General features: G+C 43.7%; 45 protein-coding genes and 1 pseudogene (1 of these 46 running past the window's edge). 25 read left to right on the top strand and 21 right to left on the bottom strand.

The genetic code is table 11. The features are described from left to right. The 4 genes from RDN93_RS07470 to bglX all read left to right on the top strand — a co-directional run. On the top strand, positions 1-1096 hold the 3' portion of the coding sequence (locus tag RDN93_RS07470) for a hypothetical protein (protein WP_308744911.1). 119 nt of this gene lie to the left of the window's left edge; 1096 of the gene's 1215 nt are visible here — the last part of the coding sequence; its start codon lies beyond the left edge, outside the window; the stop codon is at positions 1094-1096. An 85-nt stretch (positions 1097-1181) separates the two neighbouring features. Beyond that, positions 1182-3497 (top strand): glycoside hydrolase family 3 N-terminal domain-containing protein, encoded by a 2316-nt coding sequence (locus RDN93_RS07465; RefSeq protein WP_308744910.1) that lies wholly within the window; start codon positions 1182-1184, stop codon positions 3495-3497. Between the two features lie 8 nt (positions 3498-3505). After that, positions 3506-5497, top strand: coding sequence for an FAD-dependent oxidoreductase (locus RDN93_RS07460; RefSeq protein ID WP_308744909.1), 1992 nt, complete (start codon positions 3506-3508; stop codon positions 5495-5497). A gap of 7 nt (positions 5498-5504) precedes the next feature. After that, a complete protein-coding gene (bglX, locus tag RDN93_RS07455; protein WP_308744908.1) occupies positions 5505-7745 on the top strand; it encodes a beta-glucosidase BglX in 2241 nt (746 codons plus the stop codon). Between the two features lie 70 nt (positions 7746-7815). On the opposite strand, the gene RDN93_RS07450 is transcribed toward bglX, so the two are convergent. Both RDN93_RS07450 and RDN93_RS07445 read right to left on the bottom strand, forming a co-directional pair. Next, positions 7816-9876, bottom strand: coding sequence for a cytochrome c biogenesis protein CcdA (locus RDN93_RS07450; protein WP_308744907.1), 2061 nt, complete (start codon positions 9874-9876; stop codon positions 7816-7818). Between the two features lie 17 nt (positions 9877-9893). Beyond that, the gene (locus RDN93_RS07445; RefSeq protein ID WP_308744906.1) at positions 9894-10193 is read right to left on the bottom strand and encodes a Dabb family protein; all 300 of its coding nucleotides are present in this window, start codon (positions 10191-10193) and stop codon (positions 9894-9896) included. A 108-nt stretch (positions 10194-10301) separates the two neighbouring features. Here RDN93_RS07445 and udk point away from each other — a divergent pair, with 108 nt between their 5' ends. Both udk and RDN93_RS07435 read left to right on the top strand, forming a co-directional pair. Further along, positions 10302-10913 carry a uridine kinase gene (gene udk, locus RDN93_RS07440; protein WP_308744905.1) on the top strand — a complete coding sequence of 204 codons (612 nt, stop codon included), beginning with the start codon at positions 10302-10304 and terminating at the stop codon, positions 10911-10913. A 46-nt stretch (positions 10914-10959) separates the two neighbouring features. Further along, the gene (locus RDN93_RS07435) at positions 10960-12351 is read left to right on the top strand and encodes a transglycosylase SLT domain-containing protein (protein WP_308744922.1); all 1392 of its coding nucleotides are present in this window, start codon (positions 10960-10962) and stop codon (positions 12349-12351) included. A gap of 3 nt (positions 12352-12354) precedes the next feature. Here the strand turns inward: RDN93_RS07435 and RDN93_RS07430 are convergent, their stop codons facing one another. The 9 genes from RDN93_RS07430 to RDN93_RS07395 all read right to left on the bottom strand — a co-directional run bounded on the left by RDN93_RS07430 (position 12355) and on the right by RDN93_RS07395 (position 20733). Continuing rightward, positions 12355-13902, bottom strand: a complete 1548-nt coding sequence (locus RDN93_RS07430) for a sodium:solute symporter family protein (RefSeq protein ID WP_308744904.1) — start codon at positions 13900-13902, stop codon at positions 12355-12357. Then, a complete protein-coding gene (locus RDN93_RS22080; RefSeq protein WP_374047373.1) occupies positions 13899-14024 on the bottom strand; it encodes a symporter small accessory protein in 126 nt (41 codons plus the stop codon). The genes RDN93_RS07430 and RDN93_RS22080 overlap by 4 nt, the downstream gene beginning before the upstream one ends. A gap of 70 nt (positions 14025-14094) precedes the next feature. Next, positions 14095-14694 carry a nitroreductase family protein gene (locus RDN93_RS07425; RefSeq protein ID WP_308744903.1) on the bottom strand — a complete coding sequence of 200 codons (600 nt, stop codon included), beginning with the start codon at positions 14692-14694 and terminating at the stop codon, positions 14095-14097. 12 nt (positions 14695-14706) lie between these two features. Further along, positions 14707-17454 (bottom strand): methionine synthase, encoded by a 2748-nt coding sequence (metH, locus tag RDN93_RS07420; protein ID WP_308744902.1) that lies wholly within the window; start codon positions 17452-17454, stop codon positions 14707-14709. 13 nt (positions 17455-17467) lie between these two features. Beyond that, on the bottom strand, positions 17468-17920 hold the full coding sequence (gene smpB / locus RDN93_RS07415) for an SsrA-binding protein (RefSeq protein ID WP_007754410.1): 453 nt from the start codon (positions 17918-17920) through the stop codon (positions 17468-17470). 9 nt (positions 17921-17929) lie between these two features. Then, positions 17930-18475 carry a Yip1 family protein gene (locus RDN93_RS07410; protein ID WP_308744901.1) on the bottom strand — a complete coding sequence of 182 codons (546 nt, stop codon included), beginning with the start codon at positions 18473-18475 and terminating at the stop codon, positions 17930-17932. Between the two features lie 32 nt (positions 18476-18507). Beyond that, positions 18508-19302: a hypothetical protein gene (locus tag RDN93_RS07405; protein ID WP_308744900.1), complete on the bottom strand. Its 795-nt coding sequence runs from the start codon at positions 19300-19302 to the stop codon at positions 18508-18510. A gap of 82 nt (positions 19303-19384) precedes the next feature. Beyond that, positions 19385-19885, bottom strand: a complete 501-nt coding sequence (locus tag RDN93_RS07400) for a DMP19 family protein (protein ID WP_135999988.1) — start codon at positions 19883-19885, stop codon at positions 19385-19387. Between the two features lie 443 nt (positions 19886-20328). After that, entirely contained in the window at positions 20329-20733 is a 405-nt protein-coding gene (locus RDN93_RS07395) for an HsmA family protein (RefSeq protein WP_308744899.1), read from the bottom strand. Positions 20734-20971: 238 nt separating this feature from the next. Here RDN93_RS07395 and RDN93_RS07390 point away from each other — a divergent pair, with 238 nt between their 5' ends. From RDN93_RS07390 to RDN93_RS07360, 6 genes are all read left to right on the top strand, one after another. Then, the gene (locus RDN93_RS07390) at positions 20972-21673 is read left to right on the top strand and encodes an iron-sulfur cluster assembly scaffold protein (RefSeq protein WP_007759112.1); all 702 of its coding nucleotides are present in this window, start codon (positions 20972-20974) and stop codon (positions 21671-21673) included. Positions 21674-21692: 19 nt separating this feature from the next. Further along, complete coding sequence (locus RDN93_RS07385; RefSeq protein ID WP_008760490.1) at positions 21693-22703, top strand: GGGtGRT protein; 1011 nt, start codon at positions 21693-21695, stop codon at positions 22701-22703. A 959-nt stretch (positions 22704-23662) separates the two neighbouring features. Beyond that, positions 23663-24136, top strand: coding sequence for a lipocalin family protein (locus tag RDN93_RS07375; protein ID WP_308744896.1), 474 nt, complete (start codon positions 23663-23665; stop codon positions 24134-24136). An 86-nt stretch (positions 24137-24222) separates the two neighbouring features. Next, positions 24223-24576 carry a DUF1622 domain-containing protein gene (locus RDN93_RS07370; RefSeq protein WP_308744895.1) on the top strand — a complete coding sequence of 118 codons (354 nt, stop codon included), beginning with the start codon at positions 24223-24225 and terminating at the stop codon, positions 24574-24576. A gap of 125 nt (positions 24577-24701) precedes the next feature. Further along, positions 24702-25802 (top strand): helix-turn-helix domain-containing protein, encoded by a 1101-nt coding sequence (locus RDN93_RS07365; RefSeq protein ID WP_308744894.1) that lies wholly within the window; start codon positions 24702-24704, stop codon positions 25800-25802. A 149-nt stretch (positions 25803-25951) separates the two neighbouring features. Next, positions 25952-26353, top strand: coding sequence for a LytTR family DNA-binding domain-containing protein (locus tag RDN93_RS07360; RefSeq protein WP_308744921.1), 402 nt, complete (start codon positions 25952-25954; stop codon positions 26351-26353). 19 nt (positions 26354-26372) lie between these two features. On the opposite strand, the gene RDN93_RS07355 is transcribed toward RDN93_RS07360, so the two are convergent. Further along, positions 26373-26774, bottom strand: coding sequence for an FKBP-type peptidyl-prolyl cis-trans isomerase (locus tag RDN93_RS07355; RefSeq protein WP_308744893.1), 402 nt, complete (start codon positions 26772-26774; stop codon positions 26373-26375). Between the two features lie 98 nt (positions 26775-26872). Between RDN93_RS07355 and RDN93_RS07350 the strand changes: the two genes are divergently transcribed. The 8 genes from RDN93_RS07350 (at position 26873) to RDN93_RS07315 (ending at position 40527) form a co-directional block, all read left to right on the top strand. After that, positions 26873-32509 carry an MG2 domain-containing protein gene (locus tag RDN93_RS07350; RefSeq protein WP_308744892.1) on the top strand — a complete coding sequence of 1879 codons (5637 nt, stop codon included), beginning with the start codon at positions 26873-26875 and terminating at the stop codon, positions 32507-32509. A gap of 118 nt (positions 32510-32627) precedes the next feature. Then, positions 32628-34967: a penicillin-binding protein 1C gene (pbpC, locus tag RDN93_RS07345; RefSeq protein ID WP_308744891.1), complete on the top strand. Its 2340-nt coding sequence runs from the start codon at positions 32628-32630 to the stop codon at positions 34965-34967. A 25-nt stretch (positions 34968-34992) separates the two neighbouring features. Further along, positions 34993-36168 carry an MFS transporter gene (locus RDN93_RS07340; RefSeq protein ID WP_308744890.1) on the top strand — a complete coding sequence of 392 codons (1176 nt, stop codon included), beginning with the start codon at positions 34993-34995 and terminating at the stop codon, positions 36166-36168. A 47-nt stretch (positions 36169-36215) separates the two neighbouring features. Further along, on the top strand, positions 36216-36650 hold the full coding sequence (locus RDN93_RS07335) for a hypothetical protein (protein ID WP_308744889.1): 435 nt from the start codon (positions 36216-36218) through the stop codon (positions 36648-36650). 122 nt (positions 36651-36772) lie between these two features. Next, positions 36773-37645 carry a VIT1/CCC1 transporter family protein gene (locus tag RDN93_RS07330; RefSeq protein ID WP_308744888.1) on the top strand — a complete coding sequence of 291 codons (873 nt, stop codon included), beginning with the start codon at positions 36773-36775 and terminating at the stop codon, positions 37643-37645. Between the two features lie 44 nt (positions 37646-37689). Further along, complete coding sequence (locus tag RDN93_RS07325) at positions 37690-39117, top strand: Na+/H+ antiporter NhaC family protein (RefSeq protein WP_308744887.1); 1428 nt, start codon at positions 37690-37692, stop codon at positions 39115-39117. Positions 39118-39184: 67 nt separating this feature from the next. Then, positions 39185-39775 carry a DUF4251 domain-containing protein gene (locus RDN93_RS07320; RefSeq protein ID WP_308744886.1) on the top strand — a complete coding sequence of 197 codons (591 nt, stop codon included), beginning with the start codon at positions 39185-39187 and terminating at the stop codon, positions 39773-39775. Positions 39776-39867: 92 nt separating this feature from the next. Continuing rightward, on the top strand, positions 39868-40527 hold the full coding sequence (locus tag RDN93_RS07315) for a response regulator transcription factor (protein WP_308744885.1): 660 nt from the start codon (positions 39868-39870) through the stop codon (positions 40525-40527). A gap of 89 nt (positions 40528-40616) precedes the next feature. On the opposite strand, the gene mnmA is transcribed toward RDN93_RS07315, so the two are convergent. Continuing rightward, on the bottom strand, positions 40617-41684 hold the full coding sequence (gene mnmA / locus RDN93_RS07310) for a tRNA 2-thiouridine(34) synthase MnmA (protein ID WP_308744884.1): 1068 nt from the start codon (positions 41682-41684) through the stop codon (positions 40617-40619). Positions 41685-41881: 197 nt separating this feature from the next. Here mnmA and RDN93_RS07305 point away from each other — a divergent pair, with 197 nt between their 5' ends. Next, positions 41882-43291 (top strand): S41 family peptidase, encoded by a 1410-nt coding sequence (locus RDN93_RS07305; RefSeq protein WP_308744920.1) that lies wholly within the window; start codon positions 41882-41884, stop codon positions 43289-43291. A gap of 141 nt (positions 43292-43432) precedes the next feature. On the opposite strand, the gene RDN93_RS07300 is transcribed toward RDN93_RS07305, so the two are convergent. Both RDN93_RS07300 and RDN93_RS07295 read right to left on the bottom strand, forming a co-directional pair. Continuing rightward, the gene (locus RDN93_RS07300) at positions 43433-44251 is read right to left on the bottom strand and encodes an alpha/beta hydrolase family protein (RefSeq protein WP_308744883.1); all 819 of its coding nucleotides are present in this window, start codon (positions 44249-44251) and stop codon (positions 43433-43435) included. Between the two features lie 26 nt (positions 44252-44277). Next, positions 44278-44346, bottom strand: a pseudogene (locus tag RDN93_RS07295) (DUF2007 domain-containing protein); the annotation flags it as partial. 114 nt (positions 44347-44460) lie between these two features. Between RDN93_RS07295 and RDN93_RS07290 the strand changes: the two are divergent. The 4 genes from RDN93_RS07290 (at position 44461) to RDN93_RS07275 (ending at position 49663) form a co-directional block, all read left to right on the top strand. After that, a complete protein-coding gene (locus RDN93_RS07290) occupies positions 44461-46839 on the top strand; it encodes a TonB-dependent receptor (RefSeq protein WP_308744882.1) in 2379 nt (792 codons plus the stop codon). Between the two features lie 29 nt (positions 46840-46868). Then, positions 46869-47654 carry a M48 family metallopeptidase gene (locus RDN93_RS07285; RefSeq protein WP_308744881.1) on the top strand — a complete coding sequence of 262 codons (786 nt, stop codon included), beginning with the start codon at positions 46869-46871 and terminating at the stop codon, positions 47652-47654. Positions 47655-47842: 188 nt separating this feature from the next. Beyond that, positions 47843-49129: a hemolysin family protein gene (locus tag RDN93_RS07280; RefSeq protein WP_308744880.1), complete on the top strand. Its 1287-nt coding sequence runs from the start codon at positions 47843-47845 to the stop codon at positions 49127-49129. Between the two features lie 54 nt (positions 49130-49183). Then, a complete protein-coding gene (locus RDN93_RS07275; RefSeq protein ID WP_308744879.1) occupies positions 49184-49663 on the top strand; it encodes a copper resistance protein NlpE in 480 nt (159 codons plus the stop codon). Between the two features lie 154 nt (positions 49664-49817). Here the strand turns inward: RDN93_RS07275 and RDN93_RS07270 are convergent, their stop codons facing one another. The 6 genes from RDN93_RS07270 to RDN93_RS07245 all read right to left on the bottom strand — a co-directional run bounded on the left by RDN93_RS07270 (position 49818) and on the right by RDN93_RS07245 (position 57563). Beyond that, positions 49818-51038 carry a glycoside hydrolase family 88 protein gene (locus RDN93_RS07270; protein ID WP_308744878.1) on the bottom strand — a complete coding sequence of 407 codons (1221 nt, stop codon included), beginning with the start codon at positions 51036-51038 and terminating at the stop codon, positions 49818-49820. Positions 51039-51065: 27 nt separating this feature from the next. Further along, positions 51066-52718 (bottom strand): glycoside hydrolase 43 family protein, encoded by a 1653-nt coding sequence (locus tag RDN93_RS07265; RefSeq protein ID WP_308744877.1) that lies wholly within the window; start codon positions 52716-52718, stop codon positions 51066-51068. 250 nt (positions 52719-52968) lie between these two features. Further along, entirely contained in the window at positions 52969-53637 is a 669-nt protein-coding gene (locus tag RDN93_RS07260; protein WP_308744876.1) for a DUF3990 domain-containing protein, read from the bottom strand. Continuing rightward, positions 53615-53911, bottom strand: a complete 297-nt coding sequence (locus tag RDN93_RS07255; protein ID WP_308744875.1) for a DUF3791 domain-containing protein — start codon at positions 53909-53911, stop codon at positions 53615-53617. The genes RDN93_RS07260 and RDN93_RS07255 overlap by 23 nt, the downstream gene beginning before the upstream one ends. Before the next feature lie 236 nt (positions 53912-54147). Beyond that, positions 54148-55959, bottom strand: a complete 1812-nt coding sequence (locus RDN93_RS07250; RefSeq protein ID WP_308744874.1) for a fasciclin domain-containing protein — start codon at positions 55957-55959, stop codon at positions 54148-54150. A gap of 200 nt (positions 55960-56159) precedes the next feature. Continuing rightward, positions 56160-57563, bottom strand: coding sequence for an alginate lyase family protein (locus RDN93_RS07245; protein WP_308744873.1), 1404 nt, complete (start codon positions 57561-57563; stop codon positions 56160-56162). Positions 57564-57671 lie beyond the last annotated feature (108 nt).

Raw genomic sequence — 57671 nt, 5'->3', positions numbered from 1 at the left:
GAAAGTCGGAAACGAACCAGTCATTGCCTATCCAGGAACAGAACTCAGTTTTTCTGTTGAGATGGCGGGCACAGCCGGTATTAAAAGAGTCGTCACCATGCTCGACTCACAAGAAATCCCCGGAAGTGCCAAAGAATATCCGGAAAATACGGATAAAGGTTCATACAGCGTATCATACACCATAAAATCAGAGGAAGTGGGTAAAACACTGAACTTTGTTATACTGGCAACTGACAATGAAGAAAAGAAATCCACTACCGAATATGCTGTTTACATCCAAGCAGCCAAACCGGAAATTGAAATAAGGATTCCTGATACCGCACCGGAAACGGTCACTGCGGGAGAAGTGGTAGCGTTCGACATTGAGATTACTTCCGCAACAACATTAAGAAGTATAAAAACATACCTCGAAGGTTTAGAAATTACAGATTTAGCCAAAGAGACATTTGAGAATCCCAACAGCGATACCTATGTATTCTCATACACAACTACCGACTTGAACGCCGGACAAACCCTGTCATTCACATTTGAAGTGATGGATGCCAACGGCGGTATCGTAAGAAGCGAATACAGCGTAGAGGTAACGAGAGCGGTGGAACTGGACATAAATGAATTCTACACACTTAAAATCGGAGCACAAACCAGTACAGATGCAGGACCTTTCCTGAATACTACGAACGGAGAAATTTATGTACGAGAGGGAGCTGCTGCCAAGTCTGCTAATATCGACATTACCCTATTCTACAGCAACAGTTCATACGGCTATTATTTCGTATCTCCGTCTGACGCAAGTATCGAAGCTATTTTCAAAGCACCGGATGCAATAACAACTTGGGAACATCGTAACAGTACAAAACTGAAAAATATCCAAATAACACCGGACGAATTCTTAGCAATTAATTCTGCTGAAATGATTCAGAATCTCTACACCAATTCATCCGAAGCAGAAGTAGAGAAGCTGACAAACAAACTGGGAGTAGGCTCTATTGTCGGATTCAAAACTGTTGCCGACAAATATGGTATTATGATTGTCAGGTCATTTGCCAGCGGCAGTTCGAAAGGAAATGTCACCATCGACATGAAAGTGGAAAAATAACCCGGTTCTCAAAATAAATTAATTCTTAACCGCCCTTATTTATGACAAAAATAGGGGCGGATTAGAAATTATTATCTATAAAACAATGAAAATAAAATTATTATCCATCCTGTTAATTGCTTTTCAGCCCTTAGCATTCGGAACTAATGACATACCTGAACGACCGCTCTATCTTGATTCTTCCCAGCCAGTCCGGACGAGAGTTGAAAATTTGATGTCCTTGATGACCCTGAAAGAAAAGATTGCCCAAATGTGCCAGTATGTAGGGCTGGAACATATGCGCGACGCGGAAAAGAATATCACAGAAGAAGAATTACTGAACGGTCATGCCAGAGGATTCTATAAAGGATTGCACTCCACAGGAGTAGAACGGATGGTCACACAGGGCGAAATCGGTTCATTCCTTCATGTCCTGACTCCGGCGGAAGCCAATCATCTGCAAAAACTGGCGGAGAAAAGCCGCTTGAAGATTCCCTTGCTGATAGGGATTGATGCCATACATGGAAACGGGCTTGTCAGTGGTTCTACCATTTACCCGTCTCCCATAGGAATGGCTTCCACATTTGCGCCTGATTTAATAGAACAGGCAAGCAGGCAGACAGCTCTCGAAATGCGTGCAACAGGTTCTCATTGGGCTTTCACTCCCAACATAGAAATTGCTTGCGATGCCCGTTGGGGAAGGGTCGGAGAAACATTCGGCGAAGACCCGTATCTGGTATCCCGCATGGGAGTAGCATCTATCAAAGGTCTGCAAACAGACAATCTTACAGGATTAAATACCGTATTGGCTTGTGCCAAGCATCTCATCGCAGGGGGAATAGCCAATAACGGAACCAATGCCGGTCCGGTAGAATTGAGTGAAGGCAAACTGAGAAACTTCTTTTTGCCCCCATTCAAAGCAGCCATACAAGAAGCCAAACCTTTTACCCTTATGCCGGCACACAACGAATTAAATGGAGTCCCGTGCCATGCAAACAAATGGTTAATGACCGACATCATGCGCAATGAATACGGATTCGACGGGTTCATTGTTAGCGACTGGATGGATATGGAAGCAATCAGCACACGCCACCGGATAGCCGAAAATACAACCGACGCATTCTTCCTATCCGTAGATGGCGGAGTAGACATGCATATGCATGGTCCTGTTTTTTCCGATGCCATCCTGAAACTTATAAAAGAAGGAAGACTGACGGAAGAAAGAATTAATAAAGCATGCGCCAAGATACTGGAAGCCAAGTTCCGGTTAGGATTATTCGAGAACCGGTATGTTACGGAAGCCGGCATAAAGAAAACGGTTTTCAGCAAAGAACATCAGCAGACGGCACTCGAAATCGCCCGGCGTTCCATCGTCCTTTTGAAAAATGAGGCCCTGCTCCCCATTGACGCCCGGAAGTTCAAAAAGATACTCGTGACAGGCCCTAACGCCAACAACCAGTCAATCATGGGCGACTGGGTATTTGAACAACCGGAGAAGAATGTCTCAACCATACTGAAAGGCATAAAAGAGGAAGCATCCGGCACACAGATAAATTATGTAGATGTCGGCTGGAATCTGAGAGCATTGGACAGTGCCAAAATAGAAGAAGCTGTACAAACAGCAAAGTCTTCGGATTTGGCAATCGTTGTAGTCGGTGAAGATTCTTTCCGGCAGCATTGGAAAGAGAAAACATGCGGAGAAAACAGGGACCGTATGGACATCACCCTTTGGGGGAAACAGGACTATCTTGTGGAATCCATTTACAAGACAGGAGTCCCTACTATTGTCATCCTGGTAAACGGACGCCCCCTTGCCACCGGATGGATTGCTGAAAATATCCCGGCTATTATCGAAGCCTGGGAACCGGGGTCAATGGGAGGAAAGGCAATTGCGGAAATCCTCTTCGGCAAAGTTAATCCCAGCGGGAAGTTACCAATTACCATCCCACGGCATGTAGGTCAGATTTCAACGGTATATAATCACAAACCGTCCCAATTTCTACATCCTTATATCGACGGGGATAAAACACCGCTTTATCCTTTCGGGTATGGTCTAAGTTATACTTCTTTCAAATACGGCCAGCTTAAAGCAAACAAGACGGATTATAATGCCAACGAAGAAATAGAAGTTACAGTGAATGTCAGCAACACAGGAGAAAGGCAAGGGGAAGAAATCGTCCAACTTTATATTCGGGATGATTACAGTAACACCACCCGACCGGTGAAAGAACTGAAACGTTTTCAACGTATTCTTCTGGAAAAGGGAGAAAGCAAAGTGGTAACATTCCACTTAAACAAAGAAGACTTGTCCTATTACAATCACAAAGCTGAATATGTACTGGAACCGGGCACGTTCACCGTCATGGTGGGCGGCAGTTCTTTGGACAAAGACCTACAAAAAGTTAAGTTTAACGTAAAATGAAACCGGATATGAAAAAACTGATTCTATTATTGACCGTTCTTACTTTTCTGTTCAGTTGTAAAAGCAACCCGGAAGAAGAGTACGATATATGTATCTATGGCGGTACTTCCGCCGGAGTAATAGCAGCATACTCTGCCAAGATGTTGGGTAAGAAGGTATTGCTTATCGAACCGCAAAACCGCCTCGGCGGACTGACTTCCGGCGGGCTTGGTTTCACCGATATAGGAAACAAACAAGTAGTGACCGGATTATCAAAAGACTTTTACCGCCGTTTGGGCACTCATTACGGTAAACTGGAACAATGGATATTCGAACCCAAAGTAGCGGACAGCATCTTTAATGACTACATTAAGCGGGCAAGCGTCGAGGTTTTATACAAATACAGAATCACAGACGCCCAACTTGCCAACGGATATATAAAAAATATCACCCTTGAAAGTTCCGACAGAACAAAACCCGGCAAATCCATAGCCGCCAAAGTATTCATCGACTGTACTTATGAGGGTGACCTGATGGCTAAAGCAGGAGTTTCCTATACGATAGGGCGGGAAGATAACAAGCTATATAATGAAACTTACAATGGTGTCCAACTGATGAAAGGCCACCAGTTCCCGGACGGAATAGACCCCTACAAGATAAAGGGTGATTCCACGAGCGGATTATTATGGGGAATCAGTCCTGCCGCACTCTCATCGGACGGTACGGGCGACAAGTTAGTGCAAGCCTATAATTACCGTATTTGCCTCACCGATAATCCGGCCAACAAAATAGGAATCACCCGACCGGAAAATTATGACTCCACCAAGTATGAGTTGCTGCTACGCCTGTTTGACGCCCAACCCGATAAAAGAAAACTAAACCATTATTTTATCTGGAGCCGGATGCCAAACAATAAGACGGATATAAATAACCGGGGAGGATTTTCTACTGATATGATTGGAATGAACCATAACTATCCGGAAGCATCTTACGAAGAAAGGGCGGAAATCATTCAAGCACATAAAGACTATACCCAGGGATTACTTTATTTCTACAAGACCAACCCCAGGGTTCCGCAAGAATTAAGAGATGAAATACAAGCATGGGGCTACCCCAAAGACGAATATACAGAGGACAACCATTGGTCGCCCCAACTATATATCAGAGAAAGCCGCAGGATGACAGGGGATTATGTAATGACGCAAGCACATTGCGAAGGACGGGAAACGGTCACCGATGGTATCGGCATGGCTGCATATACCATGGACTCACACAACTGCCAACGGATACTCATAAAAAAAGACGGGAAATACATGGTAAAAAATGAGGGAAATGTAGAAATCGGCGGCGGACTCCCCTACCCCATATCCTATCGTTCCATCATCCCCAAGGAAGAAGAATGTAAGAACTTGCTCGTTCCCGTTTGTCTCTCTGCCAGTCATATCGCCTACGGTTCCATCCGTATGGAGCCGGTATTTATGGTATTGGCACAGTCTGCCGCAATCGCCGCAGCAGAAGCCATAAACACAGGAAGCGTACAGACCGTCGATATAAAGAAAGTACAGGCATTGCTACACGAAAATCCTCTGTTGGACGGTAGTTTTTCCGAGATACTGATAGACGACAGCGAACTGGACTTATCCGTCAATAATGATTGGGAGATTATTAAAAAGCAGGGAGGATATGGTCCCACTTTCCTGAAATCCAAAGTCCGCAACGGTTCGCCCATCCGTTTCACCCCACATATGGAACATAAAGGAAAATACAAAGTCTATACTTATTATCACATGAGAAAAGACATATCACCCGCTATCACATATTCCATCTCGGACGGAACCGATAGTTGGACAAAAGTCATACATAAAGACAGCGTGAGAATAGAAGGACAGACTACAGGAGAATGGGTGGAACTGGGGACATACGATTTTCAGAAAAGCCCCATGCCCTATGTAGAAATATCCACCGGAGATACAAGCGGGACGGTCATTGCCGACGCTGTACTGTTCATACCCGTAAAATAAGACTTATATGTATATGAAAAAGATTTTGTGTTTGCTATATCTGTTATCAACATTTTGTTTTTCCCATGCCCAGAATGAGAATACGTATTTAGAACAAAAGATTGATTCAACCCTATCGGGTATGACTATCCGTGAAAAAGCAGGGCAGTTGAACCAACTTGACGGACGCGGTACAATTGAGAATCTGAAGATATTGATACAAAAAGGAGAAATCGGTTCGGTAATGAATGTTACCGAACCCGAAGTCGTCAATGAATTACAAGAAATCGCCTGCAAGCAATCAAGAACCGGTATCCCCCTGGTTTTCACACGCGACGTCGTGCATGGTTTCAAGACCATGCTGCCCATTCCGTTAGGGCAAGCTGCCACTTTCCATCCGGAACTGATACAGGAAGGAGCACGAATCGCAGCCATAGAAGCCACGGAGCATGGTGTCAGATTGTCATTTGCCCCCATGATAGACATATCCAGAGATGCCCGGTGGGGACGCATAGCCGAAAGTTTCGGTGAAGATACTTATCTCACAGAACAGATGGCTGTTGCCGTAGTAAACGGATTTCAAGGTGATGATTTATCAAATCCGCAATCAATGGCTGCCTGCGCCAAGCATTTTATAGGATATGGAGCCGTAGAAGGAGGACGTGATTATAATTCAACCCATATTCCCGAAAGGCAGTTGCGAGATGTCTATCTTCCGCCTTTCGAGAAAGCCGTAAAAGCCAACTGTTCCAGTATCATGACTTCGTTCAATGATAACGACGGGATTCCGGCTACAGGAAACAAAAAACTATTAAAGGATATTCTCCGCAAAGAATGGAATTTCGACGGGGTTGTCGTTTCCGACTGGGGCTCTGTGACGGAAATGATAAAACATGGCTTCGCTGAAGACCGGAAAGATGCAGCCCGAAAAGCGATAGAAGCCGGACTGGACATGGATATGTCTTCCAAAGCATTTATTCAGAATATAGAGGAATTAATCGCCAAAGGGATAATTTCCGAAAAGACATTGGACAATGCGGTGCGAAATGTGCTAAGATTAAAATTCAGGCTCGGACTGTTTGATAATCCGTACACTGATATCAATAAGAGAAAAGAAACCTACTCGGACAAACATCTGGCTATTGCAAAGAAAATAGCGGAAGAGTCTGTTGTTTTATTAAAAAATGAGAGCCACACATTACCGCTGTCTTCGGAAATAAAAAGTATCCTGATAGTAGGCCCATTGTCCGACGCTCCCCACGACCAACTCGGAACCTGGACAATGGACGGAGAAACAGAGAGAACACAGACGCCTGTAAAAGCACTGCGTGAAATGTATGGCGACAAAGTGAAAATTCATTTTGTGAAAGGTCTGGAGTACAGCAGAGATAAAAATAAGACGAACTTCAATAAGGTATTGGCAGAAGCACACCAGGCAGATGCCATTATAGCTTTTATCGGCGAAGAAGCCATCCTGTCGGGTGAAGCGCATTGTCTGGCTGATATAAAGCTACAAGGAGCTCAATCCGAACTTATCAAGGTATTAAGCGGAACAAATAAGCCGCTCATTACAGTCATTATGGCGGGACGCCCGTTGATTATCAATGAGGAACTAAACCTGTCCGATGCTGTATTATATGCCTGGCATCCCGGAACGATGGGCGGTAACGCACTGGCGGATATTTTATTTGGTAAGGTCACACCTGGCGGCAAACTACCCGTTACTTTCCCAAAAGCAACAGGACAAATTCCCATCTACTATAATCACACCAATACCGGGCGTCCGGCTACAGGAAAAGAAAAGCCCTTAGACGAGATACCATTAAATGCCAAACAGTCCGTATTAGGACACTCCTCTTATTATCTCGATATAGGAGCGCAACCTTTATTCCCGTTCGGATATGGTCTGTCATACACATCTTTCGAATATTCTGATTTAAGAACAGACCGCACCGTACTCACTTCGGGCGATACGCTTTCAATCAGTGTCAAAGTAAAAAATACAGGGCAATATAAAGGAACAGAAGTGGTTCAACTCTATGTATCGGATCTTTTCGGTTCCGTCACCCGGCCGGTTAAGGAATTAAAAGGATTTAAAAGGATAGAGTTAAGTCCAAATGAAGAAAAGATGGCAACATTCGAACTTCCCTTAGACGAACTGGCTTTCTGGAATATTGACATGAAAAAAGTAGTAGAAGCGGGTAAGTTCAAAATAATGGTCGGCACTGATAGTCGACGCGGACTGGAAACCTTTTTCGAAGTAAAATAACAATATTAGAAAAGCGGCCTCACCCAAAGGATGAGACCGCCTTTCCAGTATCAATCTATCAGCGAAACGATTATTTCGCTTTCTTATAATTTTCCAGTCCAGTCTGCAGGAACTCGATATACTTAGGAATATCCTCGTTGTAAGCATATGACTTGTTCAGCGGTCTGCCCTGATTATCCAGCAACACATAGAAAGGCTGGGCGTTCGCACCAAACTTCACACGTTGCAGATAACTCCATTTGTCACCGACTGTACGCAAAGTACGTTCCGTACCGTTTTCCACGATTTTCACGGGTTCGGTCAACGGGGTCTTGTTATCCACATAAAGCGTAATCAATACATAGTCATTATTAATCAAGTCACTTACTTTCGGGTCAGTCCATACTGCCGCTTCCATCTTACGGCAGTTTACGCAGCCATATCCTGTGAAGTCAAGCATGACAGGTTTCCCATTCAGACGCGCATATTCCATACCTAAATCATAATCGTCGAATTTCGCATGTACGTCATTCTTATACAAGTTGAAATCCTGAGTCTGCATAGGTGGAGCAAATGCACTTACCGCCTTCAAAGGTGCTCCCCACAAACCGGGAACCATATAAACCGCAAATGCCAAAGAGACTAACGCCATAAAGAAACGGGTAACTCCCACCTTATTATCATCGTCATCATGCGGAAACTTGATCTTACCCAACAGATAGAATCCGAGCAAAGCAAAAATAACAATCCACAAAGCAAGGAACGTTTCGCGGTCAAGCAGTCTCCAGCCATAAGCCAAATCGGCTACCGACAAGAATTTAAGCGCAAATGCCAGTTCGAGAAAACCTAATGTCACTTTGATTACATTCATCCATCCGCCTGATTTCGGCATAGACTTCAACCATGACGGGAACAACGCGAACAGAGTGAACGGCAAAGCCAGTGCGATGGCAAATCCCAGCATACCGATAGCCGGGGCAACGACACTTCCTGTTGTAGATACCTGTACCAGCAAGAAACCGATAATCGGACCTGTACAAGAGAAAGAAACCAATGAAAGCGTGAAAGCCATCAGGAAAATACTCAGCAATCCCGTGGTAGATTCCGCCTTGCTATCCACTGCATTTCCCCACTTCGACGGAAGCCTGATTTCAAATGCTCCGAAGAACGAAGCGGCAAAAATCACCAACATCAGGAAGAAGAGAATATTAAAGACTGCATTGGTAGACAACGCATTCAACGCACTGGCACCGAAAATCAACGTAATGGCCAACCCCAATGCTACATAAATCACAACGATAGATGCACCATACGTCCATGCATCACGAATACCTTTCTTCTTATCCTTGCTACGTTTCAGGAAAAAGCTGACAGTCATCGGGATAATCGGCCACACACAAGGAGTGAACAAAGCCAGCAAACCGCCGAGGAAACCTGTTATGAAGATATAAATCCAAGACATATCTTCCTGCCCATGTTCTTCGCCCAATGCTTGCAGGTCGCTGATGACCGGCTTCCAAAGTTCACCGGATGCAACGGCAGGCTGAATGTCCGTAGCCGCATCCACCGGAGTGGCGGGCACCAGTTCCATCATAGCAGCAGAGTCTTTTACTTCAGCAGGAGCGGGAGCAGATTCTTCCTTTTTCTCCGGTTCCTTTTTCTCCGGCTGTTCTGTCTTAGCCGCAGCAGCACTTCCGGCTTTCGCTACTCCGGAGAACTTGAACGGCACTTCGGTAGGCGGAAGACAACTCTCATCATCACAAGCACCATATTCCAGATATCCTTCTATTTCATAAGCCCCGCCTGTGAGTTTAACTTTCTGAATGAACTTTGCCGTATTCTCAAAATAACGCACTTTCATCTCAAACAGTTTGTCGAAAGTCGCTACCTCCTTGCCGACCGGTTTCAGTTTTCCGGCAAGTTCCAGCCCACTTTTCTTATCAACGTTGAATGTCGCAGAAATAGGTCCCCCATCTCCAAGTTCAGTAGAATAAACATGCCACCCTTGATCAATAGTGGCGGTAAATACAATCTCCGCTTCGGTATCAGAAAGAGTGTTCAACTCAGTTTTGAACTTTACCGGATCTTTAATCTGTGCTTGCAAAGCATACACAACAAAGCTTAAAAGCAGAAAAGAAATAAACTTTTTCATTTTCAATAATTGGAGGGTTATAATTCATAATCTACACACGCACGGCTTTCCTTTGTTTCTGCCAGAATCTTACCGGCAGCTACGTGGTCGGGGTGCGTTGCATAGTATTTCACGTCTTCCAGAGTATCAAACTCACTGTAAAGTGCTATATTCCATGTCTCACCGGGATTCATGTTCAATCCCACTTCCACTTTACGGATTACAGAGATTTTAGCAGGAAGTGCTTCTATCGCTTCCTTGAATTTTGTCATAACTGCCCGCTTCTCTTCAGCAGGAACGTCGTCTTTTAACTTAAATAATACAATGTGTTTTACCATTACGTTGTTATTTTAATGAATTGTTTCTATATTTGTCTTGTTAATGTGTTTACCACATTAATAGTAATGCAAAAATACTCTATTTGGTTCAAATATACACTTAAAGAGATGTTAATTATAGGAATAGCAGGCGGAACAGGTTCCGGAAAGACCACCGTCGTACGAAAAATCGTAGAAAGTCTCCCCGCAGGGGAAGTAGTATTATTACCTCAGGACTCATACTACAAGGACAGTAGTCACGTCCCGGTCGAAGAGCGTCAGAATATCAATTTTGACCATCCGGACGCTTTTGAGTGGAGCCTGCTCTCCAAACACGTCATGACGCTGAAAGAAGGAAAGAGTATCGAACAGCCCACCTACTCTTATCTGACTTGCACCCGCCAGCCCGAAACTATTCATATCGAACCGCGGGAAGTCATCATCATCGAAGGGATTCTTGCCTTATGCGACAAGAAACTGCGTAATATGATGGACCTTAAGATATTCGTGGATGCCGATCCCGATGAACGTCTGATACGCGTCATCCAAAGGGATGTCGTTGAACGCGGACGTACTGCCGAAGCTGTAATGGAACGCTACACACGGGTTCTGAAACCGATGCACCTGCAATTTATCGAACCTTGCAAACGGTATGCCGACCTTATCGTGCCCGAAGGCGGTAGCAATAAAGTGGCTATCGACATACTGACCATGTACATTAAGAAACACTTGAAAGGTTGAGAGCCGAGAATGGAGAGAGTTGAGAATTAAAAACAAAATGTCAGGTATGAATGTCAAGGCGCTGATTATCCCTTTATTCCTTGTGTTATTCTGTTGTATGTTCGGATGCCGGAACAAGCAGCACAGCAAGACGGACGAATCCGCTCGCGATCTTCCACAGATAAAAGACAGCGGCGAATTGGTTGTACTGACATTATACAGCTCTACTTCATATTTCATTTACCGGGGACAGGAAATGGGGTTCCAGTATGAACTCAGCGAGCAGTTTGCCAAAAGCCTGGGCTTAAAACTAAGAATCGAAGTAGCCAACAACGTTGACGAACTGATCCGGAAGTTACTGGCAGGCGAAGGGGACATGATTGCCTACAACCTGCCCATAACCAAAGAATGGAAAGACAGTCTCCTCTACTGCGGTGAAGATGTGATTACCCATCAGGTAATCGTCCAGCAAGGAAGAGGTAAACAGAAACCGTTGAAAGACGTTACCGAACTGGTCGGAAAAGACATATACGTAAAACCCGGAAAGTATTATGACCGTCTCGTCAATCTGAACAGTGAACTAGGCGGCGGAATCCAGATCCATGAGGTGACCAATGACAGTATCACTATCGAGGACTTAATCACCCAAGTGGCGCAAGGCAAAATACCATATACCGTAGCCGACAACGATTTAGCGAAACTTAATAAGACGTATTATCCCAACCTGAACATAGACTTGCCTGTCAGTTTCGACCAGCGCTCTTCATGGGCAGTACGGAAAGACAGTCCGGAGCTGGCCGCAGCCGCCACCAAATGGCATCAGGAGAACATGACCTCTCCCGCTTATACAGCCAGTATGAAACGCTACTTTGAAAACAGCAAAATGATGCCCCACTCTCCTATCCTTTCATTGAAAGAGGGAAAGATTTCCCATTACGACGATTTATTCAAGAAATACTCCAAAGAAATCGGATGGGACTGGCGTATGCTTGCATCGCTGGCTTATACAGAATCCAACTTTGACACAACGGCCGTATCCTGGGCAGGTGCCAAAGGGCTGATGCAGCTAATGCCCGCCACCGCCCGTGCCATGGGAGTACCTGCCGGAAAAGAACAAAACCCGGAGGAGAGTGTCAAGGCAGCTATCAAATACATTGCCGCCACCGACCGTAGTTTCAGCATGATTCCCGACAAGGAGGAACGTCTCAACTTTATTCTGGCTTCCTACAATGCCGGTTTAGGACATATTTACGATGCCATGGCTCTGGCGGAAAAATATGGAAAAAACAAATTGGTATGGAAAGATAATGTAGAGAACTTTATCTTACTCAAAAGCAATGAAGAATACTTCACCGACCCCGTTTGTAAAAACGGTTATTTCCGTGGCATTGAGACTTACAATTTCGTCCGCGACATCATGTCGCGCTATGAATCCTATAAAAAGAAAATCAAAGCGTAAAAATCATCGTTTATAAGTCATCAAGCTAACCCCGACAATTGCCAATACCGATAAAGGCAATGCAAACAATATCGGGTCTATCACCGGAAAAGGATAAGTGGTAATCAGCACATCCCGCCCGAACAGGGCTTTGCAGATACCCAGCGCAGCAGATTCTTTCTGATGAAGAAATACAAGAGCAAACAAACTGCCGACTGTTCCTACCCAAAGGCTTGCCATCACTCCCTGCTTTGTAGCTTTCTTCCAATATAAAGCGCAGAAATAAGCGGGCAGGAAAGCAGCCGCACAGATTCCCATAAAGATAGAAGTTCCACGGGCAATAATGTCATGCGGCAGCATATAGCAGATAATATAGCTGACCAGAATAGAGAACAATACACCAAGACGGATTACATTGGTCAGCTTACCACGTGAACGGGGTTTGTATGTCCCGTAAATATCAGACCCTACCGAAGCCCCCATCGTATGAAACTGCGAGCTGAGCGTAGACATACTTGCCGAAAGGATACACAACATGAAGAGTGCGGCAAACCAGTCGGGCATTGCCTTATTTATGAAATATGGAATAATCTTATCAATATCCTGCACCACCTCCGTTGCGACCGCTCCCTCTGTTTTCAAGAAAAAAAGATTGCTCAATGCACCGGCATGATAAATCGCGCCTACCGTTATAATCAAAAAGAAGCAACCGATAAATACACCGCGATTCAACTGCTTACTGCTTTTCACCGTCATAAAACGAACCACCAACTGAGGTTGTGCGAGGCAACCGATTCCCACTCCTAAAATAAGAGAAGTAACCAGTGAATACCATTGTGGAGAGCCCGTCACAGGCATTGCAGTCCATCCCTGATGCCCCAACGCTTTAAACTTCTCCGGGACTAGCGGAGCAATAGCAGTCAGTTCTTTATTGGCTTCCACAAAATTCATATCAAGCACCCGATAGAGAGAAAACAACAGAAACAGCATACAGCCGAACATGATAACCGCCTGCAAAGCATCCGTGTACATCACTCCTTTCATCCCCCCTGCTATCACATAAGCTGCAATCACCAAAGTAAATATCAACAAAGAAACGTTGAAATCAATCTGAAAAATCTGCTCGATAAACACTGCGCCGCCTTTCATTACAACCGCCGCATACAGTGGCATCCCAATGAAAATAACGGCAGCGACAAATACCTGTATATTACGTGAACGGAAGTGCCGCCCCAATAACTGGGGAAAAGTGCTCACATTCAGTTTTGCCCCCATACGCCGGGTACGCAAACCGAAAAAGATAAAAGCTATCACAACTCCGATAAACATATTCAGGAAGCAAAGCCACTGGATTCCCATCCCGAAAGCGGCCGCCACACCGCCAAAGCCAACGATAGCGGATGCGGAAATAAACGTAGCACCGTATGAAAGAGCCATTACGATAGGATTCATCTGACGTCCCCCCACCAGATAATCACTGGCAGATGTCGTTTTCTTATATCCTAAAAAGCCAAGATAAGCAAGTGACAGCAGATAAGCTATCACAATCAGTCCTAGAGTAAATGTATTCATCGGGTTTCGTCTTTTTTATCGTCCTTATTCCAATATTTCAGCCCGAACCAGGCAGCAAAAATCACACATACTACTGAAAGAAGGTATGGCAGAATGATAAAAGGGTCGTCTATTCCAAACATTTGCGTATCAGATTTAATCAATTAAGACGCAAATGTAAGGAAATTATTGAAAAGACAAAACTTTTGTTTGCTAATACTGATTATAGTGTATCTTTTTCTCGTCAAATTTCTGTTTCGGGTTCTCTTTTGTAGCCGGATAGCCGAAAGGAATGACACAAAGCGGAAGAATACTCTCAGGGAGATTAGTATATTTGCGTACGACTTGCATACGGTCTTCGTAAGGATAAGCTGCTGTCCATACAGCACCTAATCCCAAGCTTTCGGCAGCCAGCAGAATATTCTGAGTGGCGGCGGAACAATCCAAATACCAATAGGATGAACGTGCGGAATCCCCGCAGACAACGATGGCATTACGAGCCTGCGTCAACATTTTGGCATAAGGAAGCGCGGCAGCCATCGAATCCAACTTGGCGCGATCGGTCACCACGATGAATTCCCAGGGACGGACATCTTTTCCCGTAGGAGCAGCCATCCCGGCACGAAGCATCAGGTCGATTTTCTCTTTCTCCACTCCTTTGTTCAGATAAGTACGCACGCTTTTGCGTTCGAAGATATTATCCAATGCAGCATTTCCGGTTCCGGACGTTCCTTTTTCTTCTTTTGCAGAAGAACATGACACCATAGCAGTCAATGCCATGAACAGACATAAGAAAGAGAAAATCTTTTTCATTGTGGTAATGTTTTAAAATAGGTTCAACTTATTTTTCTGAGCTTCCTCCAATGAAACTGTTTCACGCTTCATCAAACCGCTCTTTTCGCGAAGCGCCTCGTATTCGCTTTCCAACTCGTTCACCAGTTCGGCCTTCATCTGCGGATTCAGCAGTTTGGCGGCGACACCGGCATTCAAGGAAGCGTCTTTCAAGTGTACCACCGGAGCGTGATATACAGGAGCAATCTTCAATGCAGTGTGCATCTTTGAGGTAGTGGCTCCCCCAATCAGAAGAGGTATATCGAGTCCGGCCTTTTCCAGTTCAGCGGCCACATGGGCCATTTCTTCCAGCGAAGGAGTAATCAATCCGCTCAATCCAATCATGTCCACCTTTTCTTCGATAGCACGCTGCACGATTGTTTCCGCAGGAACCATCACCCCCAAATCGACAATATCGTAACCGTTGCAGGCCATCACTACGGCAACGATATTCTTTCCGATATCGTGCACATCCCCTTTCACTGTAGCAAGCAATATTTTTCCGGCAGAGGTTGTTGCTTCTGTTTTTTCCGATTCAATGACAGGCTGGAGGATGGCAACGGCTTTCTTCATTGTCCGGGCAGTCTTCACCACCTGCGGAAGAAACATTTTACCTGCTCCGAAAAGTTCGCCTACGTAGTTCATTCCATCCATCAACGGCCCTTCAATCACATTCACCGCTTTATCGTAAAGCGGCAGAGCTTCTGCCAAGTCCTGTTCGAGATAATCGCCAATCCCTTTCATCAAGGCATATTTCAAACGCTCCTGAACGGTTCCTTCCCTCCAAGCATCCTGTTTGGCAGCCGGCTGGCCTGCTGCTCCGCTCATGGTTGCTTTCAGAGATTCCGCCAATTCGATAAGACGTTCTGCCGCGTCGGGACGGCGGTTCAAAACGACATCTTCTATCTTTTCGAGCACATCGGCCGGAATGTCGCTGTATAGAACGGAAGTTCCCGGATTCACGATTCCCATATCCATTCCTTGCTGAATGGCATGATAAAGGAACACGGCATGCATGGCTTCACGAATATAGTTGTTGCCACGGAAAGAGAAAGACAGGTTACTCACCCCACCGCTGATATGCGCGCCGGGAAGATTTTTCTTAATCCATCCGGTAGCTTCAATGAAGTCCACGGCATAGTTGTTATGTTCTTCGATTCCCGTAGCTACGGCAAGCACATTGGGGTCGAAGATTATATCATGGGGATTAAAATTGACTTTATCAACCAAAAGACGGTATGCACGTTGGCATACTTCTATCTTACGGGCGGCAGTATCCGCCTGGCCTTTTTCATCAAAAGCCATGACAACGGCGGCAGCTCCGTATTGCTTGATAGTCCGGGCATGTTCGAGGAACACTTCTTCCCCCTCTTTCAAAGAAATAGAGTTGACGATTGCCTTACCTTGCAGGCATTTCAATCCGGCAACAATCACTTCCCACTTGGAAGAGTCAATCATCACCGGGACACGGGCAATTTCCGGTTCGGACATAATAAGATTCAGGAAAGTCGTCATCTCAGTCTTGGCGTCCAGCAGTCCGTCGTCCATATTGACGTCAATCACCAAGGCTCCGTCCTCTACCTGCTGACGGGCGATGGAAAGAGCTTCATCGTATTTCTTTTCATTTATCAGACGAAGAAACTTACGCGAACCGGCTACATTACAACGCTCGCCAACATTCACAAAATTAATTTCCGGTTTCACTTCGAGCAGTTCAAGCCCGGAAAGCCACATACAGTCCGGTGTTGCAGCCGGAACGTGTGGTTTTGCACCTTTTATCAAGGCTGAATATTCGGCAATGTAGGCATCTGTCGTTCCACAGCAACCACCTATTATATTTATTAATCCTTCGTCGATATATTCTTTCACTTCGTGAGCCATATCCGCAGGTGTCTGGTCGTACTTGCCCAGACTGTTCGGTAATCCGGCATTCGGATATGCACTAATGTAATAAGGTGCGCGGGCTGCCAATTGCTCAAGGAAAGGTTTCAACTGACGGGCTCCGAACGAGCAGTTCAAGCCGACAGAGAAAATATTGGCATGTTGCACGGAAGCGAGAAATGCCTCCAGGGTTTGTCCGGACAAGGTTCGCCCGCCAATATCGGAGACAGTCACAGACAGCATGACAGGCACTTCGACACCTGTCACTCTCATTGCTTGTTCAGCGGCAAAAATAGCCGCTTTCGCATTCAGCGTATCAAATATTGTTTCAATCAAAATAGCATCTACCCCACCCTCAAGCATCGCTTCCATCTGTTGCTGATAGGCGGCAGCCAGTTCATCGTAGCTCAGAGCACGATAAGCCGGGTTGTTCACATCGGGGCTCATGGAGCAGGTTTTGTTCGTTGGCCCTACGGAACCGGCTACAAAACGGGGTTTATCGGGATTCTTTGCTGTATATTCGTCAGCAAGCCCACGAGCCAGTTTTACGGCGGCAAGATTTATCTCACGTACATATTCTTCTACGTGATAATCGGCCATAGAGACTGTGGTTGAGCTGAATGTATTCGTTTCGATAATGTCCGCACCTGCTTCGAGATACTTACGGTGAATATCTTGAATTACATCGGGACGTGTCAGACAAAGCAAATCGTTATTCCCTTTCAGTTGTCCGGGAATATGCGCGAAACGTTCACCACGAAAATCTTCTTCTTTGAGATTGTATTGTTGAATCATTGTACCCATTGCGCCGTCCAGAATAAGGATGCGTTCGGATACGATTTGAGAGATTGTCTTCTTCATTTATCCTATCATGTCATCGTTTGAACATTCTTGCCATATCTCTACGGTCGTCTTTCTCTTTGATGGATTCTCGTTTATCATATTCTTTCTTACCTTTCGCCAAAGCGACCACCAGTTTCGCCAAACCTTTTTCATTGATAAACAAGCGTACGGGAACAATCGTAAAGCCGGGATTTTTCATTTCCCGCTGTAGTTTCTCCAATTCTTTTTTATTGAGCAACAACTTCCTCTCCCTACGTGCCGTATGATTATTGTACGAACCATAGAAGTACTCGGCGATATGCATATTCTTCACCCACAATTCGCCTTTCGCAAAATAACAAAACGTATCTACCAGGCTCGCTTTTCCCAAACGAATGGATTTGATTTCCGTACCGGTCAATACGATACCTGCTGTATAGGTATCTATCAGTTCGTAATCAAACGTAGCCCGTTTATTCTTAATATTTACAGAGGGTTGTTTCATCTTCACACATTAATTAAGTATGGCCGTCAGTTTGTTAAACACTATTTGAATCACCGTCGGACATAGTATTAACAACACAGACGACAAAAGGGTGTATTTCAATCGTTGTTTTTCTTCTACTCTCATCAGTATAGGAGCTCCTTCCCATACTACATAGACGATATAGAACTGCAGCAACCAAGCAATAATTCTAAAATCGGGTAATAGTCCGGTTACGATTTGAAGCAGGAAGGGTACAACAAGTGCATATCCCGCAAATTGTTGCGTTAACGGCATATCGCTATACAGACCAAACATTCTTGCCCCCATCTCATTAATGGCATAAGCAGCCAGGAAGTAGCCACCGAACAAGGCTACAGCTACGGCACAACAGTTGGTCATAGCTATTTGGAAACTTTGCGGACCTCCCCATCCATTCGTCAGTAATGAACCGATGAATACGGACAGACCGCATAAACCAATCATAGGATAGACAAAAGCCACATATACTTTTCGCCTATCCTCTTCCATAGAAATTTCCTCCCAGGCCTTGGCCGGAGAGGAAATCAATTTCATTGCTATGTTAAATAATTCTTTGTAGTTCAATGTTATTTTACTGTATATTCCCACGGTGTGGCATCAGTAGCACCATCCAAGGTATTTTCTGATGAATTTACTTTTGCTTTTACTGTAATCTTTGTCGGATTTTGACCTGCCTTATTGCGGAATGCACTCATTGCATTATCCAAACGATATGCTTTATATGCAGAAGTATATCTATTACGAGATACATTCTCCGCTTCCCCTTCAGTATTAATTACATGATTTAAAGTAAGTACCAACTCTGTTGCACCAGATTCAATAGTCTCCTCGTCATACGTAAGAATAAAAGAATGTTTTTCAAGTTCCTTATTCTGCTCCTCAGAGCTATTTTCCACTTTCACCCAATAGACAACAGGAATAACAAGATATTGTTGGTCAAATAAGACGCCCGGTTGTGTTGAATAGTCAGATGCTAAATTAAATGCATATAATGGTGCATTAGCTTTTGATGATTCTGAAGCATTTGTAGGTCCTTCTGTGTATTTAGCATTAATCGAAACAGGAGTACTACCACCATAAAGTGTTACATAAAGAGTTTCGGAATTATCAGGCTGCTCAGCCGAATCATATTCATACCAAAAATTATAAAGTTCTCCTGTATTCAACGTTATTAATGATGCATCATTAATAACAAGCTTTTGCCCTGCAGGCGTTTGAAATGTAGCGGGATAAGTACTAGTACATTTAGCAATTGTAAATAATTGCCTTGCGGTATTATCATCCCCATTCATACACGAAGTAACCGACATACCCATCACCACAGCCATCAAAGCCACCAAGAAAAATTTCATCTGTTTCATAAACATATTTTTTAGATTTTGCAAAGATATAAATTCTAATTCACAATTAATAAATGCAGATACTTAAAAAATACTGCATCCGTTACTTTATTATTTTTGCAAAAAGTTCCAAATGGTCATCTACATAACTTGCAATCAATGCCGTAACCTGTTCTTCCATATCTAAGTAAGCCTCTTCCAACTCATCAAAAGCTTCGTATTGCTCATACATAGCCATGAATTCATCGTCCGTCCGTTCTTTCTCCAAGTCTTTCCGATTGGCATCAAATATTTTCTTTGCCTTATAGATTAACTTCGAAAACTCTTCCGCTCCCCATATACGCATCACTTTAGCAAACGGATTATCAAAGATATATCCACCGTAACCATTCTGAATCAACTGGCAGAATCCTCCTGCCATCACCTCATCACGAAATATCTGGTAAGCCAGCAAAGAATGTTGTTCTCCCGTCAACAAAGGCATCGTCTCCGCAGTCAGTTCACCGCCGATTACCTCTTTATATTTATCTGTAAACGCCTGGATAAATTCATCCATTCCTTCACCCGCAGCCTTCTGTAAAGCTGATTCTACAACTTCAATCATAATCTTCTTTATAAATAATGCAGCAAAGCTACGAATTTTATTCTACATCCAGTAATAATCCCTCCATAATCTTGCCAATCTTAATTTCACTATCCGTCCTCCACTTTCTTCACACGGCCCATATCATCTCATTTACAGACGTTTCCGGTGAACAATTCATATAAAATACAATATTCACCTCTATTCACCCCTTCACAAGATATGTGTTTTACAATCTTACAATATAGCGAGAACTACTATTTGCCATATTATAGAAACAGGCAGATAGTGTACATATCCCGAATAGAAAATATTTGTTCAACAATAGCCGACTCCAGTTGACCGCCTAGCCAACTCTAGTCGTCCTATTAGCCAACAATAGTCGTCTAATAGGACGACTAGAGTCAGCCGATAAGGATATTGTAAGGTGATCTATAAATATCCGGCTTCATGCAGACTGTTTATCATGCATGTAAATGCATTCCCATATATACACCTATTAAATAAGGTATAAGCCAAATACACCAGACCATAATACTAAAGCGATTGAAATGCTTCTTTGCCCCAGGCGATCCCTTTACATATGTCCATATCGCCCATGAAGCATGGACAAACATAAGAAGAATAGCAATCATACCCGTCACGGTATGAATCTCGTCGTGCAAGTGGGTTAATCCGGCAATATGCTCCATCAGGCTTGTACCGACCGCATCAGCTATCAAACCGAGAAGAAAGAATATAATATGCCAAAACTTCAGTTTCTTTTGGAGACGTTCTCCCCAAACCCCGATTGTATAAAATATAAGCGCAGACGAAATAACACAGATTGCCGCTATTAAATAATGTATATCTATCTGATTCAGTTCCATAGTTTTTTGTTTTCCAATAAGAACAAAACAACAAATAGATAGTTCGCCTACCCCCAATCTTCCGCAAATGCAATCCCGACTTTACAAACTGCGAAAAAACGTAAACTGAATTGTCACTTTTCACAAAAAAGTAATAAAAGGCGATTTGCAGAAACAAATAAATCGACTACCTTTGTGGGCGATTTAGAGAATCGTGACTACGTATTTTTAATTATATCACTTAAAAAAAGAGCTAATTATGACTTATTCACACGAAGTGGAACACATGTGTGTTGTAAAGAAGGGTCCTAACCACGGACCGGCTCCCATACCCGAAGAAGGCAAATGGGTAAAATCTAAAGAAATCGTTGATATTTCTGGTTTGACACACGGTATCGGTTGGTGCGCTCCTCAGCAAGGTGCTTGTAAACTGACGCTGAACGTTAAAGAAGGTATCATTCAGGAAGCTTTGGTTGAAACTATCGGATGTTCCGGAATGACTCACTCTGCTGCTATGGCTGCTGAAATCCTTCCGGGAAAAACTATCCTTGAAGCATTGAACACTGACCTTGTTTGCGACGCTATCAACACTGCTATGCGCGAACTGTTCCTGCAAATCGTTTACGGACGTACTCAATCTGCTTTCTCTGAAGGTGGTTTGATCATCGGTGCAGGTTTGGAAGACTTGGGTAAGGGTCTGCGCAGCCAGGTAGGTACTCTTTATGGTACTTTGGCTAAAGGTCCCCGTTACCTTGAAATGGCAGAAGGTTATATCAAACAGATCTTCTTGGACAAAAACGACGAAATCTGCGGATACGAATTCGTACACATGGGTAAGTTCATGGACGAAATCAAGAAGGGTACTGATGCCAATGAAGCATTGAAGAAAGTTACAGGTACTTATGGTCGCGTAACAGCAGAACAGGGAGCAGTTAAATCTATTGATCCACGTCACGAATAATATAAGGAGGAAAGAAACTATGATTAGAGAAGTAAAATTCGAAAGCCAAGACCGTCGTATCAAAGGTATCATTGAAGCCTTGAACGCTAACGGCATCAAAGACATCGAAGAAGCTAACGCTATCTGCGAAGCTGCCGGACTTGATCCTTATAAAACGTGTGAAGAAACTCAGCCTATCTGCTTTGAAAATGCAAAATGGGCTTATGTAGTAGGTACTGCTATCGCTCTTAAGAAGAACTGCACAAACGCTGCTGAAGCTGCTGAAGCTATCGGTATCGGTCTGCAAGCATTCTGTATCCCGGGTTCTGTAGCTGACGACCGTAAGGTTGGTATCGGTCACGGTAACCTCGCTGCCATGTTGCTGCGCGAAGAAACTAAATGTTTCGCTTTCCTTGCAGGTCACGAATCTTTCGCTGCTGCCGAAGGTGCTATCAAAATCGCTGCAAAAGCAGACAAAGTACGTAAAGAACCGTTGCGTTGCATCCTGAACGGTCTTGGAAAAGACGCTGCTCAGATCATCTCTCGTATCAACGGCTTTACTTACGTTCAGACTCAATTCGATTACTTTACCGGTGAACTGAAAGTTGTTCGCGAAATCGCTTACTCTGACGGTCCTCGTGCTAAAGTAAAATGCTACGGTGCTGACGATGTTCGCGAAGGTGTTGCTATCATGTGGAAAGAAGGCGTAGACGTATCTATCACAGGTAACTCTACTAACCCGACTCGTTTCCAACATCCGGTTGCCGGTACTTACAAGAAAGAACGTGTTCTTGCTGGAAAACCATATTTCTCAGTAGCTTCAGGTGGTGGTACAGGTCGTACTCTTCACCCGGACAACATGGCTGCCGGTCCTGCTTCATACGGTATGACAGACACAATGGGTCGTATGCACTCAGATGCTCAGTTCGCTGGTTCTTCATCAGTTCCTGCTCACGTAGAAATGATGGGATTCCTGGGAATTGGTAACAACCCGATGGTAGGTTGTACAGTAGCTTGTGCTGTAGACGTAGCTCAGGCATTGGCTAAGTAATTCAGATTACTTTATATATATGGGAGAGTAGGTTTATTGTTCTACTCTCCTATTTTTATTTAAAACAATAAACTTTTGGAATAGCGATTCCATTCATATACTTATAAAAAGATACTTGAGCTTTTAGCTCTTATTCTCTCAATCTGAAAACCGCCAAATTGAAGTCCAGAGAATAGGTTACTGAAAGTTTACGCTCTATAGGCGTGAACTGTTCGTACTTATTTTGGACAGGGTGCTTGGCGGTACCTCAGATTGAAAATAGGTATTGAATGGTTCCGCCTTTTTATTTTACTAAGAGCCAAGATATGTATCCGTACATTCATACAAGACATAACAGATATATAAATCTATATCAGAATATTTCTCATTCAATATATCAGCACAAATATTTCCTACTTGTGAATAATAAGCTACATATACGTGACTTATTATCGACATTTAAAATCTAAAACTGACAAAAATAGGCATAACTTTGTATGAATATATAAAAGCTACAAATAGAGACAAACACTTCTCTAAAACAAGAATGACATGATACACATTGGTCAAATAATTGAGGCAGAACTTCACAAACAAGAACGCTCCGTAACATGGTTTGCCAACAAACTTTATTGCGACAGGACCAATGTATATAAAATATTCAAACGTGGAAGCATAGATTCTGATTTGCTTTTACGAATATCCATTATTTTGAAACACAATTTTTTTATTTATTATCTACAAGAACTAGAAAGTTATAGCAACAAATAAAACGATTAAACACAAACCTCTTTAGTTCTTTTTGTGAAAAAGATGTGGCCTAATCAGCCACAGTTCTGTATATCACACAGCTACAAGTAATCTGCAATTCATATCAAATAACAACATATCTTTGCAATGTCAAAGAATTGCTATAATCAAAAAGATATTCTTAGATATAGTAACTATATTATCAATAATATTATTTTAATAAGAAAATTATGAGAAAAGTACTTTGGAAAATCACGACGTGTATCAGTATCATATTACTGACATTCTGTATTTATTCCTGCAGCAACGACGATGATGAAGATTCAGTCGGTTCACGAGAAATGTTATTAGGAGTTTGGAATGGTGTGTATTATTTGAGCCAAGGATGGGATAATGGAGAGCTAACTGTAAATGAGAAAGAAGATTTTGTAAATGGTACAAACCGATTTTCAATAGAACTCAAGGAAGATGGTACCTACATAGAGAAAGATCTTTATCCTTCAGGAAGTATAAAAAGTACTTCCTACGGCACATGGTCTTATACTGGTAAGGAACTGATATTAAAATACGAGGAATATGAAGAATTAGAAAAATGGTCTGTAACCAAAATGACCGAGACAGAGTTAGTTTATGAACGCCGTGGGAAAGTTAAAGAAGATGGGAGTATATGGGAATACCTTGAAGAGTTTTCTTTTGCAAGATAAATCACTGTTTTATACATATTCTCCTTTTTGATAAAACTATTCAAGGAAGTCAGTTGTTTATATTGTATAAACTAATATTATACACAATGCTACTGACTTTCTTAAATATGCTTGCTACTATCATCAGCGTTATTAGTCTGCTGATTGTCACCTATGGAGTATTCGTCGGCATCATTGCTTTTCTACGCAATGAAATAAAACGATTCAACGGAACATATACCATCAATAACATCCGGCAGCTCAGAGCTGATTTCGGTAGTTATCTTTTGCTTGGTTTGGAGTTTTTGATTGCATCTGATATACTGAAAACTGTAGTTGATCCGACTTTAGATGAATTAGCAATCTTAGGCGGGGTAGTTGTGGTAAGAACTGTGCTTTCTGTCTTTCTGAATAAAGAGATTAAAGAATTGGCAGAAAATGAGTCCTCTAAAGAAACATAATTTCTAGTGGCATAATCTCACAAAAGCCATTCTTTTTCTATTGCCTGATATGACTAAATTGATTACTTTTGTTTCATTAACCCTTTAGTGAAAAGAAAGGAAAGATTAAAAAATACATCATAAACATGGGAATACTACATTTATCAATTGAACTCACACTTGATTTGGTTGCCTTGATATCAGGAATCATTCTTATTGTTCGCGCAAAAGATAATTATCCCAAATTGTATTGGGGAATTATAGCAGTGGGTATAGGGCTTATGTTTTCGTGGGAGAACATCGGGTGGCTGACAATCGTTACAGATACCCCCGAATACAATTTCACGGACTTACTCTGTATTGAAAAGATGCTCAAATGGTATGCTTTAGCCAATATTGTCGCACTATTTCCCATCGCTTCCTTATCTCCGGGATACCTCAACCACTTCAGGATATTCACATTTTTATTGCCGCCTATCATTACAATCACCGTAGGAATCTGTTATTTAGGATTTAACGGAATCATAACTCCTATATACTCATTGAATGAAATAATACCGAATATTAATAATACGGACGTCAAACTTAGAGTTTGTATATTCCTACTTTCCGTCATCACTCCCCTCTTTATTCTTATTTATGCGATGGTCAGCACCAAAACCTATCGCAAAATAAATAATAATATGCATTTATTTATAGGGTTTCTATTCTTGTTTTTGGGAATATACATTCTGTTTACTTTGAGTATCAATGAATTCATCTTCAATTTATTCGGCATTACGGCAATCGTTTTCACCGTCCTGTTTTCAATACTGTATTTACAATCCGAGAATCCATTCTCAGATCATATCAGCATGGTACTAAACACGGAAAAAGAAATGCCACAAATAGAAAAATCGCCTCAACCTCTCCCACTCTTCTCTAGCATTGAAGCATATCTTAAAGAACAACACCCTTATATAGACCAATCTTACAACATTAAAGATTTGGCAAAATCCCTAAACGAAAAAGAGCATGACATTTCAATGGCAATCAAAAGTCAGGGATTCACTGGTTTCCGAGAATACATAAACTGTAACCGATTAGAATACTTCAGACAGTTAGCCATCGGGAACTCTGAAAAAAGCGTGAAAGAACTAATGTTCTTATGTGGTTTTAGCTCCCGGGCGACCTTTTATCGGAACTTTTCCGAAAAATATGGTGTATCACCCAGCAAGTTCATTGAAGACCAACAGATTAAACAATAGAATACCATTTAAAAAGATACCGTCATTGCTATATAAAAGTGTCTCATTTCAGGAATGAGACACTTTTTATTTTCACAATTAACGGTAATACGTTATTTTTGACTGAAAAATTAAATGCGCCCCCAAGCTATCATAGATTAGAAAATCACATGGAAAATCAAGAGTTACATACCGATCATTGCAATCACGCAATCATCGAAAAAAGACAGGAAAACATTTTTTTATATACTACTATTACCGGGAATTTACAATTGGTTCATTTTGAAGAGATCGGTTACTTCCGTTATAATTCCAAAAGTAAATTGTGGGAAGTTGTATTGTACAACAAGCACACCTTAGTATTAAAGCGAAATACAAACTCACAAAAAATACTGGGTTTGCATCCTTATTTTCTTCAGATTAGCCAGTCCTATATTATTAATATCACTTATCTGGCTTCAATTGAAGATAACAACTGCTTATTACTTCCCCCTTTTAACAGTTCGTCGGAACTGCTGCAAGTGAGCAAATCCTTTCTGAAAAAGCTAAAAGAGAAATATCCTTGTCTTTAACCGTCCAGAAAGTCCGTCCCTATGCAACAGCCAACAGTTCCACCTCAAATATCAATGTCGAGTATGCGGGGATAGAATCAACAGCCTTAATACCGTATCCCATCGTATAAGGTATATAGATTATCCACTTATCTCCAACATGCATTTTCTGAAGTGCCACCTGCCAACCTTCAATTACATCACTAAGACGCAAGGCATCGGGACAGGTACGTTCATAAGAATTATCAAATACCCGCCCGTCAATCAGGCTTCCCTTATAATGCACGGTTACAATACTCCGTGGTTCCGGAGAGACAGTTCCTTCACCAGTCTCCAAAACCTTATAATAGATACCACACGGCAACGCAAAAACACCTTCCTGAGAAGACAGTCTTTTCAGAAATCGCCGGTTGGCCTCTTTATATTCTTTCTTTTTTCCCATACACAATTTTATTAGAGCGTACAAAAATAATTAGAATTAAAAAGAATCTACCATAAAAACCGTATATTTGTTTGCTAAATTATAAAGAACTCTTCACTATGAGACAAATTAAAACTAGATGTAGTAGCATTGCTACCAAATTATTCTTCCTAATAATAATGATTATGGGTCTTTTCGGATGCACACGCAATCAAAAAGATATTATTCCTTCTGCAGAATATGCGCCATACGTCAATGCGTATACAGGCGGAGTCATCTCACAAGGTTCAACCATACGCATCGAACTGACGCATGACCAGCCAATGGTGGACATGAACAATGAACTGAAAGATAATCCGTTCAGTTTCTCACCTTCATTAAAAGGAAAAGCATATTGGGTCAGCAACAATACCATAGAGTTTGTACCGGAAGAAGGTACACTAAAACCGGGGGCATTCTATGAAGGAACTTTCCAACTCGGGGATTTTATTGAAGTAGATAAAAAGCTGAAGGAGTTCAATTTTTCATTCCGGGTGCAGGAACGCAACTTTACTATCCACACAGAACCTATAACAATTACAGCCACTCAACCCGATGAAGCAAGTATAAAAGGAGAAATACGTTTCAGTGACGTGGTGAAGAAAGAAGAGGTAGAGAAGATGTTGACTGCCGGCAATGGAAAAAGCAAAGATTATCCGGTAGAGATTACTTCGACCAACAACCCTAGCCGTTATGAGTTCAATATCAACCGGATTCCACGAGAGACGAAAGATTATCAACTAGAGATAAAGGCAGATGGAGCGCCTGTACAAATCGACCATACACAAAGCGAAGAAATTCTGATTCCGGCAAAAGACAGTTTCCGCTTTCTAACCGCCGAACGCATTGACCAACCGGAGAATGGGATTGAAGTCGTATTCTCCACCCCCGTATCCAATACCCAGGATCTGAAAGGACTGATTGAGATACCGGAAATATCTTCCTCTATCACTCAAATCAAGGACAACAAAGTATTTATCTATTTCGAAGCAAACAAGATAAATAAGTTGACTTTAAATATTCACGAAGGGGTAAAAAGCAGCCAGGATCAGACTTTAGGAACTTCACATTCTATCTCGTTCAGTGAGCAGAACCTGAAGCCGCAAGTCGAAATGTCTACTTCGGCAGCCATCCTCCCCGATTCGAAAAGCCTGATTATTCCGTTCCGGGCTGTCAACCTGTATGCGGTGGATTTGAATGTGATCCGCATTTTCGAGAATAATGTATTGATGTTCATGCAGAATAATTCGCTGGCTTCCGCCAATGAATTGCGCCGTTCGGGACGATTGGTTTATAAGAAGACCTTGTGGTTGGGTAAAGATTCGTCAAAAGACATTCATCGCTGGGAAGATTACTCGATAGACCTTGCCGGACTGATTCATCAGGAACCGGGCGCTATCTACCGGGTTATCTTATCCTTCCGGCAAGAATATTCAGCATATCCTTGCGGTGGAAACGATAGTCAGGAAATGAAGTTTGCCGACAGTGCTTCCGATGGTTTGACAAAAGTAAGCGGAAGCGTTTTGTCTGAAGAAGATGAAGCCATGTGGGATGTTCCCGAAGCTTATTATTACTATTACGGTGCCACAATGGACTGGAGCTTGTACCGATGGACGGAACGGAATAATCCTTGCCATCCATCTTACTATATGGAGTCGACCCGGACAGCAGCCTGCAATGTCTTTGCTTCCAATTTGGGAATGATTGTGAAGAAAAACTCCCTGAATAATTTATGGGTTGCAGTCAACAATATTTTAGATACAAAACCCGTCGGCAAGGCACAGGTCACCGTTTATAACTTCCAACTGCAAGTGATAGGCAAAGGAGAAACAAACGGGGAAGGTCTGGTAGAAATCGCCCCGAAAGGCGTACCTTTTATTGTCGTTGCGGAATCGGATAAGCAAAAAGCCTATGTACGTGTGGTAGACGGTGAAGAGCAATCCGTCAGCCGGTTTGATGTAGGCGGAAAAGATATTCAGAAAGGTCTGAAAGGATTTATATATGGCGAAAGAGGTGTATGGCGACCGGGAGATACGTTGCACATATCCTTTATCCTGGAAGACCGTGAGAAAAGAATACCGGACAAGCATCCGGTAGCACTGGAGATTTACAATCCGAAAGGACAATTCTATACCAAGATGATTTCGACGCAAGGCATGAATGGTTTCTACACTTTTGACGTCCCGACTCAGCCCGATGTTCCTACCGGTCTTTGGAATGCTTACGTAAAAGTGGGCGGAACAACCTTCCATAAAGGATTGCGCATCGAGACAATAAAGCCCAACCGGCTCAAAATAACGCTGGCACTACCCAAGGTGCTTCAAGCGACAGACAAAGAGTTTCATGCCCCGCTCACTTCCGCGTGGCTGACAGGGGCAACCGCGTCCCGCTTGAAAGCGAAAGTAGAAATGTCACTGTCCAGAGTAAACACACAGTTCAAGAATTACGGGCAATATCTCTTCAATAATCCTGCAACGGACTTTACAACCATCAAGACGGATGTATTCGATGGCGTGCTCGATGCGGAAGGAAGAGCAGGCGTCACCTTGAAACTTCCGGCAGCGACAAATGCGCCGGGTATGCTGAACGCATCTTTCACTACACGCGTATTCGAACCGGGCGGAGACGCAAGCATCTATACGCAAAGTGTCCCGTTCTCACCATTCACATCGTATGTGGGCATCAACTTGAATCAACCTCAGGGAAAATATATTGAGACGGACAAAGACCATGTATTTGATGTCGTTACGGTGACACCCGAGGGAAAACCGGTAAGCCGCTCAAATCTGGAATACAAGATATACCGTATCAGTTGGAGCTGGTGGTGGGAAAACAGCGATGAATCTTTCAGTTCATATGTAAACAGCAGTTCTATCACTCCGGTAGCCAGCGGCAACTTGCAGACTAACGGCGGAAAGGCTTCCTTCAAATTCCGTGTCGACTATCCGAGTTGGGGACGCTACCTGGTATATGTAAAAGACAGAGAAAGCGGTCATGCCACCGGTGGTACTATCTATGTAGACTGGCCGGACTGGAGAGGACGTTCAAGCAAATCGGATCCCAGCGGTATCAAAATGCTTGCTTTCTCACTGAACAAAGATTCTTATGAAATAGGCGAAACAGCTACTGCCATTATTCCCGCTGCTGCCGGCGGACGTGCTTTGGTATCCATCGAAAACGGTTCGACAGTGCTCAAACAGGAATGGATAGAAGTATCCAACCAGGGAGATACCAAATACAACTTCAAGATTATGCCGGAAATGGCACCGAACGTATACCTGCACATCAGCCTCTTACAGCCTCATGCGCAGATGGTTAATGATTTGCCAATCCGTATGTACGGAGTTGTTCCGGTATTCGTGACTAACAGTCAAACGATATTGCAACCGCAGATACAGATGCCGGAAGTATTGCGGCCGGAAACGGATTTCAATGTCACAGTCAGTGAGAAGAGTGGGAAACCGATGACGTATACATTAGCTATCGTAGATGACGGCTTGCTGGATCTTACGAACTTCAAGACTCCCGACCCCTGGAACGACTTCTATTCACGTGAAGCACTCGGTATCCGGACATGGGATATGTATGATAATGTATTAGGAGCTTCCGCCGGAAGTTACAGTTCTCTTTTCAGCACGGGTGGAGACGCTTCATTGAAGCCTGCCGACGCAAAGGCGAACCGTTTCAAACCGGTAGTTAAATTCATCGGGTCTTTCTATCTGGGAAAAGGCAAGCATCAGACACATACGCTGAAGTTGCCGATGTATGTAGGCTCAGTGCGCGCCATGGTAGTGGCAGGACAGGATGGGGCTTACGGCAATGCGGAAAAGACAGCTTATGTACGGACACCGTTAATGCTGTTGTCCACTTTGCCGCGTATACTTAGCATCCAAGAGGAAATTACTGTTCCGGTGAACATCTTTGCTATGGAAAACCAAGTGAAGAATGTAACCGTATCTATCCAAGCCACCGGTGGCGGGGTTCAGATTGTCGGTTCTCCGCAACAGTCGCTGACTTTCAACCAACCGGGCGACCAGCTTACTTTCTTTACGCTAAAGACCGGCAACAAAACAGGAAAAGCAACCATCCATCTTACAGCAAGCGGTGGCGGACAACAGACAAAAGAAACTGTCGAAATAGAAGTACGAAATCCAAACCCGGTTGTGACATTACGCAACAGCCAATGGGTAGAAGCCGGACAAAGCGGTGAGCTGTCATACAGCCTTGCCGGTTCTTCCGACAATAATCATATCCAACTGGAAGTTTCCCGTATCCCGTCGGTAGACATCAGCCGCCGGTTCGACTTCTTGTATAATTACGAGCATCACTGTACGGAACAGTTGACTTCCAAAGCCCTGCCACTCTTATTCATCTCCCAATTCAAGGCGGTAGACGAACAGGAAGCGGAGAAAATAAAGACAAATGTACAAGAAGCCATCCGGCAGATTTATGCCCGCCAGCTTCCTAACGGCGGATTTATCTATTGGCCGGGAAATGCCGTCGCAGATGAATGGATTAGCTCGTATACGGGAATGTTCCTGACATTGGCACAAGAAAAGGGATATGCTGTCAACTCCAACGTATTAAGCAAGTGGAAACGCTTCCAACGCGCAGCAGCTCAGAACTGGCGGATGCCACAAGATGCAAGCAGTTGGCAGCAATGGCAGGCGGAACTGATGCAGGCCTTCCGCCTATATACGTTGGCATTGGCAGGCGCACCGGAATACGGAGCAATGAACAGAATGAAAGAACAACAAGGTATGTCCATCCAAGCCAAATGGAGACTGGCAGCCGCTTATGCCTTGACGGGAAAGATGAAACCTGCCGAGGAGCTGGTGTACAACGCTGAGACTACTGTCATCCCTTATTCTTCTATGAACTTTATTTATGGTTCGTCCGACCGGGACGAAGCGATGATTCTGGAAACATTGCTTCTGATGAACCGCGAACGGGATGCGCTTCAACAAGCGAAGAAAGTATCAGAGAATTTATCGCAGGAGAACTGGTTCAGCACCCAATCTACTGCATTCGCCCTGATGGCAATGGGACGGTTGGCAGAAAAACTGTCAGGCACATTGGATTTCACATGGACATGGAACGGCAAACAACAGCCTGCGGTGAAATCTGCGAAAGCAGTGTTTGAGAAAGCAATCTCCACTTCCCCGAAATCCGGTACAATCTCTGTAAAGAACCAGGGTAAGGGAGCACTGGGTGTAGATGTTATCACGCGCACACAATTGCTGAATGATACACTGCCTGCTATCTCGGATAATATCCGGATGGATATAAAATATACAGATATGAACGCTAATCTTATATCAGTAGATGATATTAAGCAGGGAACCGATTTCATCGCTCTTGCTGTCATATCCAATGTCAGCGGCACTTCGGATTACACCAATCTGGCACTGACTCACATCATACCTTCCGGCTGGGAGATATATAATGAACGGATGCTGGCTACCGATACGGAAAATCCTAACAGTGAAACAAGTACTCCAAGAAACTCAATCAGCAGATATTCTTATCAGGATATCCGCGATGACCGTGTACTGACTTACTTCAATTTGCGCCGTGGCGAAACGAAAATGTTTACAATCAGACTGCAAGCGACTTATGCAGGCAACTTCATTCTTCCGGCTGTTCAATGCGAAGCCATGTATGATGCAACCGTACAGGCACGAAGCAAGGCAGGAAGAACAACGGTGAGCCAGTAAATTTCAGGCACGGACTATACGATTTCACGGTTCTACCCGTTAACTAAAACCGCGAAATCCGTATAATCCGTGCCTGATCATTCATCACAAATATATGTGCCCTTACTTTTGCCATTCAATGATTTCTATCTATAAATTCTTCAAACGACTATCTGTCTTCAAGAAAGTAATGACAATAGGCATTACTCTTTTGCTAATTGGATATATCTTTTGTCTGCCCCGGCAATTGTTTCATGTCCCTTATTCTACAGTCGTCACCGACCGTAACGAAGAATTATTAGGAGCACGCATCGCCTCCGACGGACAATGGCGCTTTCCCCCACGCGAGACAACACCGGAGAAGATCAAACAATGTCTCATTACGTTCGAGGATAAACATTTCTATCATCATTGGGGTGTCAACCCACTATCCATCGGAAGAGCCATCTACCAGAACACCAGGCACAAACGTATTGTGAGTGGTGGAAGTACGCTGACGATGCAAACCATCCGGCTTGCCCGAAACGAATCAAGAACTTTCGGCGAGAAAGTAATCGAAATGATTTGGGCTACCCGGCTGGAATTCCGGGCTTCTAAAGAGGAAATCTTATCCATGTATGTATCTCATGCGCCTTTCGGAGGAAATGTAGTAGGACTGGATGCAGCAGCCTGGCGGTATTTCGGTCATTCGGCGGAAGACCTGTCATGGGCAGAATCGGCCATGCTTGCCGTGCTCCCCAATGCTCCCGCCATGATTCATCTGTCCAAAGGACGGCAAATGCTGCTCTCAAAACGAAACCGGTTATTAAAACAACTTCTTGAAAAGAAAATCATAGATTCATCTACCTACGAACTGGCTGTCACCGAACCTCTTCCCGATGAGCCGCATCCTCTTCCACAGACAGCCCCCCATTTGGTCAGCCGTTTTTATAAAGAACGAAACGGGCAATATACCCGTTCTACCATCGACCGGGGGATTCAGACTCATATAGAAGACCTGGCTGAACGATGGAGCAATGAGTTCAACCGGAGCGATATTCGTAATCTAGCCATTCTGGTGATTGACATACCTGCCAATCAAGTGGCAGCCTACTGCGGAAACGTACATTTCGACCGGAAACAGGGCGGCAACCAAGTCGATGTGATTCAAGCCCCTCGGAGTACAGGGAGTATCTTAAAACCTTTTCTATATTATGCCATGCTGCAGGAAGGTTCGCTGCTGCCGGATATGCTATTGCCGGATATACCTATTAATATAAACGGCTATACTCCTCAAAATTTCAGCATGCAATATGAAGGGGCTGTCCCGGCTTCGGAAGCGCTTGCCCGCTCTCTGAATATTCCTGCTGTGACAATGTTACAAAAATATGGAGTGCCCAAGTTTCACAACTTCCTGCAACAGACCGGGTTTAGAACTATCACCCGTCCCTCGTCTCATTATGGATTATCTTTGATTCTAGGGGGAGCGGAAGCTACTTTATGGGACGTGACAAACGCCTACGCCCAAATGGGACGGGCCCTCACCCCCAACCTGAGTCCGGAACTCACCAAAGAAAAAGAAGCCGGAATTATCATAAAGGAAGAAGAAAACAAGACTGTTCAGCATGAATATATTTGGGACAAAGGCGCCGTGTGGCAAACGTTCAACGCTTTGAAGGAAGTAAACCGTCCCGAAGAAATCGACTGGAAATCAATCCCGTCCATGCAGACCATTGCCTGGAAAACAGGAACCAGTTACGGATTCCGGGATGCCTGGGCAGTCGGCGTCACCCCCCGTTATGCGGTCGGTGTATGGGTAGGAAATGCAACCGGTGAGGGAAAACCCGGACTGGTCGGCGCACAAACGGCAGGCCCAGTATTATTCGATATATTCAGTTATCTTCCTGCTTCACCCTGGTTTGAACGACCGACCGATGTCTTTGTGGACGCGGAAGTGTGCCGCCAATCAGGACATCTGAAAGGCCGTTTCTGCGAAGAAACGGACACTGTCCTTATCCTCCCTGCCGGACTGCGCACGGATGCCTGTCCGTACCATCACCTTATCACACTGGCTGCCGATGAGAAACACCGTGTCTATGAGAGCTGCGCCAACACAGAACCTACCTTACAAAAATCATGGTTCACCCTCCCACCCGTATGGGAATGGTATTATAAACAACACCACCCGGAATACAACCCTCTCCCACCCTTTAAGGCAGGTTGCGGGGAAGATACTTTCCAGCCCATGCAATTCATTTACCCTCCCATGAACGCGCACATTAAGTTACCGAAACAACTGGACGGCAGCAAAGGGTTCCTGACCGTCGAATTAGCACATACCAATCCCAATGCGAACGTATTCTGGCATCTCGATGATACCTATCTGATGCAAACGCAGGATTTCCATAAGATTTCCCTGCAACCCGCTCCCGGAAAACATTCCTTGACAGCAGTGGATGGAGAAGGCAACACAGTTTCCACTACTTTCTTCATTGAGTGAGCATCAATTTTACTATCTTTGCGCCATGAAACAGCCATTAAAAGAAAACGGAGGACTACCGGCGTCTATCCTCTGGACACTTGCTATTGTGGCGGGTATCTCGGTAGCCAATATCTATTACGTCCAACCTCTGCTGAATATGATACGCCATGAACTTGGCATATCAGAGTTCCGAACCAACCTCATCGCCATGGTGACGCAGATAGGTTATGCAGCCGGATTGTTGTTTATCACTCCTTTGGGCGATTTATACCAGCGCAAGAAAATCATCCTTGCCAACTTCCTCGTCCTGATATTCTCCCTGCTGACGATTGCCCTGGCACATAATATCCACGTGATACTTGTCGCTTCATTCCTTACAGGAGCCTGTTCCATGATTCCGCAGATATTCATCCCCATGGCAGCCCAGTTTTCGCGCCCGGAACATAAAGGCAGAAATGTAGGGATTGTCTTATCGGGACTGCTGACCGGTATCCTGGCTTCGCGCGTTGTCAGCGGATTTGTAGGCGAACTGTTCGGATGGCGGGAAATGTACTACATTGCCGCCGGCATGATGTTTGTCTGTGCGATTGTCGTACTTAAAGTCCTTCCCACCATTCAGACCAACTTCCGGGGAAAATACAGCGACCTGATGAAATCCCTGCTGGCTTTAGTGAAAGAGTTCCCGCAACTGCGCATTTACTCTATCCGGGCAGCGCTGAACTTCGGCTCCCTTCTCGCCATGTGGTCTTGCCTGGCTTTTAAAATGGGACAAGCACCCTTCTTCGCCAATAGCGACGTTATCGGTATGCTGGGACTTTGCGGAGTAGCCGGGGCACTGACCGCCTCTTTTGTGGGAAGATATGTAAAACGGGTGGGTGTGCGCCGTTTCAACTTCATCGGCTGCGGATTGATTCTCTTGTCCTGGCTACTGTTTTTTGCCGGCGAGAATACCTACATCGGAATTATCGCCGGTATTATCATCATTGATATAGGAATGCAGTGTATCCAGCTCAGTAACCAGACGAGTATCTTCGAACTGAATCCCCGCGCTTCGAACCGCATCAATACTATTTTCATGACTACCTACTTTATCGGCGGCTCCACAGGAACGTTCCTTGCGGGTAGCTTTTGGCAGTTGTATGGCTGGCACGGTGTTATCGGTGTCGGGGTCGCTTTAACGAGTATTTCCTTATTAATTACGCTTTTCTATAAGAAATGAGTCAACAAAATGAACGGTCAAACCGTTTATTACAAAAAATAGAGCCAATGAAGTACGGAGTTAACAAAGAAATCTTACTGATCACCGCCGGTACTATCTGGATTATTGCCGGTGCCAATATCTTACGAATTGGAATTGTGACCTGGCTGAACAGCTCTCAGGAGTGGATGTTCAAGATTGGAGAAGCGACCGTTGTTTTCTTACTATTCTTTGTATTGATTTTCAGAAGACTTTATTATAAACATACCCGGCGGATAGAGCAAAAGAAAGAAACCCGCAACTGCCCCTTCTCTTTCTTTGATGTAAAAAGCTGGATAATCATGATATTCATGATTTCTCTGGGAATCACTATCCGAAGTTTCCGCCTGTTGCCCGACAGTTTCATTTCCGTTTTTTATACGGGGCTGTCCATAGCATTGATTCTCACCGGAATACTCTTTATACGTTATTGGTGGCTAAAGCGTAAGACGATTCTCGACTAACGCCTGCATCTGCCTATATTCCAATAAAATATAAACTTATAATAAATTTTATTGCCTGGTCTCACAATGCTAAAGATTTCGAGCATTTTGTACTATCTTTGCAAACTAAAATAAGAACAGGAATGAATTTAGCTCAACAAGACATTAATAAATTCATCCGTTTCCAACGGAATGAAATCACAGAAAGTATTCTATACGAGCGGCTCGCCCTTATAGAAAAAAACACAAACAACAGCAAAACACTCAGGCTCATTGCCGCGGAAGAGAAGTCACACTATAACATTCTCAAGAAATATACCGGAAAAGATGTCACTCCCGACTATAAACGCATTGCCCGTTTCTATCTTCTGGCACGTACGTTAGGGCTTACTTTCGCTATCAAGCTGATGGAATCCAGCGAAGAGAACGCTCACAGCAATTATGACAGATATGTCAATATACCCGATTTGCAACGTCTTGCCCGGGAAGAAGAAGTGCATGAGCAGAAACTCATCGCACTCATCAATGAAGAACGATTGGAATATATGGGTTCGGTCGTATTGGGACTGAATGACGCATTAGTGGAGTTTACCGGTGCACTGGCAGGATTTACACTGGCGCTGAACGACAGCAAGCTAATCGCCCTTACCGGCAGTATTACGGGAATTGCCGCCGCATTATCAATGGCTTCATCCGAGTACCTTTCGACCAAGTCGGAAGGAGACGACAAGAAACATCCTATAAAAGCAGCCGTCTACACGGGCATTGCCTATCTGATTACCGTAGTGTCACTGGTCGCTCCGTTTATCCTTATCAGTAACGTAATCGTAGCCCTGGCAGTAATGCTAAGTATGGCACTTGTCATTATCGCCCTCTTCAATTACTATTACTCCGTAGCCCGCGGAGAAAGTTTCCGTAAGCGATTCACGGAAATGGCCGTACTCAGTTTCAGTGTAGCAGGTATCAGCTTCCTGATCGGATACGCCCTAAAAACATTTACCGGCATTGATGCCTGATAATAAAATGTCTTAATAAAAGAGAAAGTACCAGAGAACTTAATATGAAAAAAGCCCCTTCTCCTATTGTATCGCTGATACCGATTACCGTGCTCGTATTACTGTTGTTTGCCACTATCCGCACTTTCGGCAGTGACGCCCTAAGTGGCGGAAGCCAGGTATCATTACTTTCCACTACTGCTGTATGTATCCTTATCGGAATGGCATTCTACAAAATCCCCTGGAAAGATTATGAGATTGCCATAACCAACAATGTGGCAGGAGTGACGACAGCTATCATTATTCTACTCATTATCGGCGCACTAAGCGGTATCTGGATGATTAGCGGCATAGTGCCTACACTGATTTATTATGGGATGCAGATTATCCACCCGAGTTTCTTCCTTGCATCCACCTGTATCATCTGCGTACTGATTTCCGTGATGACCGGAAGTTCGTGGACTACGATTGCCACCATCGGCATCGCATTAATGGGCATCGGGAAAGCACAAGGATTCGAGGAAGGATGGATTGCAGGTGCCATCATCTCCGGCGCATATTTCGGCGACAAGGTTTCACCTTTATCGGAAACGACTATATTGGCAGCCTCCGTCACGGATACTCCCCTTTTCCGCCATATCCGCTATATGATGATAACGACAGTTCCTTCTATCATCATCACGCTTATTATTTTCACCATAGCAGGATTTTCACATGACGCAAGCAATACGCAGCACATCACGGAAGTGGCCGCCGCATTGAACGAAAAGTTCCATATCACGCCGTGGCTTCTGATAGTTCCTGTGGCAACAGGAATATTGATTGCAAAGAAAGTCCCTTCTATCATCACGCTGTTCCTGTCAACCTTACTAGCCGGCATCTTTGCTTTAATCTTCCAACCGGATTTGCTGCAGGAGGTTTCGGGAATGACCGCTTCCGGTTTCGATTCGCTGTTCAAGGGATTGATGATGACCATCTACGGAAGTACAAGCCTGCACACGGATAATGCCGTTCTGACAGATTTAATCGCCACACGCGGTATGTCCGGAATGATGAATACAATCTGGCTGATTCTATGTGCCATGTGTTTTGGCGGGGCGATGACAGCCAGTGGCATGCTGGGCAGTATCACTTCTATCTTCGTCCGCTTCATGAAGAAAACAGTCAGTGTGGTCAGCGCAACGGTTTGCTCCGGCCTGTTCCTTAATGTGGCAACTGCCGACCAATATATCAGCATCATTTTGACCGGTAATATGTTTCGGGATATTTATGCTAAAAAAGGATACGAAAGCTGCCTGCTAAGCCGGACTACGGAAGATTCAGTAACCGTTACATCTGTGCTGATTCCCTGGAATACCTGCGGAATGACTCAGGCCACGATTCTTAGCGTACCTACATTGGTGTACCTTCCCTATTGCTTTTTCAACATTATCAGCCCTTTAATGAGTATTGCCGTCGCAGCTATCGGATATAAAATTGCACGACGTTCGTGAACAATCCGGCATGGACTTTGTTTTTGCAATAAACGGACAACGTATTAAACCTAAACAAAAAAAAGTTATGAAAAAGTTTATTGCATTATTAGCATTAGTATTAGTAAGTGCAAGCACGATGATGTATGCACAGGAAAGTAACGCAGCAGCACGCCGCGCAGAAAGAAAAGCTCAAAGAGATGCGGAAAGAGCTAAACTCCGTGCCGAAGAACAGGTGCAGGACATGGCAGCTTATCAACAAGCCGTACAGGCTTTGAAGAATAAACAGTTCGTTCTGGAAGCCAATCAGGTAATATTCCGCAATGGCATGAGCGCTTTTGTTACTTCAAACACTAACTTCGTTCTGATGAACGGCAACAGAGCCACAGTACAGACTGCTTTCAACACTCCTTATCCCGGCCCTAACGGAATCGGTGGTGTCACAGTAGATGGTAACTCTTCGGACATGAAGATGAATGTCGACAAGAAAGGGAATGTGAACTGCTCATTCAGCGTTCAAGGTATCGGCATCTCCGCCCAGGTATTTATCACCATGAGCGGCGGAGACAACAATGCTTCGGTTACAATCAGCCCCAACTTCAGCAACAATAACCTGACACTGAACGGAAATATCGTTCCGCTCGACCAGTCTAACATCTTCAAAGGACGTTCCTGGTAATCCGGATACAAGAATCTTATCACAACTCCGCTACAAATCGCGCAAAATGCGTACATTTGTAACGGAGTTTTTTATTTATCCATTCTTAAATTATGAGAGAATTCATCATCGCAGACAATCAGGATATCAGCAAGGCAGGTATGATGTTCCTGCTGGGCAAGCAAAAGGATGTGGCCGCTCTTTTAGAAGCTGACAATAAGGCAGAACTGATTCAGCAACTACGATTGTATCCGCAAGCGGTGATTATCCTGGATTATACATTGTTCGACTTTGCCGGAGCGGATGAACTCATCGTCCTGCAAGAAAGATTCAAAGAGGCCGACTGGATTCTATTCTCCGATGAGCTTAGCCTTGGCTTTCTCCGGCAGGTACTATTCAGCAGCATGGCTTTCGGAGTGGTGATGAAAGATAACTCCAAAGAGGAAATCATAACTTCCATTCAATGCGCCACCCGCAAACAACGGTATATATGCAATCATATCAGTAATCTACTGCTTTCCGGCAATGCTTCTCCGATAGCCGCGCCAGTGATGGACGACCATCTGCTGACGCAAACGGAAAAGAATATCCTAAAAGAAATTGCGTTAGGAAAAACGACCAAGGAGATTGCGGCAGAGAAGAATCTTAGTTTCCACACGATTAATAGCCATCGCAAGAACATCTTTCGCAAGTTGGGGGTGAATAATGTGCATGAAGCTACCAAGTATGCGATGCGGGCGGGAATTGTGGATTTGGCGGAATATTATATTTGAAAGTACTCCCCTTTATTCAATATTCTACGCAACAATAGTACGTGACAATTATCCTGATCAGCCAATCTTCACCATTCAAAAAGAAATATTTAACAGAAGATTTCCCCGCTTCCCACACAGATTTTCGATTCTTCATCGTAAATAACTCCGAACTGTCCGGGAGCGATGCCCTGTAACTTTTCAGAAGATAAAATACGAAATTGATTCTCTCCTATCGGTATGAGTTTTCCTTTGGTAAATTCCGGAGTATGGCGGATTTTAAAGGTTATATCCAATTCCTTATTCTGCCCTGTCCACGGATTATCCGTAATGAAATGGAAATCGTTGATTCGGAATTCATTGCCATATTGCGTTTCCACGCCATAGCCATGAGATACATAGATAATATTTTCCTGAATATCTTTCTTTATCACAAACCAGGGGCCACCACTCAACCCAAGTCCCTTCCGCTGTCCGATGGTGTGGAACCAATAGCCGCGATGTGTACCCAGTTTCTTGCCGGTTTCAAGTTCAATGATCACCCCTTCCTTTTCTCCAAGGAAACGGCGGACGAAATCATTATAGTTTATCTTTCCGAGAAAGCAAATGCCCTGACTATCTTTCCTCCGAGCACTCGGCAATCCTGCACTCAACGCCATTTCGCGCACTTCATGCTTCATCAGTCCACCGATAGGAAACATCAGTTTGGAGACTTGCAGATAATCAATTTGCGCAAGAAAATCCGCCTGGTCTTTTATAGGGTCTTTAGCTGTCCCAAGCCAGGTTTTGCCATTACGTTCCAAGGTAGCAGCATAATGACCGGTTGCTGTATAGTCGAAATCCTTTCCGATACGCTGTTCAAAACAACCGAACTTAATGAGTTTGTTGCACATTACATCAGGGTTCGGGGTCAGTCCTTTCTTAATCTTGTCAATAGCGTACGCCGCCACGTTATCCCAATATTCGCGGTGTAAATCCACTACTTCCAAAGCCAGACCGTACTTTCGGGCCGTAGCAGCAGACAATTCAATATCTTCCTCTGCCGAGCAATCCATATACTCCGCCCCGTCCATGCCAATCTTGATATAAAAAAGAGTCGGCTTGTATCCCTGTTCGCAAAGGAGATGTACGACAACCGAACTGTCGACACCCCCTGATAATAATGCAGCTATATCCATTAAAATAATTCGTCTATTAATAACTTACTCTATAACAATTAAAGACCTAATAATAGTCAATACCTACTGAAAACTTTAACGATACAAAGATAAGGTGGAATCCTCTAACAGCCAATCACACATTAAAGGCATTTTTATACCATAAATGTGGTAGATAAGCAAAGTATTTCCTACATTTGCACAGTGAAAAGCTTTTTATAATGACAAAATTAAGAAAGATAATCCTTATACCTGCCCTGGTTATCGTATCTATCAGCGGCTTTTTCTCCTGCGGTGTCGACCGCTGGCCGGAGTATGCCCACATGACTGCATTGGACACATGGATGTACGATATCATGCAACAGAACTATCTGTGGTATCAAGACCTACCTTCCTACAATGATGTGAACCTATTCCAGGAGCCTGCCACGTTCCTGTCTAAAGTAAAATCAAAAAACGACAGTTATTCGTTCGTGGATTCCGTGATGGAAACTCCACTGCCCAGTTACGGATTTGACTATTCACTAGTCCGCAACCCGGATATAGACACTGCTTACAATGCACTGATAACCTATGTCATTCCCGGTTCACCGGCTGCCGCCGTACTAAAACGTGGTGACTGGATTGTAAAAGTAGATACATCGTATATCAGCAAAAAATACGAGAGTCAACTACTGCAAGGTACAGAACCGATAGAAGTAACTTTGGGAAAATATCAAAAAGTGCCACCTGCTGAACCACCAGTAGAAGGTGAAGAAGAAGAAGAAATTTACCGGGTTGTGCCGATAGACGACCCGGTAAAAATAGGGGCAGCCGTATCATTGGTAGACAACCCTATCCACTGCAAGAAAATATTAACGCTGGCTGACGGAAGCGAAGTCGGTTACCTGATGTACAACAACTTTACAGCAGGCACTAAAGATAATCCGGAAAAATACAATACCGAATTACGCGAATGGTCGGATGAACTTGCTCAAAAGAATATCCACCAAGTGATACTTGACCTACGATATAATAAAGGAGGAAGCATTGATTGTACACAACTGTTAAGTACCATGCTTGTGTCTTCTTATTATCTTGACCAAACAATGGCATTCCTGGAATATAATGACAAGAACACGGATAAAGATGCAACTCTGACATTCAATTCGGAACTATTAAATCCCTCCGGCAAAAATCTTGATTTAGTGACTCTTATCGTTCTGATAAGTGGAGATACGGCAGGAGCACCGGAAATGTTGATACACAGTCTGAACGGAAAAATTCAATCTTTAATAGCTATCGGTAGTTCAACTAAGGGACAAAATGTAGCTACGGAACAATTCATCAATGAAGAGTTTATGTGGTCTGTCAACCCAGCCGTATGTACTATCTATAATTCAGAGCATGATACTTATGGCGGATTCAAACCGACATACGCAGTCAATGCCTCAACCGATTACTTGACTTTCCTGCCGTTCGGTGATGAAAAAGAAACTTTGCTAAGTGTTGCCCTCGGAGTACTAAACAAAACTTATCCACCAAAAGAAGAGGAGGATAAAACAAAAGCACAATTCAAGATAGAGAAGAGTGTCAGCAGTCCGGCAAGCAGAGTGTTTACGGGTGGAACCGGAATAAGAATCAAATAAGAATCAAATAATAAACAGCATACAACAAAAAAGGAGAAAGCTCTCACTTTCTCCTTCTATCGTAGTTTAACCTCAATCTATTTTATGATTGACGTATCCAAAGATACAACATCAAAAAGCCAAAGTCAAGCATTAGCCCCTTTATTTCTTGAAAAACTTATCGAAGAACAGGATTTGGTAATCAATAGAGTTGTTCCAATACTTTCCGGTATGTCCGCCCGGACGGGTAATAAAATCATGATTAATCTTTCTTGCCAACAGACGGTTGTGCAAGTCCTTGTTTACATTCAGGAAGAAATCCGATTCGCCACAGTCGATGATGATTGCCAAATCCCCGTTCTCTATCTTATCAATCTGATTGATAACGGTATGTTCGTCCCATGACTTCTTATTATGTGCAAATTCGCCCAATTGTTTCGCCATTTCCCAGTTTAACGGGAACGGACGAATATCCACTCCACCACTGGTACTTCCACCGGCACCAAACGTATCTTTATGACGGATAGCGTTCCACATCGCCCCGTGTCCGCCCATACTCAATCCGGTGATGGCACGTCCTTTCCGGTCGGCAACCGTCTTGTAATGTTCGTCAATATACTTCACCAATTCCGATGAAACAAAAGTTTCGTAACGATAAGACGGATTTTTCGGACTATCCCAATACCAACTGTTCTTTCCGTCCGGACAGACAAAGATGATTCCTTTTTCATCCGCAATCTGCGGAAGATTCGGCTTTACACCAATCCATGTCTTTGCGTTTCCGCCGTAACCATGCAACAGATAAATGACAGGACAAGCCACCGCTTTCTTTCCCAGTGCAGCATCCGGTGTAACGACCACCACCTGCACATCTTTATTCATGGAAGGACTATTAACTAATAAGGTATCTACCCGGGCAGCAAAAGAAGGCGCTGCCAGTAGCAATAATAAAACAGCTAACAGGAAATTTCTCTTTTTCATTATATGTATATAGTTAGATAAAGTTATTCCAACGCTCCCTGAAGGATATGTGCCTTCATCGCATCGTTGCAAGTAATCAATTTTACAGTCTTCACAAGGAATCTGTTTTTATATTTCCCACAAATATAAGATATATTCCTTTTTTATTCACTGAATATATCATTCTTTAATACTTTTTTCGTACTTTCGCGGCACTAAACTGCAATCGCATGAAAAGACTGCTGATATTTCTTTTGTTTTTTAATACATTACTCCCCCTGCTGCAAGCACAACCCGTGCACCAGATAAAGGGAACGGTGATTGACAAGAACAGCCGTCAACCATTGGAGTTCATCAATGTGATGGTCATTGGCCTGAACAAAGGCAGTGTCACCAACGCAGAAGGACATTTCACAATTGAGCAAGTGCCGCCCGGCATCTATCGCCTGCAAGCGACCGCCATCGGATACAAAAGCGTCACCACTCCCGAATACATTCTTTCCACCCGGAACCTGAATATCCCGATAGAGATGGAAGAGAATCTGACCGAACTCGAAGGAGTCACCGTCACTGCATCTCCTTTCCGCCGTGATATGGAAAGTCCCGTCAGCCTGCGTATTATCGGACTACAGGAAATAGAAAAGAGCCCGGGAGCCAACCGTGATATTTCACGTATCGTACAGTCTTATCCCGGGGTTGCCTTCTCACCGATAGGCTACCGCAATGACCTCATCGTGCGTGGCGGCTCTCCTTTCGAAAACCGTTTTTATCTGGACGGAGTAGAAATACCGAATATCAATCATTTCAGCACACAGGGTGCGTCCGGCGGCCCTGTAGGAATCCTCAATGCCGACCTGATACGTGAGGTGAACTTCTATACCGGTGCTTTCCCCACCGACAAAGGAAATGCGCTCAGTTCCGTGCTTGACTTCAAACTGCGTGACGGGGATATGGAACGCAACTCACTGAAAGCAACGCTCGGGGCTTCCGAAGTCTCCCTCGCCTCCAACGGACATCTGGGGAAAAAGACTTCTTATCTGGTATCCGTACGCCAATCCTACTTGCAGTTCCTGTTTGATATGCTCGGTCTTCCTTTCCTGCCGACTTTCACCGATGCCCAATTCAAACTGAAAACCCGTTTCAACGAACAGAACGAACTGACCGTATTAGGACTGGGAGGGATTGACAATATGCGGCTGAATACCAAAGCCGACAGCGAAGACAACGAATATATCCTCGGTTACCTGCCTAAAATCAAACAGGAAACATTTACGCTGGGCGCTGTATATCGTCATTATGCAGGCGCGCATGTACAATCACTGGTTGTCAGCCACAGCTATCTGAACAACCGCAACACGAAATACCGTCAGAACAACGAAAGTGTTCCAGAGAATCTGATGCTCCGTCTTCGTTCTACCGAACAGGAAACCAAATTCCGCTTCGAGAACAAATCTTCTTTCCGCAACTGGAAAATCAACCTCGGAGTGAACCTGGATTACAGTCAATACTCCAATACAACTTTCCAGAAAGTATATACCAATCAGGCACAAACATCCGACTATCACACTTATTTAGGAATCTTGCGCTGGGGGATTTTCGGAACCATCAATTATTCGTCAATGGACGAACGCTTCACAGCCTCTTTAGGATTAAGAGCCGATGCCAACAATTATTCGTCGGCAATGAAATCGCTTTCCGACCAACTGTCTCCCCGCATATCCCTCTCCTACCAACTGGCCGACCACTGGTTTGTCAGCGGAAATGCAGGACTTTATTACCAGCTTCCCCCTTATACGGCTCTTGGCTTTAAGAACAATAACGGAACGTATGCCAACAAATACAATCTCCGTTACATGAAAGTCAGTCAGGAAAGCCTGGGCATCAGTTGGCGTCAGGGCGATACTTTTGAAGTCTCCGTAGAAGGGTTCTACAAAGACTATGATAAGATTCCGCTCTCTGTTGCAGACGGTATCCCTCTTACCTGTAAAGGAAATGACTATGGAGTAATCGGCAATGAATTGCTGACTTCCACTGCCCAAGGACGCTCTTACGGCGCAGAGGTTTTAGTAAAATGGCTCATTGCCAAGAAGCTGAATATTGCTTCTTCCTTCACCTTATTTAAAAGTGAATACCGCAACGACAAAGAGAGTGAATACATTGCCTCCGCATGGGACAACCGGTTTATTTTCAATCTGCGCGGGACGTACAATCTCCCCCACCAATGGAGCGTCGGAATGAAAGTCAGTTGTATCGGCGGTGCTCCCTACACACCTTATGATGAAGACAAATCATCTCTTGTGTCTGCGTGGGATGCCCAAGGGAAAGCATACTACGACTATACGAAATACAATAAGGAACGCCTGCCTGCTTTTGTGCAGGCAGACATCCGCATTGATAAGACATTTTATCTGAAACACTGTATGCTGGGTTTCTATATTGACTTGCAAAATATCACAATGAGCAAACTCAAGCAACAGGATGTGCTTATGAGCACGGGAATTATCGAAAACCCGGAAGCTCCCGCCGACAGCCGGCATTACAGAATGAAACGCATTGAACAATCAAGCGGGACATTGCTGCCAACCTTAGGAATTACATTTGAATATTAATTTTATAATTGAACATTAATTAAAAGAGTATGAAAAGACAAATTGCTATGATTGCCCTCGTATTACTGGGCATGGGAATGACAGCTTCCGCACAGTTCGGAAAGAAATTTAATGTAGGGAAAGCCCTGCAAGCAGGAAAAGACGTAGTATCGGCAGTTACATTATCAGACGCCGACATCGCTAACATGAGCAAGGAATACATGGCATGGATGGACACGCACAATCCGCTGACAAAACCTGACACTGAGTACGGCAAACGCTTAGAGAAGCTGACCGGACATATCAAAGAAATGGACGGACTGAAACTGAACTTCGGTGTTTATGAAGTGGTAGACGTCAATGCCTTTGCCTGTGGCGACGGTAGTGTACGTATCTGCGCCGGACTGATGGATGTTATGACTGACGAAGAAGTGATGGCAGTGGTAGGACATGAAATCGGCCACGTGGTTCACACAGACTCTAAAGACGCAATGAAAAACGCTTATCTCCGCTCGGCAGTGAAGAACGCGGCAGGCGCAGCCAGCGACAAGGTTGCCAAACTGACTGACTCTGAACTGGGAGCTATGGCAGAAGCCCTTGCCGGTGCACAGTATTCACAAAAGCAGGAAAACGAAGCAGACGAGTATGGTGTTGAGTTCTGTGTAAAAAATAATATCGACCCTTACGCCATGGCTAACGCATTGACCAAACTGGCAAAAATGGCCGAAGGAGCTCCGCAATCTTCTTATATGCAGAGAATGTTCTCTTCTCACCCGGATACAGCAAAACGTATCGAACGCGCCAAAGCCAAAGCAGACAGCTACGCTAAGAAATAAGGAGTCTATCTCTTTATCATATAATTAGGAAGGGGAATGCCGAAGTGACCGTACTTCAGCATTCCCTTTTCCACTTCTAATACAAAAAAAGACAACACGATTATTAAATATTCATTAATATATTACATAGATTTGCATAGTGTCGTGATTTCATGTAATTTCGAAGCTATAACCATTTTAATCCATTTATGGAATTTTTTATCATTCTTCTCTTACTCATACTGAATGGCGTATTCGCCATGTATGAAATTGCACTGGTATCTTCCAGCAAAGCACGTCTCGAAACCCTTGTAGCTAAAGGTAACAAATCAGCACGCGGAGTATTAAAACAACTGGAAGAGCCGGAAAAGTTCTTGTCTACTATTCAAATCGGTATTACTCTCATCGGTATTGTATCCGGTGCTTATGGTGGAGTAGCCATTGCCGACGACCTCGTTCCCCTGTTCTCTCTCATTCCGGGAGCAGAAGCGTACGCACGCAACCTGGCCATGATTACCACCGTGGCAGTCATCACTTATCTTTCCCTTATCATCGGAGAGCTGGTTCCCAAATCCATCGCCCTCAGCAATCCTGAAAGATATGCAATCTTATTCAGCCCGATAATGATTCTGCTGACAAAAGTGTCCTATCCTTTTGTCTGGTTGCTCAGTATCTCTACCCGACTGCTGAACAGACTTATCGGCTTGAAAAGTGAAGAACGCCCTATGACGCAGGAAGAGATAAAAATGATTCTCCACCAAAGTTCGGAACAGGGCGTGATTGACAAGGAAGAAACGGAAATGCTACGTGACGTGTTCCGCTTCTCGGACAAACGTGCCAACGAACTGATGACACACCGCAGGGATCTCATCATCCTTCATCCTGACGACACGCAGGAAAAGGTAATGAAGGTCATTGAAGAAGAACATTACAGCAAATATCTGTTGGTAGACGAACGGAGAGACGAGATTATCGGAGTGGTTTCCGTAAAAGATATTATCCTGATGGTAGGCAATCAACAACAGTTCAATCTGCGTGAGATAGCCCGTCCTCCTCTCTTTATTCCGGAAAGTTTGTATGCAAATAAAGTTTTAGAGCTATTCAAGAAGAACAAAAACAAGTTCGGAGTTGTTGTTAACGAGTATGGTAGCACGGAAGGTATTATCACACTGCACGACCTGACCGAAAGTATCTTTGGAGACATCCTCGAAGAGGACGAAACGGAAGAAGAAGAAATCGTCACAAGGCAGGACGGTTCGATGCTGGTGGAAGCCTCAATGAACATTGACGACTTCATGGAAGAAATGGGAATCTTATCCTATGAAGACCTGGAATCGGAAGACTTCACCACTTTAGGCGGACTGGCAATGTTCCTGATAGGCCGCATCCCGAAAGCCGGAGACATCTTTACTTACAAGAACCTACAGTTCGAAGTAGTAGACATGGACCGGGGACGAGTAGACAAACTGCTAGTCATCAAACGGGATGAAGAATAAGGATAAACCGAGCGGTAGCTCAACTATATTTATATTAACTTAAAGCACTTAACAATGAAAAAAGTAATTATGTTAGCAGCCGTCGTAGCTGCTTTGGCATCTTGCCAATCAAAAGCCAACAAAACTGCAGAGGCAGAAGCAGACAGTCTCGCCATTGCAATGACTCCAATCACTGAAATGACTGAAGTTTATGCCGGTACTCTCCCCGCTGCCGACGGCCCGGGTATCGATTATGTACTGACCCTGAACGCTGCAACTGATGGTATAGACACCACTTATACACTGGATATGACTTACCTCGATGCAGAAGGCCAGGGTAAAAACAAAACCTTCACTTCGAAAGGAAAACAGCAGACTGTACACAAAGTCGTGAACAAGAAACCTGTTACCGCCGTTAAATTAACCCCGAAGAATAGCAATGATGCTCCGATGTATTTCGTGATTGTGAATGATACTACTCTCCGCCTGGTGAACGATAGCTTACAGGAAGCTGTCAGCGACTTGAATTATGACATCATCAAGGTGAAACAATAATAAATAAGCAACCTAACCCTAACCAGTAAAAATGCTCTGCAGAGAATGAATAGTTCTTGCAGAGCATTTCTTATTCAGACCTTGTCCCGGTCTTTTTGATTCTAATTCTTTTTGATTCTTGTTCTTTCTTATTCTTTCTAGTCCAAGTCCTATTTTATCCAAGTACCGCTTGTCCTTCTTGCAGGCGTTTTAATCTTAGCAATGCTTCGATGTAATAATAGTCCGCATAGATAATGGATGCATCTATTTCCGAATGGGCCGGCCAGTGCCCTACGCTATGCAATAAGAACGAAGGCTTGCTTTTACCACTCTGATAGTTGTCGGTACCTAGACTTGCCAGCATCCCGACAGCCGCATCCTTATAGCGTTTTCCTGTCCCGTTCGGAAGATACGTAGACAATTCGAGCAAAGCGGAAGCAACCACCGAAGCTGCCGAAGCGTCACGGGGAGCATTCGGGATATCCGGGGCGTCGAAATCCCAATAGGGTACTTTGTCTTCCGGTAGGCGTGCGAGATAGACATCGGTCACTTTCTGCGCGAAGTCGAGATATTTAGGATCTTTCGTTTCACGATAGACTACGGTATATCCATAGATTGCCCATGCCTGACCGCGCGCCCACATCGTACTGTCGGCATATCCCTGATGGGTGACTCCTTTAATCAGATTTCCTGTAATTGTATCATATACAGCTACGTGATACGAGGTGTAATCGGGGCGGAACTGACATTTCATGGTCTTGTCGGCATGAGCTACCGCTACATCATACAGGTAGGGGTTGCCGCCATTCTTTGCCGCCCAGAAAAGCATTTCGAGATTAATCATATTGTCCATGATTGTATTGTGCGGCCAGTTGCGGGGTTCCACTTCACGAGGCCATGAAAGGATTGTCCCTACTATCGGATTGAATAGAGTAGCCAGTGTGTCGGCTGTATCCAGGATTACTTGTTTGTACGCCGGATTCTTGGTCAGGCGATAACCGTTCCCATAACTGCAAAAAACGAGGAATCCCAAATCATGGTCGAAAGCCGGAATCTTGGAAAGAAACTCAAGGGAGTTCGTAAACTTCTCCGCTTCTTCCCGAATCTTCTTGTCTCTCGTATATTCGTAATCATACCACAGCACTCCCGGCCAGAAACCGGCACACCATTCTTCTTTCGTAGCTTTACGACAGTTCCAGTGTTGCTCGTCAGCCATGATATTACGCGGCATCATCGTATAGTCAATTCCGGAATCCGTTTTCAGTTCCGCAAGCGTACGTTGTGTCTGCTCTACACAGTAATCCAATGCCTTATTCACATCCAATGTACCGGAAGGCTGATGAGCACACGTACAGAACCCTAATATCACAGCCAAACCTACTACAATCTTTTTCATCTTAATCTGATATCTTCGTGTTAATTCTTATTTTTTATTTACTCTAAACCAGTCTACGTCTGCCCAACCGCGGTTACCCTCATTAGGAGTCACACAGAATACACCGACTTTGGCTCCTATCCATTTGCCTTGACGGGCGGTGAAGGCGTCCCCCACTGTCGTATATTTCTTTCCGTCCGGACTATAAGCAAACGAACACACAGCGCCTTTACGGACTTTGACCTGCAAGTAAACTGTTTTCCATTCATTATCCGCTACTCCCGGCATCTTGAGATATTCCACCGGAATACGTGCTAATTCTTTTACCTGTTCGGGATTCTGTTGTTCCGCATCTTTGCAGACTGCCTGTTGCAGAATAAACTTATCTCCCGCCTTGCGGATAGAAAGATAACTGTAATCCCACCCCATCACGATAAGTCCGGCTTGTTCGCCATCCTGTTTTGCGGTAAACGTCAACTTGGTAGTAGCTGTAAATTCTTCCGCAGGAAACTTCTGCATCAACAGGTTCGGTACTTCCCAAAAGTTCACAAACTCTTTTGAAAGGCTGCCCGCATACAGGCGGATATATCCTAGGTCGGTAGTGAATCCGTAAGTATCTTGCTTATTAGCGTGCCATTGCCACTGTAACCCCAAATGCCGGGTATTGAACTCATCACTTTCCGGCGGAGTAGCTACCGGATAAGTCTTTCCTACATTCGGCTTCTTATAAGTAGTCACCGGCTCACCGCAACCGTCTTTGTCTTTATCCACTCCGATTACCGGCCAGTCATTCACCCAGGTCATCGGGTTCAAGTGAATCACACGCCCATAAGCCCCTTTGTCTTGAAAATGAACGAACCAGGATTCACCTGTATGAGTATCTACCCAACCGCCTTGATGGGGACCGTTTATATTCGTCTTTCCTTGTGCCATCACGATTTTCGATTCGTAAGGGCCATAGATATTTTTCGAACGAAGTACTAGTTGCCAACCGGTAGCCACACCACCCGCCGGAGCAAAAATATAATAGTATCCGTTCCGCTTGTAGAGTTTCGGTCCTTCTACGGTATGGTTCTTTCCATCATTTCCGTCAAATACCATCACCGGATCGGAAATTACTTCTGTTCCCTCTGTATTCAGTTCGCAAATCACGAGAATACTGTTCACCCCGCTACGACTTCCGGCATAGGCATGTATCAGATATACTTTTCCGTCCTCGTCCCATAAAGGAGTGGCGTCAATCATCCCTTTTCCGGCTTTCACCAATACGGGTTTACTCCATTTTCCTTTCGGGTCTTTCGTCTTTATCATATAAATTCCATAATCCGGATCGCCCCAATAAATATAAAACTCCCCGTTATGAAAACGGATAGACGGCGCCCATACGCCCTTGCCGTGCTGTGCCTTATCGAAAAATTCTTTCGGTTCCTGCACCGGCAACGCATAGTTCACCAACGACCAATTCACCAAATCATTGGAGTGAAGGATAGGAATTCCGGGAATACAATTAAAACTGGATGCTGTCATATAGAAATCTTCTCCGACCACACATATATCGGGGTCGGAATAATCAGCATGAAGAACCGGGTTCTGATAAGTTCCATTTCCCTTATCAGCCACCCAAGTCTTAGAAATTTCTTGTGCGCCCGCCAATGTGCAGCAAGCCATCATCCCTGCCAAAAACAGAATCTTTTTACGCATATACCTTACAAATCAAGTTCATTCAAAATTCAATCGTTATTCCTAAAAACAGGTTCTTTCTACCTTTATAAAAACTAATCATCCGGAAAACCGAATCTAATATCTTTTCTTTCAAACAATCTATTTACTGACCTATTTGCTTATATATACGAAGGGGATTAGGTAAATACCTAATCCCCTTCACTATTTTTTCTATAATTCTTCTAATCTATCAGTTTTCTCCCTTCAAGTCCGTCTTATTCATCGGTCCCTAAAGTTCTCTTAATAATAGCTCATATAAATCATCAATAGTTTTCTTATAGTACTCTGTAGATGGATTAATCAATAATGAGTACAGATAAGAGCTATAAAAGAAATTCACAGCTTTCATATCCGACCATTGTTCTTTCTTTATGAGCTGTGCAATCAGGCTATCACTGATTAGCATAATTTCAGCATCAAATTTGGTATCTACCGGAGCAAGCATTTGCAGCGATAAAACAGAACAAAAGCATATTTGATGAGTTGGTTTCTTGAATCTTAACTCATCGAGAAACTCTTGTTTTGTAAGTATGCCACTCTGATATAAAAAAATCCGTGTGGATATCTGGTCATCAGCTACGGGACCTTCTACAATATCGTAATCATGAACTTGATTTCTGGGTGCACTTCTGTTTAGTATAATAAAATCAAACCAATCTTCATTATATGAATCAAAACGTAGAACTTTCAATCGGTCGTCCTCGTAGGCATATTCCATAAAATCATATTCAGTAACAACTCCACTTGTTCCAGTCTCCTGGCCTTTCCGAGCAGCCCAAACTTCTGCTTGTGAACGGATATTAGTTACATAGAAGCCGCGACCAAAATCACGTCCCCATCTTCCTTTTGACAAATCTATCTCATCAATGTGCAAACTACTGCCGTGATATACCCTCATAGTGATATTGTTCTATACGTCCACCATTCTTAAAACATACGTCAAATAGACTTCTTACAGCCCAAAAAGGATTCTCTACGTGCAATGTCCACCAATGTTGTTGCAAGAAATCCATTCCACCAAATTCTTTCAAGTAGAAATATGCTTTCTGCACATTCATTTTATATGCACGAGCAAATGCCGGAATAATAAACGTAATAAACGATACTTTATTACGTATATCATCGTCTAACCCAACTTCTACAGGTTCATGATTTATATTATTCTGTTCCATACTCCATCATCATTAAATCACTGTTATTCTACAAGTTCTTTATAGTTATACACAAAAATAATATAATTGTTCGGGCTTTATACTATCTTATGGTAGAAAAGTTGCGGGCAAAAGCAATTCTGATAAATAATTCCACTTCTTACTTATCAATTAAAAATATTCTCTATAGAAGACGATTTCTGAAAAGAATCGTTTTCTATAGAGAACAAAAAGACTCCTAAACTATATTAGCCTACTTAATAATAATATCCCGGATTCTGTGTCATTTCCGGATATTGTATCGAGATTGCCTTAGGAATCGGGAGTAACGAGTTCTTAGGAGACTGATAGCCAAACTTGTTTCCAATCTTTGCATCCAGTATTCCCCAGCGTCTCCAAGTTTGGTACTCCAAGCCTTCATGTTGCAAATAGGTATCAAACAATGTATTGATATATTTTCTGATTTCTTCTTTAGTAGAACCTGCAGGTGCTATTTCCGCTTTGCCTTCCGACCGCATTATTAGGTTTAAAGGTGCTATCGCTTCCGATATATTTCCCAATTCATTAGCTGCTTCCGAGTACATCAGAAGAACTTCCTGATAACGGACAGGATGATAGTAAGTTCCTTTTTTCAAAGCTAGATTATCATCTTTATATCCACTCCAAAGTACTGATTTATTCACCTGGCTATCAAATACATCCTTGTTCGGAACAAGCGCATACTGCCCCATATCCATCACTTTTTTGCAGTACCCATATGCCTTTTGATACTCTTTCTTACTTAGGTAAACCCTTGCAGCTATCGCATAAGCTGCTCCCTTCTGTTGTTCCGGAAGCTCTTTCACCACTTTATCCAAAGATTGAATCAAAGCGTTCATATCACTTACAAACCTGTCACTTTCGGCATCCCATATCATAACCTTACTATAAAATCCCAGAATATCAGCATAAATCAAGCTCATGTCTATTTGCACCGAATTGGAGAAGTCCTTCCAGGAAGAATCTACATTTACACCTTTCTTTTGCAGACGTACACCTAAATCAATTGCCTTATAAGCCGTTCTCCAATACTCATAAGAACACGAATCAATATCGTTACGATATGAGAAATTGCCAAATCCATAACACAACTTTTGATTAAGTACGCGGTTCTGGTCGTAGAAACTTTTAATGCAAGACTGCCACTGCTCCTTTGCCTCATCCAATAGCATTTCATCATCCGCCTGTTCTTCTTTCATGAAGCAGCTTTCTGTTTTGTTTCCGCTAGCAGTATAGATGACCATATTCAATCCCCCTTCCGGTATCTGTTCGTTCTCGTCAATCTTACCGTCGACATTCCAGTCAACATACGTTTGATAACCGGCTTTATACAACTGATAGAAAATGGTATCGGAAGCATGGCTGATTGTTACTTCACCCGAACTATTTGTTTCGTAACGAGCCAACGAATCCCTGGTGCTGTTCAACGCTTTTACAACAACGCCTTCCAATGGTGAGGAAGTACCATAGTCATCTCCTGTCAATTTCCTAACCTTAAGAGTGGTATAATGTAATATCGGCTCGGATGAACCGGGTTCACGTGCCGGTATCACTTTAGGAACAACATAGATATAACTGTCACCTGCCTGCACCGGCTCTCCGGCTACAACGACACCATTTATAGAAATTTCGTCGCCTGCCTTGGAAACCAGTAATTGTTCACCGCTCACACTTGTCAACTTCTGTCCATCCGTCAGTTCTTCTTTTTTATGGGTACCGACAACGATATGACGTTTCACCGACACAGTATCCAGTCCCACATTCGCTCTTGTGTTAGTAAGTTCATTCCTGACGGCAAATACAGTAATCTTTTCCGCAGTCACTCCTGTCAAATCGGCTTTCTTCAACACTTCAACAAAGTCACTTGCCTGAGGCACTGTCTCTTCCAAAGTTTCTACCACTTCCGTTATCACTTCCGGTGTTTCTTTGGGTTGTTCTTGTGGTTTCGTCTGTTCATCTTCATTATCGGAGCAGGCAGCCATAAAGCATATCACTACTCCGCACAAATACACTAATAGTTTCTTATTCATAAGATATAAAATTAAGTAAAACACAATGCTTGTTGCAAAAATATATATTTTCTATGAAGATGTATCTTACTTTTTCGGAAACAAGGTTGTTTCCCGGGAAAGTAAGATATAATTGATAGCCCTGAAATTAAAAAACGGGGAGATTTTGCTTTGTGCACTCTCCCCGTTTATACTTCATCCGGTACGGAATCTTTTATTATTTATTCTTTGGCAAACATCAATGTACCGAAACCTAACTGGTCATATCCACCGCTATTAGGTCCGTAATCACCGGCTCCGCCATCTGAATTTCCGCGACCAGCGTTCTCACGCATCTTATCTACCCACATCTTGGCATAGATACTTGATTTTCCATAATCCTGTGCCAGACGGTTCACTAATTCCCATGCAGGACGCACCTCACCACGGGAATCTTTTCCTTCTCTTCTTTCCTGTGCCGAGATAGTATCCCAGCTACCACTGCAATTGGTATAGGTAGTATAAGGCAAGTCATTATCCGTATATCTAAAATCAGTCATCTTCCAGCTAGCGCTTGAGCTACCAGTTTCAGCACCACCGATGTTATATTTAGCCACATACTCACACATAGCTAATGCACGTCCGTCATCGAATATGAAAAGGTCTTCCCCTACATTCTTTGCCATCTGGCAGAAAGCGCCTAACAAGCTGACACACAAAGTGGCATGTCCCTGGTCGCGACCTGATTCCTGACATTGTCCCAACATTTCATTACTATCCGGGTCTAGGTGCGTAAACGGGACACCGTTTCCTATATTTCCCGAACCGATACCAAACTTAAAGTATTGAATGGCTTCATTGATTTTGAAGTTATCGTCTGTCAGGATACCGATAGAAAGCAATGCAGTCATTGCAGACAAATCCCAGTTCAGCCAATAATGAAGTGCACATTCGTTTCCATTGTGTGTGGACAGGAATTTCGTAATATGAGGATAGAACACATCGACTATCCATGATTTGAACTTTGCAAGGTCAGCGTCTTGCCATCCGGAGTAAGAACGCATTATTTCCGCTGCATTTGCTATTTGATGTACTTGTATAAAAATCAAGAACTCGTTCGGATCTATAAACTCCCCTTTATCGTTCACGATAAAACCGGTACAGGTTTTAGCCCAATCATTCAGAATAGCAATAGCTGCATCGGCATATTGTGTGCCATCCGTCTCCGACAATTTCCATCGAAGAGCCAATTGATAGGCGGCAGCGGCATCTCTCATCAATTTCGTATAATTATTCCAGTCATTAGGATATTTACCAGACCAGTTATTTTGGTCGAGACGCGCCAACAATTTCACAGGAGATGCCTTATAGCCGGATTGCGACAAGTTGTTTCCACCACGAGTTAAATGGTCGAATGCGTTCTTCCAGGGCTGTGCACCGGATAGTACTTTCCCTTTTACAAACTCAAAATCCGTTTCCGTATGGAGCATACAAGGATGCTCCAAGGTCGTAACATAATCCTTTACTTCCGGCCAACTGCTCATATCATTAGAACCGTCTTCTATCTCACTGCAGGCAAAAAGTGCGGTAGAAGTCAGGGCGAAAAGCCCTGCTCCTATTATTGTATGTATTTTCATCTTATTCATGGTAGTTATTCGTTATTGTTTTCACTGTTTACAAAAGCTTGAAGTTCCTCTAGGGATTTGAAAGAACGAATCCAGTAAAGATCATAAGTCTGAGCAGTTTCCGGGAAA

It is taken from the genome of uncultured Bacteroides sp., from assembly GCF_902491285.1.
Classification (GTDB): Bacteria; Bacteroidota; Bacteroidia; order Bacteroidales; family Bacteroidaceae; genus Bacteroides.
The sequence above is the reverse complement of the archived record's forward strand: the minus strand, read 5'-3'. Positions and strand labels throughout refer to the sequence as shown.

Coding starts and splice junctions, on each gene's coding strand:
- RDN93_RS07255 (WP_308744875.1), bottom strand. CDS start 53,911: ATGGAACAGAATAATATAAATCATGAACCTGTAGAAGTTGGGTTAGAC.
- RDN93_RS07395 (WP_308744899.1), bottom strand. CDS start 20,733: ATGGAACTGAATCAGATAGATATACATTATTTAATAGCGGCAATCTGT.
- RDN93_RS07435 (WP_308744922.1), top strand. CDS start 10,960: ATGAATGTCAAGGCGCTGATTATCCCTTTATTCCTTGTGTTATTCTGT.
- RDN93_RS07360 (WP_308744921.1), top strand. CDS start 25,952: ATGGAAAATCAAGAGTTACATACCGATCATTGCAATCACGCAATCATC.
- RDN93_RS07260 (WP_308744876.1), bottom strand. CDS start 53,637: ATGAGGGTATATCACGGCAGTAGTTTGCACATTGATGAGATAGATTTG.
- RDN93_RS07425 (WP_308744903.1), bottom strand. CDS start 14,694: ATGAAAAAGATTTTCTCTTTCTTATGTCTGTTCATGGCATTGACTGCT.
- mnmA (WP_308744884.1), bottom strand. CDS start 41,684: ATGGATATAGCTGCATTATTATCAGGGGGTGTCGACAGTTCGGTTGTC.
- RDN93_RS07290 (WP_308744882.1), top strand. CDS start 44,461: ATGAAAAGACTGCTGATATTTCTTTTGTTTTTTAATACATTACTCCCC.
- pbpC (WP_308744891.1), top strand. CDS start 32,628: ATGATTTCTATCTATAAATTCTTCAAACGACTATCTGTCTTCAAGAAA.
- RDN93_RS07320 (WP_308744886.1), top strand. CDS start 39,185: ATGAAAAAGTTTATTGCATTATTAGCATTAGTATTAGTAAGTGCAAGC.
- RDN93_RS07390 (WP_007759112.1), top strand. CDS start 20,972: ATGACTTATTCACACGAAGTGGAACACATGTGTGTTGTAAAGAAGGGT.
- RDN93_RS07250 (WP_308744874.1), bottom strand. CDS start 55,959: ATGAATAAGAAACTATTAGTGTATTTGTGCGGAGTAGTGATATGCTTT.
- RDN93_RS07370 (WP_308744895.1), top strand. CDS start 24,223: ATGCTACTGACTTTCTTAAATATGCTTGCTACTATCATCAGCGTTATT.
- bglX (WP_308744908.1), top strand. CDS start 5,505: ATGTATATGAAAAAGATTTTGTGTTTGCTATATCTGTTATCAACATTT.
- RDN93_RS07355 (WP_308744893.1), bottom strand. CDS start 26,774: ATGGGAAAAAAGAAAGAATATAAAGAGGCCAACCGGCGATTTCTGAAA.
- RDN93_RS07275 (WP_308744879.1), top strand. CDS start 49,184: ATGAAAAAAGTAATTATGTTAGCAGCCGTCGTAGCTGCTTTGGCATCT.
- RDN93_RS07450 (WP_308744907.1), bottom strand. CDS start 9,876: ATGAAAAAGTTTATTTCTTTTCTGCTTTTAAGCTTTGTTGTGTATGCT.
- RDN93_RS07375 (WP_308744896.1), top strand. CDS start 23,663: ATGAGAAAAGTACTTTGGAAAATCACGACGTGTATCAGTATCATATTA.
- RDN93_RS07330 (WP_308744888.1), top strand. CDS start 36,773: ATGAATTTAGCTCAACAAGACATTAATAAATTCATCCGTTTCCAACGG.
- RDN93_RS07270 (WP_308744878.1), bottom strand. CDS start 51,038: ATGAAAAAGATTGTAGTAGGTTTGGCTGTGATATTAGGGTTCTGTACG.
- RDN93_RS07335 (WP_308744889.1), top strand. CDS start 36,216: ATGAAGTACGGAGTTAACAAAGAAATCTTACTGATCACCGCCGGTACT.
- RDN93_RS07245 (WP_308744873.1), bottom strand. CDS start 57,563: ATGAATAAGATGAAAATACATACAATAATAGGAGCAGGGCTTTTCGCC.
- RDN93_RS07460 (WP_308744909.1), top strand. CDS start 3,506: ATGAAAAAACTGATTCTATTATTGACCGTTCTTACTTTTCTGTTCAGT.
- udk (WP_308744905.1), top strand. CDS start 10,302: ATGTTAATTATAGGAATAGCAGGCGGAACAGGTTCCGGAAAGACCACC.
- RDN93_RS07445 (WP_308744906.1), bottom strand. CDS start 10,193: ATGGTAAAACACATTGTATTATTTAAGTTAAAAGACGACGTTCCTGCT.
- RDN93_RS07350 (WP_308744892.1), top strand. CDS start 26,873: ATGAGACAAATTAAAACTAGATGTAGTAGCATTGCTACCAAATTATTC.
- RDN93_RS07300 (WP_308744883.1), bottom strand. CDS start 44,251: ATGAAAAAGAGAAATTTCCTGTTAGCTGTTTTATTATTGCTACTGGCA.
- RDN93_RS07465 (WP_308744910.1), top strand. CDS start 1,182: ATGAAAATAAAATTATTATCCATCCTGTTAATTGCTTTTCAGCCCTTA.
- RDN93_RS07430 (WP_308744904.1), bottom strand. CDS start 13,902: ATGAATACATTTACTCTAGGACTGATTGTGATAGCTTATCTGCTGTCA.
- RDN93_RS22080 (WP_374047373.1), bottom strand. CDS start 14,024: ATGTTTGGAATAGACGACCCTTTTATCATTCTGCCATACCTTCTTTCA.
- RDN93_RS07385 (WP_008760490.1), top strand. CDS start 21,693: ATGATTAGAGAAGTAAAATTCGAAAGCCAAGACCGTCGTATCAAAGGT.
- RDN93_RS07325 (WP_308744887.1), top strand. CDS start 37,690: ATGAAAAAAGCCCCTTCTCCTATTGTATCGCTGATACCGATTACCGTG.
- RDN93_RS07280 (WP_308744880.1), top strand. CDS start 47,843: ATGGAATTTTTTATCATTCTTCTCTTACTCATACTGAATGGCGTATTC.
- smpB (WP_007754410.1), bottom strand. CDS start 17,920: ATGAAACAACCCTCTGTAAATATTAAGAATAAACGGGCTACGTTTGAT.
- RDN93_RS07285 (WP_308744881.1), top strand. CDS start 46,869: ATGAAAAGACAAATTGCTATGATTGCCCTCGTATTACTGGGCATGGGA.
- metH (WP_308744902.1), bottom strand. CDS start 17,454: ATGAAGAAGACAATCTCTCAAATCGTATCCGAACGCATCCTTATTCTG.
- RDN93_RS07265 (WP_308744877.1), bottom strand. CDS start 52,718: ATGCGTAAAAAGATTCTGTTTTTGGCAGGGATGATGGCTTGCTGCACA.
- RDN93_RS07340 (WP_308744890.1), top strand. CDS start 34,993: ATGAAACAGCCATTAAAAGAAAACGGAGGACTACCGGCGTCTATCCTC.
- RDN93_RS07400 (WP_135999988.1), bottom strand. CDS start 19,885: ATGATTGAAGTTGTAGAATCAGCTTTACAGAAGGCTGCGGGTGAAGGA.
- RDN93_RS07315 (WP_308744885.1), top strand. CDS start 39,868: ATGAGAGAATTCATCATCGCAGACAATCAGGATATCAGCAAGGCAGGT.
- RDN93_RS07410 (WP_308744901.1), bottom strand. CDS start 18,475: ATGAAATTGATTTCCTCTCCGGCCAAGGCCTGGGAGGAAATTTCTATG.
- RDN93_RS07365 (WP_308744894.1), top strand. CDS start 24,702: ATGGGAATACTACATTTATCAATTGAACTCACACTTGATTTGGTTGCC.
- RDN93_RS07405 (WP_308744900.1), bottom strand. CDS start 19,302: ATGAAACAGATGAAATTTTTCTTGGTGGCTTTGATGGCTGTGGTGATG.